This is a genomic window from Frankia sp. AgPm24 (assembly GCF_023243055.1).
GTDB lineage: Bacteria > Actinomycetota > Actinomycetes > Frankiales > Frankiaceae > Frankia > Frankia umida.
On the sequence record NZ_JALKFW010000162.1, the window covers coordinates 1 to 50,408 of the forward strand.

At 71.5% G+C, this 50,408-nt stretch carries 41 protein-coding genes; 19 read left to right on the top strand and 22 right to left on the bottom strand.

The genetic code is table 11. From position 1 onward, the window contains the following. On the bottom strand, window positions 1-257 hold a 257-nt coding region (locus MXD61_RS08965), incomplete at its 3' end, for a helix-turn-helix domain-containing protein (RefSeq protein ID WP_248812376.1). Between the two features lie 291 nt (window positions 258-548). Here MXD61_RS08965 and MXD61_RS08970 point away from each other — a divergent pair. Further along, window positions 549-1,826: an ATP-binding protein gene (locus MXD61_RS08970; protein WP_248812377.1), complete on the top strand. Its 1,278-nt coding sequence runs from the start codon at window positions 549-551 to the stop codon at window positions 1,824-1,826. A gap of 50 nt (window positions 1,827-1,876) precedes the next feature. Here MXD61_RS08970 and MXD61_RS28425 read toward each other — a convergent pair whose 3' ends face one another. Together MXD61_RS28425 and MXD61_RS08980 are read right to left on the bottom strand one after the other, a co-directional pair. Further along, window positions 1,877-3,337, bottom strand: coding sequence for a DUF2786 domain-containing protein (locus MXD61_RS28425; RefSeq protein ID WP_248812378.1), 1,461 nt, complete (start codon window positions 3,335-3,337; stop codon window positions 1,877-1,879). A gap of 265 nt (window positions 3,338-3,602) precedes the next feature. Further along, complete coding sequence (locus tag MXD61_RS08980) at window positions 3,603-4,349, bottom strand: HAD family hydrolase (protein WP_248812379.1); 747 nt, start codon at window positions 4,347-4,349, stop codon at window positions 3,603-3,605. A gap of 216 nt (window positions 4,350-4,565) precedes the next feature. Between MXD61_RS08980 and MXD61_RS08985 the strand changes: the two genes are divergently transcribed. The 3 genes from MXD61_RS08985 to MXD61_RS08995 all read left to right on the top strand — a co-directional run bounded on the left by MXD61_RS08985 (window position 4,566) and on the right by MXD61_RS08995 (window position 7,615). Further along, window positions 4,566-5,198 (top strand): hypothetical protein, encoded by a 633-nt coding sequence (locus tag MXD61_RS08985; RefSeq protein WP_248812380.1) that lies wholly within the window; start codon window positions 4,566-4,568, stop codon window positions 5,196-5,198. Between the two features lie 80 nt (window positions 5,199-5,278). Next, window positions 5,279-5,821 carry a GNAT family N-acetyltransferase gene (locus MXD61_RS08990; RefSeq protein WP_248812381.1) on the top strand — a complete coding sequence of 181 codons (543 nt, stop codon included), beginning with the start codon at window positions 5,279-5,281 and terminating at the stop codon, window positions 5,819-5,821. A 189-nt stretch (window positions 5,822-6,010) separates the two neighbouring features. Next, window positions 6,011-7,615 carry a bifunctional diguanylate cyclase/phosphodiesterase gene (locus tag MXD61_RS08995; RefSeq protein WP_248812382.1) on the top strand — a complete coding sequence of 535 codons (1,605 nt, stop codon included), beginning with the start codon at window positions 6,011-6,013 and terminating at the stop codon, window positions 7,613-7,615. Between the two features lie 194 nt (window positions 7,616-7,809). On the opposite strand, the gene MXD61_RS09000 is transcribed toward MXD61_RS08995, so the two are convergent. After that, complete coding sequence (locus tag MXD61_RS09000; protein WP_248812383.1) at window positions 7,810-8,814, bottom strand: PHB depolymerase family esterase; 1,005 nt, start codon at window positions 8,812-8,814, stop codon at window positions 7,810-7,812. A 105-nt stretch (window positions 8,815-8,919) separates the two neighbouring features. Between MXD61_RS09000 and MXD61_RS09005 the strand changes: the two genes are divergently transcribed. Further along, window positions 8,920-9,309: a MarR family transcriptional regulator gene (locus tag MXD61_RS09005; RefSeq protein ID WP_251079657.1), complete on the top strand. Its 390-nt coding sequence runs from the start codon at window positions 8,920-8,922 to the stop codon at window positions 9,307-9,309. Between the two features lie 77 nt (window positions 9,310-9,386). Here the strand turns inward: MXD61_RS09005 and MXD61_RS09010 are convergent, their stop codons facing one another. Beyond that, window positions 9,387-9,641: a hypothetical protein gene (locus tag MXD61_RS09010; RefSeq protein ID WP_248812385.1), complete on the bottom strand. Its 255-nt coding sequence runs from the start codon at window positions 9,639-9,641 to the stop codon at window positions 9,387-9,389. Between the two features lie 240 nt (window positions 9,642-9,881). On the opposite strand from MXD61_RS09010, the gene MXD61_RS09015 reads away from it, so the two are divergent. Next, complete coding sequence (locus MXD61_RS09015; protein ID WP_248812386.1) at window positions 9,882-10,625, top strand: GAF and ANTAR domain-containing protein; 744 nt, start codon at window positions 9,882-9,884, stop codon at window positions 10,623-10,625. Window positions 10,626-10,729: 104 nt separating this feature from the next. Here MXD61_RS09015 and MXD61_RS09020 read toward each other — a convergent pair whose 3' ends face one another. From MXD61_RS09020 to MXD61_RS09030, 3 genes are all read right to left on the bottom strand, one after another. Then, complete coding sequence (locus tag MXD61_RS09020) at window positions 10,730-11,152, bottom strand: hypothetical protein (protein WP_163549750.1); 423 nt, start codon at window positions 11,150-11,152, stop codon at window positions 10,730-10,732. 595 nt (window positions 11,153-11,747) lie between these two features. Continuing rightward, window positions 11,748-13,970 carry an NADP-dependent isocitrate dehydrogenase gene (locus MXD61_RS09025; protein ID WP_248812387.1) on the bottom strand — a complete coding sequence of 741 codons (2,223 nt, stop codon included), beginning with the start codon at window positions 13,968-13,970 and terminating at the stop codon, window positions 11,748-11,750. A 154-nt stretch (window positions 13,971-14,124) separates the two neighbouring features. Further along, on the bottom strand, window positions 14,125-16,344 hold the full coding sequence (locus tag MXD61_RS09030) for a serine/threonine-protein kinase (RefSeq protein ID WP_248812388.1): 2,220 nt from the start codon (window positions 16,342-16,344) through the stop codon (window positions 14,125-14,127). Window positions 16,345-16,670: 326 nt separating this feature from the next. Here MXD61_RS09030 and MXD61_RS09035 point away from each other — a divergent pair, with 326 nt between their 5' ends. The 4 genes from MXD61_RS09035 to MXD61_RS09050 all read left to right on the top strand — a co-directional run bounded on the left by MXD61_RS09035 (window position 16,671) and on the right by MXD61_RS09050 (window position 21,506). Then, a complete protein-coding gene (locus tag MXD61_RS09035) occupies window positions 16,671-17,453 on the top strand; it encodes a flavin reductase family protein (protein WP_248812389.1) in 783 nt (260 codons plus the stop codon). Between the two features lie 982 nt (window positions 17,454-18,435). Continuing rightward, window positions 18,436-19,527 (top strand): hypothetical protein, encoded by a 1,092-nt coding sequence (locus MXD61_RS27965; RefSeq protein WP_308222707.1) that lies wholly within the window; start codon window positions 18,436-18,438, stop codon window positions 19,525-19,527. Between the two features lie 173 nt (window positions 19,528-19,700). Next, entirely contained in the window at window positions 19,701-20,504 is an 804-nt protein-coding gene (locus MXD61_RS09045; RefSeq protein WP_248812390.1) for a class F sortase, read from the top strand. Window positions 20,505-20,705: 201 nt separating this feature from the next. Next, a complete protein-coding gene (locus tag MXD61_RS09050) occupies window positions 20,706-21,506 on the top strand; it encodes a TauD/TfdA family dioxygenase (RefSeq protein ID WP_248812391.1) in 801 nt (266 codons plus the stop codon). On the opposite strand, the gene MXD61_RS09055 is transcribed toward MXD61_RS09050, so the two are convergent. Then, a complete protein-coding gene (locus tag MXD61_RS09055; RefSeq protein WP_248812392.1) occupies window positions 21,449-22,492 on the bottom strand; it encodes an SGNH/GDSL hydrolase family protein in 1,044 nt (347 codons plus the stop codon). The two genes, MXD61_RS09050 and MXD61_RS09055, sit on opposite strands and share 58 nt — an antisense overlap. Before the next feature lie 146 nt (window positions 22,493-22,638). Here MXD61_RS09055 and MXD61_RS09060 point away from each other — a divergent pair, with 146 nt between their 5' ends. Further along, window positions 22,639-23,289 (top strand): NADPH-dependent FMN reductase, encoded by a 651-nt coding sequence (locus MXD61_RS09060; RefSeq protein ID WP_248812393.1) that lies wholly within the window; start codon window positions 22,639-22,641, stop codon window positions 23,287-23,289. Window positions 23,290-23,374: 85 nt separating this feature from the next. Here the strand turns inward: MXD61_RS09060 and MXD61_RS09065 are convergent, their stop codons facing one another. Further along, entirely contained in the window at window positions 23,375-24,016 is a 642-nt protein-coding gene (locus MXD61_RS09065) for an alpha-ketoglutarate-dependent dioxygenase AlkB (protein WP_374628667.1), read from the bottom strand. Between the two features lie 57 nt (window positions 24,017-24,073). After that, window positions 24,074-25,141 (bottom strand): cation diffusion facilitator family transporter, encoded by a 1,068-nt coding sequence (locus MXD61_RS09070; RefSeq protein ID WP_248812395.1) that lies wholly within the window; start codon window positions 25,139-25,141, stop codon window positions 24,074-24,076. A gap of 202 nt (window positions 25,142-25,343) precedes the next feature. Between MXD61_RS09070 and MXD61_RS09075 the strand changes: the two genes are divergently transcribed. Together MXD61_RS09075 and MXD61_RS09080 are read left to right on the top strand one after the other, a co-directional pair. Then, window positions 25,344-26,189 carry an SDR family oxidoreductase gene (locus MXD61_RS09075; protein ID WP_248812396.1) on the top strand — a complete coding sequence of 282 codons (846 nt, stop codon included), beginning with the start codon at window positions 25,344-25,346 and terminating at the stop codon, window positions 26,187-26,189. A gap of 175 nt (window positions 26,190-26,364) precedes the next feature. Continuing rightward, window positions 26,365-27,993, top strand: coding sequence for a serine/threonine-protein kinase (locus MXD61_RS09080; RefSeq protein ID WP_248812397.1), 1,629 nt, complete (start codon window positions 26,365-26,367; stop codon window positions 27,991-27,993). Between the two features lie 122 nt (window positions 27,994-28,115). Here MXD61_RS09080 and MXD61_RS09085 read toward each other — a convergent pair whose 3' ends face one another. After that, on the bottom strand, window positions 28,116-31,052 hold the full coding sequence (locus tag MXD61_RS09085) for an AAA family ATPase (protein ID WP_248812398.1): 2,937 nt from the start codon (window positions 31,050-31,052) through the stop codon (window positions 28,116-28,118). Between the two features lie 120 nt (window positions 31,053-31,172). Here MXD61_RS09085 and MXD61_RS09090 point away from each other — a divergent pair, with 120 nt between their 5' ends. Beyond that, window positions 31,173-31,790 (top strand): hypothetical protein, encoded by a 618-nt coding sequence (locus MXD61_RS09090; protein WP_248812399.1) that lies wholly within the window; start codon window positions 31,173-31,175, stop codon window positions 31,788-31,790. A 145-nt stretch (window positions 31,791-31,935) separates the two neighbouring features. Here MXD61_RS09090 and MXD61_RS09095 read toward each other — a convergent pair whose 3' ends face one another. Together MXD61_RS09095 and nifJ are read right to left on the bottom strand one after the other, a co-directional pair. Next, the gene (locus tag MXD61_RS09095) at window positions 31,936-32,514 is read right to left on the bottom strand and encodes a heme-binding beta-barrel domain-containing protein (RefSeq protein WP_163548418.1); all 579 of its coding nucleotides are present in this window, start codon (window positions 32,512-32,514) and stop codon (window positions 31,936-31,938) included. 157 nt (window positions 32,515-32,671) lie between these two features. After that, window positions 32,672-36,229, bottom strand: a complete 3,558-nt coding sequence (gene nifJ, locus MXD61_RS09100; RefSeq protein WP_251079654.1) for a pyruvate:ferredoxin (flavodoxin) oxidoreductase — start codon at window positions 36,227-36,229, stop codon at window positions 32,672-32,674. Between the two features lie 227 nt (window positions 36,230-36,456). Here nifJ and MXD61_RS09105 point away from each other — a divergent pair, with 227 nt between their 5' ends. Both MXD61_RS09105 and MXD61_RS09110 read left to right on the top strand, forming a co-directional pair. Continuing rightward, window positions 36,457-38,562 (top strand): NAD(+) synthase, encoded by a 2,106-nt coding sequence (locus MXD61_RS09105; RefSeq protein WP_248812401.1) that lies wholly within the window; start codon window positions 36,457-36,459, stop codon window positions 38,560-38,562. 595 nt (window positions 38,563-39,157) lie between these two features. Then, window positions 39,158-39,754: a hypothetical protein gene (locus MXD61_RS09110; protein WP_248812402.1), complete on the top strand. Its 597-nt coding sequence runs from the start codon at window positions 39,158-39,160 to the stop codon at window positions 39,752-39,754. Between the two features lie 215 nt (window positions 39,755-39,969). Here MXD61_RS09110 and MXD61_RS09115 read toward each other — a convergent pair whose 3' ends face one another. After that, window positions 39,970-40,632, bottom strand: coding sequence for a DUF4232 domain-containing protein (locus tag MXD61_RS09115; RefSeq protein WP_248812403.1), 663 nt, complete (start codon window positions 40,630-40,632; stop codon window positions 39,970-39,972). Window positions 40,633-40,780: 148 nt separating this feature from the next. On the opposite strand from MXD61_RS09115, the gene MXD61_RS09120 reads away from it, so the two are divergent. Beyond that, window positions 40,781-41,107, top strand: a complete 327-nt coding sequence (locus MXD61_RS09120) for a DUF4286 family protein (protein WP_163548423.1) — start codon at window positions 40,781-40,783, stop codon at window positions 41,105-41,107. 269 nt (window positions 41,108-41,376) lie between these two features. Here the strand turns inward: MXD61_RS09120 and MXD61_RS09125 are convergent, their stop codons facing one another. Next, a complete protein-coding gene (locus MXD61_RS09125) occupies window positions 41,377-42,159 on the bottom strand; it encodes an ABC transporter permease (RefSeq protein ID WP_163548424.1) in 783 nt (260 codons plus the stop codon). Further along, window positions 42,156-43,172 carry an ATP-binding cassette domain-containing protein gene (locus MXD61_RS09130; protein WP_248812404.1) on the bottom strand — a complete coding sequence of 339 codons (1,017 nt, stop codon included), beginning with the start codon at window positions 43,170-43,172 and terminating at the stop codon, window positions 42,156-42,158. Before MXD61_RS09130 ends, MXD61_RS09125 begins: the two co-directional genes overlap by 4 nt. Window positions 43,173-43,226: 54 nt before the next feature. Here MXD61_RS09130 and MXD61_RS09135 point away from each other — a divergent pair, with 54 nt between their 5' ends. Beyond that, window positions 43,227-44,075 (top strand): TetR/AcrR family transcriptional regulator, encoded by an 849-nt coding sequence (locus MXD61_RS09135; protein WP_248812405.1) that lies wholly within the window; start codon window positions 43,227-43,229, stop codon window positions 44,073-44,075. 99 nt (window positions 44,076-44,174) lie between these two features. Next, on the top strand, window positions 44,175-44,657 hold the full coding sequence (locus MXD61_RS09140; RefSeq protein WP_248812406.1) for a hypothetical protein: 483 nt from the start codon (window positions 44,175-44,177) through the stop codon (window positions 44,655-44,657). Between the two features lie 113 nt (window positions 44,658-44,770). Here the strand turns inward: MXD61_RS09140 and MXD61_RS09145 are convergent, their stop codons facing one another. The 5 genes from MXD61_RS09145 to MXD61_RS09165 all read right to left on the bottom strand — a co-directional run bounded on the left by MXD61_RS09145 (window position 44,771) and on the right by MXD61_RS09165 (window position 50,155). Further along, window positions 44,771-45,541 carry an NAD(P)-binding protein gene (locus MXD61_RS09145; RefSeq protein ID WP_248812407.1) on the bottom strand — a complete coding sequence of 257 codons (771 nt, stop codon included), beginning with the start codon at window positions 45,539-45,541 and terminating at the stop codon, window positions 44,771-44,773. Between the two features lie 81 nt (window positions 45,542-45,622). After that, the gene (locus MXD61_RS09150) at window positions 45,623-46,429 is read right to left on the bottom strand and encodes a TylF/MycF/NovP-related O-methyltransferase (protein ID WP_248812408.1); all 807 of its coding nucleotides are present in this window, start codon (window positions 46,427-46,429) and stop codon (window positions 45,623-45,625) included. A gap of 491 nt (window positions 46,430-46,920) precedes the next feature. Next, window positions 46,921-47,244, bottom strand: coding sequence for a hypothetical protein (locus MXD61_RS09155; RefSeq protein ID WP_248812409.1), 324 nt, complete (start codon window positions 47,242-47,244; stop codon window positions 46,921-46,923). A gap of 667 nt (window positions 47,245-47,911) precedes the next feature. Beyond that, the gene (locus tag MXD61_RS09160; protein ID WP_248812410.1) at window positions 47,912-48,385 is read right to left on the bottom strand and encodes a hypothetical protein; all 474 of its coding nucleotides are present in this window, start codon (window positions 48,383-48,385) and stop codon (window positions 47,912-47,914) included. Window positions 48,386-48,394: 9 nt separating this feature from the next. Then, entirely contained in the window at window positions 48,395-50,155 is a 1,761-nt protein-coding gene (locus tag MXD61_RS09165; RefSeq protein WP_248812411.1) for an RHS repeat-associated core domain-containing protein, read from the bottom strand. Between the last annotated feature and the right edge of the window lie 253 nt (window positions 50,156-50,408).

A 50,408-nucleotide genomic window follows, 5' to 3' on the forward strand; every position in this document is an offset into this window, starting at 1 on the left:
AAGTTCCGCACAGCCTGGTCGAAATCCCGCAACGCCTGCTGCTGGATGGTCTGCGACCCGGCTTTCAACCAGTCGAAACCCGCTCGCGCGTCGGTCAACTGCCGGCAGCGTTCCAGATGCGTCGGCGGCTTTCCCCGATAGCGGTTCCACCACGACTGCTGCTCGACTGCCAGGTTCCACACATACCGCGCATGCCCGCAGTGCTCTTCGAGTCCGACGCCCTGCCCGGACGTCGGAGAGAGACGGTAACGGGACATGCTTCTATGCTACCGAAAGGATTCGCTCATGCGTTCCAGCGTGGGGCGCCGTTTCCTCCCCGGCCTGAAGGCCAAGGTATCCACGGCGCAAATCCGATGACCGGCGCGAACATCAACGTCGACGGCGGCAGCGACTTCTGACCCGCGCCGAACCACCGGCGCCACCCGCCAGATCCGTGCTCCAGGCCCGTCCACATCTGTGGCTCGCACCCGTCCACACCCGTAGCTTGCACCCCTCCAGATCTGTGACTCGGGGCCGTCCAGATCCGTGGTTCGAGTAGCCTGGCGGCCATGGATGCACGGCTGCACGGGCTGGTGCCGCGACGGCTGGGGCCGATTGTCGCGAGCCGGATGACCGACGAGCCGGTGGTGCTCCTACAGGGGCCCCGCTCGGTGGGGAAGTCGACCCTGCTGCGCAGCCTCGCCGACGACATCGGCGCGGAGCTGGTCGACCTCGACGATGTGGCCGTGCGCGACGCGGCGGCCAGGGACCCCGCGCTGTTCGTCTCGGGCACCCGACCGATCTGTATCGACGAGTACCAGCACGTTCCGATCATCCTCGACGCCATCAAGGCCGAGCTCAACCGGGACGGCCGGCCCGGCCGGTTCGTCCTGACCGGCTCGGCCCGCCACGACGCCCTGCCCCGGGCCGCGCAGGCGCTCACCGGCCGCCTGCACCGGCTACCGGTCTACCCACTGTCGCAGGGTGAGCTGCGCGGGGTCCGCGAGCATCTGCTCGACGACCTGTTCACCGACCCGGGCGCCACCGTGGCCGCGGCAGCGGCCCGGCCATCGGTGACGACCCGCGAGCAGTACATCGACACCGTCACCATGGGCGGGTTCCCCTCGGTGCTTGTGCGCGCCTCCCTCGCCTCGCGTAACCGCTGGTTCGACGACTACGTCAGTCTCAGCCTCGAACGCGACGTGGCGGGCCTACGCCGGCTCCGTCAGGCCGCCGCGCTGCCGGGCCTGCTCGCACGGCTGGCCGGCCAGACCGCGCAGATCCTCAACATCACCCGAGCGGCGTCCGACGTCCGACTCGACGAGTCGACCGCGCACAGCTATGTGCGCCTGCTCGAAGCGGTGTTCCTGCTCTACCGGCTATCCGCCTGGGGCACCACGCTCACCGCGCGATCCGCTTCCTCGCCGAAACTCCACGTCCTGGACTCCGGGGTCGCGGCCCGGTTGCTGCGGCTCACCCCGCAGAAACTGGCGGCCCGCAGCCCGACCGCGCTGACCGAGTTCGGCCATCTGCTCGAGACGTTCGTCGTCACGGAACTACTCAAACAGGCATCCTGGGCGGACTGGTTCGGCGGAGCCGGCCACTGGCGCACCCGCGGCGGGGACGAGGTCGACCTGGTGATCGAACGGGACGACGGGGCGATCGTCGCGTTCGAGATCAAGGCCGCCGGCCGGGTACCCGGTGACGATCTCGCCCCTCTGCGCAGACTCCGCGACACCGTCGGCGACGCCTTCCTCGCCGGTGTCGCGCTCTACCTCGGCGCGCGTTCCTACACCTACGAGGACCGCCTGCACGTCCTACCCGTCGACACCCTCTGGGCCCCCTGAACCGCTCTGGACCCCCTGAACCGGCGCTGGGTCCCCTGGCCCCTGGCTGGTCACCTGGAACGGTCGGCGACGACCTCCTCGCGGGTGTGCAGGGAGGCGAGGTCGGCGGCGGCGCGGCCCGACGCCCAGCCCTCCCCGTCACTGGCCCGGATGGAACGGGAGGTGATCCTGGGGAACATCGCCGTGGTCGCCGCCTGGACGGAGTCGGTGCGGGCGGCGAGCACCGGCAGCAGTCGGCTGTTACCGGCCTCGGCCACGGCCTCGTCGCGGACCTGCTCGGACGCGGCCCGTAGACGCTCGCCGATGCGCATCGCGAACGACGCGAGGAACGACTGGCGAAACGAGCGGGTGCGGGATCGTCCGATGCGGTCCTGGCGGGAGCCGGCCCTGGTCATCGCCGTGGTCGCCTGCAGCAGCAGCGACGTGTAGAGCAGTTCGACGGCGTCCAGATCGGGTTCGAACCCGATCACCGTGGAGTGGCCGAGGTGCTTCGACCACACCGTGCGGCAGCGGTTCGCGTCGGCGACCACGTCCAGCAGGGTGGCCTTGGCCATCTCGTAGGGGTTGTCGATGCCGACCCGGCGCCCGGACGGCTGCTCCCGTGAGCCCTGGCCGGCGGCGAGCAGCGCCTCGTCGATGCTGTGGCGGGCCATGAGCTGCTGGGCCTTGGCGGTCAGCGCCTCGGCCTCGTCGGTGAACTCGGTCGACTCGGCCTTCGCCAACAGCGCGCGGACCTTGTCCAGGATGCGCGTGTCGGCGCCTTCACCGGTACTCGCCGCGGCGTTGCCCGCCGGCCCGGGGCCGCTACCGGGGCCGCTGCCGCGCGACGAGGTCTCCCGCCGTGCGGTGCCCGGTGGTGGGCCGAGCATCTCCACCTCGGGCAGCAGGTGCAGCGCCCGGAGCAGTTCGATGGCGTCGCTGAGGACCATGACCCGCACGCGTCCCTCCCGCTCGCCCCAGGCGTCCAGCCACTGGTCGTCGTGTTCCCACCAGACGTGGGCGCCGAGGCTGCTCAGCTGGGCCGGCCACCGCTCGTCGACGGTCGCCGGGGCGTAACGGCGCAGCTGGCCGGCGATCGCGTCGAGCACCAGCCGGACGTGGCGCTGGTCGCTCTGGCGGCCGACGATCCGGTGCAGGTCCACCGGCTGCCAGCCGCGCCGCCAGAGGCCCTCCAGGGCGCGGTCGAACCAGCCGACCAGCGCCTTGTTGACGGTCCGACGCCCGCTGGGCCCGTTCGGCGGGTCCGCCAGGGCGCTCAGGAACGCCATGAACGACTCGTCGTCCTCGGCGAGCAGCGCCGTCAGCGCATCGGAGATGATCTTCTCGGTGAGTTCGGCCAGCGACTCCCGCGGCGGCACCGGCGGCCCGAAGGGCCCTGCCTGCCCGAACGGACCCGGCTGCCCGAACGGACCCGGCTGCCCAGACGGACCCGGTTTGGTCCCAGCGTTGCGGGCCCGGTTCGCGCGCGCCTTTTCCTTGGCCTTACGTCGTTCCCGGCTCTGGCTGCCCACACGTCTCTCCCGCCGATCGACCCTGCGACCGCCAAGTATCGCAACCCGCCCAGGGCGCCGGAGAACCGACCAGCGGCCAGCACCCGGGTTTACATGTGGTCTCGGCGTCAGGGCACCACCGTCGCACCGACGGACGACCACGACCCCCACCGGGACGCCCTACCCGTCAGCAGTCAGCAGTCAGCAGCAGTCCGAAGCAGTCGGCCGGCAGCGGCTGGTACCGGGGTGCCCAGCGCGCCGTCCACGAACATTCGCCGACAGCGCACTAACCGCCCGGGCGGACCGGGACCGGGACCGGGGCACCAGCAGCCGGAGCCTGGGGGCCGAACAGGGCAGCACGTACGGCGGCGAGGTCGGTCAGCCCGGGGAGCACGGCACTGGCACCGGCCGCCGTGAGCTCCGCCAGGCTGGTCGTGCCGGAGGCGACGCCGACCGCGCGCACACCCACGTCGAGGGCGCCGCGCACGTCGTGGACGGTGTCGCCCACCACGATCACCCGGGCCGGGTCGAAGGTTGTCGCGTGGGCGGCCTCGGCCCGTCCGATGGCACGGCGCACCAGATCGGCCCGGTCGGCGCTGACATCCCCGTAGCCACCCAGATCAAGATCGAGATGCTGGGTGAAGCCGAACACGGCCAGTTTGATCTCGGCGACGGGACGGACGTTACCGGTCACCACCGTCTGCACCACCCCGTCGGCGGCCAGGTCCGCGAGGGTTTCCCGGGCCGCGGGCAGGGCTCGCCCGCGCCGGCGCATCTCCGCGCGCAGGGCAGCCGCGGCCAGCGCCATCTCGGCGTAGAACGTGGCCAGCAACGGCGTGACGTCACTGATACCGGAGCGTCGCAGCGTCTCGGTGACGCTCGCCCGTTCGGTTCGGCCGGTCAGGTCCACCTCGATGTCCAGCGGACGCCCGACGACCCGCTCGAACGCCCGGACGTACAGCTCCCGGCTGATCCCACCGGCGTTGAGCAGGGTTCGGTCGATGTCCCACAGGACGAGCGCGGGCGCAGGCATGCCCCGATGCTCCCATGCGGTGGCCGCCCGCCGCCCCGCTCGACGGGACGTGAGTCAATGCCGCACCGCCGCCGATCATCGCCGTGTCGGCGCCGACTGGCTGATCACTGCCACCGGCGCCGAGAATGTCGGACCCGCTCGCTAGGCTCAGCCGCGCCGGATCATGAGGGTTTTGGATCATGAGAACTCACAGCAACCTGTACAGGGGGTGCGACAGTGGCGCGAGAGGTCATCTCCATCGTCAACGTGTGGTGCGACAACAGCGGGCGTCATCCGCATGAGCGGGCCGCGGCCACCTCGAACGCGGCCTTCGCGTTCGACGGTCAGCTCGTACGGCTCGACCTGTGCGCCGAGTGCCGCGACGAACTGTCGTCCGTGCTCGGTGAGTACGCCGAGTTCGGCGAGGCGACCCCACTCGCCCGCGGCGCCCGCATCGACACCGCCTGGGCCGCGATCGAGGAGAACGACGCGGCGAACGCCCCCGAGGCGGCCTCGACCGTCGCCGCAGCGTCCGCCCCGCGTAAACGGAAGCCGGCGGTGGCCGCTGGGGAGCAGGCCCGGCGGCCACATCAGGTCGCCTCCACCAACGAGGTCCGCGCCTGGCTGCGCGATCACGCCGGCGAGTACGACGCCCCCGTCCCGTCCCGCGGTGCGCGCCTGTCCGCCGACCAGAAGGCCGCCTTCGACACGGCCCACGGCTGGGCCCAGACCGACGGCACCTGGCAGCCCGTCGACCCGTCCGACGGTGGCGCGCCCGCGCGGACCGGGCCCGTGCCCACCGAGGCCGCAGGTGCCACCGACGCGCCATCCGACGCCGCGCCGATGGCCGCCGATCTCGCCCACGCATGATCTGCGGCTGCTGGATATCGGCGCACCCGCCACGCCGATATCCAGGTGCCGTCCTTGCGCGCCGGGCATAGTACTGACACATGACATGTGACATTCCGCCCGGGATGCACACCCGTGAGCCGCGGGAGGGCGACCACCCGCGGGTGCTCGCGGTACTGGACCACTGGTGGGAAGGCCTGAAGGGGCCGGCTGGCGCACAGGAACGCCGGCTGCTCCTGCCCCGCTACCTCTTCCAGCACTTCACCCCGAGCAGCCGCCTCGTCGAGTCGGACGACGGGGAGCTGCTCGCGTTCCTGATCGGTTTCCTGTCGCAGACGGACCCGGCCAGCGCCTACATCCACTTCGTCGGAGTCGCGCCCACCGCCCGTCGCGGCGGCCTCGGCACCCACCTCTACCGCTGTTTCTTCGCGCACGCCGCAGCCCACCAGCGGCGCTGGATACACGCGATCACCAGCCCCGAGAACACCCGTTCCGTCGCCTTCCACACCAGTCACGGATTCACCCTCGTCCCTGGCGACAGCACGAAAAACGGGACACCGATCCATTCCGACCACGACGGCCCCGACACACCCCGCGTCGTCTTCACGAAAGACCTTCACAAAGACCAGATCCCACCCGCCTGAGCACCAGCGGTATTCAATCCGCGTCGCTTTCCGCGATCCCGACCCTGCCAGGCTGTAGCCGGAATACGGACACATCACCAGCCGTTACACCTCAGGTAGTCATCTGATTACCAATGTGGCGATCGGGTAGGACGTTCTCCGGCCGGTCGCGGTCCAGGCGGGTGAGAGGTCGTGACACAAACGGAGGAAATGGACACATTCGAGGTCCTCGATATCGCCATCGTGGAGACGGGGGCACTGGATCATCGTGTTCGGCGGGCCAACGCGGCGGCCTGCGCCCTGTCGGGCTGCTCACCGGAGGAGATCATCGGCCGGGTCTGGGGGGACGGCTGCTTCCAGGCCGACCACGAACGCATGGACGCCCAGGTCCGGATGTACCTCACCCAGGGGCAGGGCAGGACTCGGCGGCTGATTCGGCTGCGACACCGCAGCGGCGCGACCGTGCATGCCGTGGCCACCTCCGTGCTCAGGACGGACGCCGACGGCGAGCCGTACTTCCTGACCCATCTGCAGAATGTGTCCGAGGAGATCGCGGCGCAGGACCAGCTGCGGCTGGTCGTGGAGAACACCCCGGTGTCGATGTTCCTGCTGGACCGGGACGGCCATGTCCTGGTGAGCGCGGGGTCCGCGACCCCGCAGACCGCGGCCGGCCTGCGGGAGGCCCGGGAGCTGTCCATCCTGCGGATCTTCGCCGACCAGCCCCAGGTCACCTCAGCCGTGCGACGGGCGCTGGCCGGGGAGCGGGTCGATCAGATGATCGAGACGTTCGGCCGTTGCCTCGACCTGCATCTCGTGCCCATCCCGGATCCCAACGGTCAGGTGGGCTCCGTCGCCGCGGTGGCCACCGACATCACCGAGTGGCAGCAGGCCCTGGCCGACCTGCGTCTGCGGTCGGCCGAGCAGGCGACCGTGGCGGACCTCGGTCAGTCGGCGTTGGAGGCCCGGGAGCCGGCGGCGCTGTGGAACCAGGCGGTGCTGGCCGTCGCCGACCACCTGCGGGCCGACCTTGTGGAGATCCACGACCTGGCCGCCCAGGACGACCGCGGTGCCCTGCTGGCCCGGGCGGATCGGCGCCGGGAGCCGGCGTCGGGGCGGACTGGCACGCACCGGCCCGACGTCTGTCTGACGGTGCCGATCGGACGCCCCGGCAGCCCGCTGGCGAAGATCGAGATCCACCGGCACCCTGGCGCGGACCTCTTCACCGACCAGGACCAGCGGTTCGTGCGATCCGTGGCCGCCGTGCTCGGTTCCGCGGCGCTGCGCTTGCAGATGGAAGACGAGATCCGCCACCAATCGCTCCACGACGGGCTCACCGGGCTGCCGAACCGGACCGCGCTGCTGGATCACCTCGAGCGGGCACTGTGCCAGCCCCGCCGGGCCGACCGGCGGATCGGCGTGCTGTTCATCGACCTCGACGGGTTCAAGAAGGTCAACGACACCCTGGGCCACGAGGCGGGCGATCGGCTGCTGCGGGCGACCGCCGCGCGGCTGCACGCGGCGGTGCGGCCCGGCGACATGGTCGGCCGCCTCGCCGGTGACGAGTTCGCCGTGGTGTGCGAGGGCATCCACAGCATCGCCGATCTCGAGACAGTCGCCGACCGCGTTCTGGCCGCTATCGCCACGCCGTGCCGACTCTTCGAGCAGTCGATCGTGTCGACCGGCAGCATCGGTATGGCGCTGTCCGACCAGGATCTCCACGACGCCGACACCCTGCTCAATGCCGCCGACCTCGCCATGTACACCGCGAAGCGGCACCGACCGGGCAGCCGCCTGGCCCACCGCCGGGCCGGCTGACGCCACCGGCCGGCCCGGCGGTCTCCTCACCCACGACCCTCATGGCCGACAGAAGGCTTCGGTGAGCGGCGTCGCGCGCACGCCCGAACCGTCGTCGCAGACCCCCTGGACTCGACGAGGGGCCGGCCGTCGCGCTCCACACAACGGCGCTCCATCTCGCTGCTTTCCAGGTCGATCCCGGCGGGATCATCGGCTCATTTCCGGTGAGCGGCGAAGAACCGCCAGATCACGTCGGTGGCGTCCAGGGCGGTGGAGGGTCGGTCGGTATGGAGGAGCCTTTCCGCCAGGGGATTCGGAGTCGCGCCGGGCCAGCCGTGGCCGGCGCCGGCGATCGTGATCAGTTTCACGGCCCGGCCCGCCGGGCAGGTCGCCGTGGCGGTGGTGACGGTGCCGGTGGTCGTCGTGGTGGGCGGGGAACAGCGATCGGTTCCTCGCCAGGTGGCGTTGACCGACGGCACCGGCGGTCCGTCGATGGGCGGGCTCTTCGCGCTGTAGGGCCGGCCCGGTCCGCCCAGGTAGGGGATGGTCTGGTCGGCGGTGCCGTGGATGTGCAGGACTGACGTCGGCGTGGCGGTGGCGCAGTCGACCAGCATGGTCGTCGCGTCCACCCCGACGGCGGCGAACAGGTCGGTCTCGCAGGCCATCCGGTAGGCCATCGCGCCGCCGTTGGACAGACCTGACAGGTAGATCCGGTTCGGGTCGACGTCCAGGTCACGGCGCAGCGCGGCGACCATCCGCTCGAGGAAGGCGACGTCGTCAACGCCGTTTCTGGCCGCGGGGCCGCAGCAGCCGCCACCGGCGTTCCAGGAGGCGTCTGTTCCGTCGGGGAAGGCGGCGACGAAGCGGCCGCGATCGGCCTGCGCGTCCCAGCCGTAGGCCGTCTCGGCCTGTGTTCCGCCGCCGTAACCGCCGTGCAGCATCACGACGAGTGGCACCGCTGTGGTCAGGCCGGCAGGCCGGTACAGGTGGACTGTCCGCCGCACGCCGCCACTGTCGATCGTCCGCGTCGAACGGCCCACTGGCACCGCGCTCGCCGCCGTGTCCGGCGCCGCGGGCGGGACCGAGCGGCCGGTGGCCGCTCGTACGGGGCCGGCCGCGGTGCTATCGGTTCCGCTGCCCGCGCAGGCGGTGACAAGCGACCAGATCACGACCGTGAGCACCACCATCGCGCGGGGGGCGCGGCCAAGAGATCGATACACCCCGACAGATTAGACAAGTAACTTGTCAAATTGCAAAGGCAAGATGGTGCTGTGGTGGATCCCTCCTGGCCGGTCGACGCACGGACGACACCCGCGCTCGTCCAGATGCTTGCCCGTTCCCAGGCCACCGGGCTGGCCACCCGGTTCGCGGCGGCCGGTCACACTGACCTGCGTCCAGGTCACGCGCCGCTGCTGGTGCCGCTGCTCGCCGGCGGTCGGCACGCCTCCGATCTCGCCGAGGAACTCGGCGTGTCCAGGCAGGCCGTGGCCCAGACCGTGGCGGCCCTGGAGAAGGCCGACTACGTGGAGCGGGTCACCGACCCCGGTGACGGCCGGGCCAAGCTGATCCGCCTTACCCCCCGGGGCCGGTCGGCGCTGCGCACGATGCGAGCCACCGCGCTGGCCGTGGAGGAACAGTGGCGGGCATCGCTCGGCGAGGCGCGGCTACGGGAACTCCGCACGCTGCTGGTCATGCTGCTGACCGAGCCCGGCTGAAGCCCGGTCCGCTGGTGTCGGGTCGGCGCCGATGCCATCCCGTCGTGAAGGGCGGGGAAGGCATCAGCGCTGAACGCTCAGTGCACGCCGGTGGCGGCGCAGGCGTCGGGTAGCGTCGGCCAGCCGGTGCCGAGCATCAGCCAGCCGTCGTGGCCGGCGAGCCGGTTCGTCGGATCGTGCACCTTGACCTGCCAGCTGCCGGCGCTGGTCTCCCGGGCATAAGCGGCTTTGCCCTGGTAGGTGCCGTAGTAGCTGCCAAGCTTCGCTGCCGGTTGGGCCGGCGCCGCGGCGGGCGTCGGTGGGGATTCGGCGAGCACGTCTTTGGAGGGCATGGGTGGCTCCCGCGAGGAGATCACCGGGACACCCGGCGGTGAGCGGTGATGCTCACGGGGTGCGGCATGGATGCGGCGATCCCCGCTCCGGGTCGGCTGGTACTCAGCATCCTCACCCTACGCCCACACCGCCACTCGAACCGTGAGGAGCGGGCGTGATCGGACACCGTCGCCGTCCGCCCTCTGGTCTACGGTCTGGGTCAAGGCCCGTGGTTCGGCACTGGCCGGTGAGGGGCTGCGGTGACGGACGACGATCTGGCGGCGAGCCTGGCGGGACTGTCGGGGCTGCTGATCGGGCACCGGTCCCTACGCGAGACATTGCTCCACATCGCGGAGTTCGCGGTGCAGGCGATTCCAGGGGCGCAGGGCGCGGGCCTTGCGATGCGGACGGACGACCAGCCCCGGACGGTGGTGGCCAACGCCGAGTTCGTGCGGGCGGTGGACGACGTGCAGGACCGGCTGGGCGAGGGGCCGGGTCTGCTGGCGGTCGGGTCGGGGTGCACCCAGGTGTCCGGGTCGCTCGGTGGCGAGGCACGCTGGCCGCGTTTCGGCCCGCGGGTGGGGCGGATGGGGGTGCACAGCGTGCTGTCGCTGCCGTTGCTGCTACCCGATCGGGTGGTGGGCGCCATGACCGTCTACGCCCATGCCAAGAACGCCTTCGGGCCGGACGCGGTGCGGGTCGGCGAGCTGTTCGCCCGGCCGGCGGCGGTCTCGGCGCACAACGCCCAGGTCCTGGCCCAGTCACAGCGGCTGGCCGTCCAACTGCAGGAGGCGCTGACCAGCCGGGCCGTGATCGACCAGGCGCTGGGGGTCATCATGAGCCGCACGGGCAGCGGCCCCGAGGAGGCGTTCGAGCGGCTACGGACGATGAGCCGGTCCCAGCATCTCAAGGTCGCCCAGCTGGCCCAGCGGCTGGTGGACGAGGCGATACGCCGCGCCCGGGCCCGCCAGCCCTCCGCGGGACAGGACCCCACCGCACCCTGAGACGCCACGAAAATCGGATTGCCAGCCGGGCGCCGGGCGCCGGCCGACCGCTGGGCGCTGTGGATCCGCCCCCAGCGGTCGGTGACAGCCAAGTCGAGGACAGATCAGCCCGCGGGCTCGAGCGCCCAGCCGCGGTCCTCGCCGAACACCGGCGACAGGGCCACCATCGGCGGGAAGATCAGAGCCGGGTGCAGGCCGAGGGTGAGCTCGTTCTCCACGACACCGATGGTGACGGTGTTCGGCCGTGGGCCGTCGCTGATCCGCCACTCACGGGCCTCGGGAAGGGGACGGACCCGCTCGAACACGTCCGGCTCGCCGTCGAAGCCGACGAACAGCGGCGCGGTGGCCTGGCGAATCGTGTAGGTGCTGTCGCCGTTGTGACCGCCGCCGCTCTGCCTGATCTCCCAGTCCTGACCGGGACCCTCGCCGGGCAGCAGGAAGATGTTCTTCCGGTCGGGCGAGCTCAGAGTCAGGTTCTCCCGGCCGTCGATTCTGATCCGGTAGACACCATCAGCGATTTTTCCCACGGTCAACCCCGTTTCTGGTCATGAGGTAACCGGCCCTGATACGACCGGTTCGGACAATCGGGCGCCGCGGTCGCGGAAGAACCACTTCCGACGAACCGGTACGCCACCCGTGGTGCCGACCCCATCATGCCCATGCGCTCGGCACCAGACCGCGAGCGCCACACACCCGATTCCGCCGCACGCCCATATTTCCGCAATCCTGGTTTAGCCTTCTTCTACCCTTTTTCCGTATGCGGGCCGACACCTTGCCCCACTCTGCGGGCCCGCAGGTCCAACCGTGGTCTTCGGCGAGGCCCGACGAGAGAACAACCAGCGCCGCAACGGCGAACGCCCCAACCGTCTGGAGGCGGATGATGTCGGCACATCAGTTCGGGAGCACCGCCATCTTCGAGAACCAAGGGAATGTACGCTGCCAGACCCATGCCGGCAAAGATACCCGGATGGCCTCGGACCATGCCAACGACCAGCGCGGCGATACACCGACGCGGTGGACCAAGGCCGACGCCCCACCCGTGCGGCACGGATGGGGCGTCGTGGCGGAAACGAAACGGTGAAACGGTGGAGCGGGTGAAACGGGTGGAGCGGGTGAAACGGCTCAGGTGGTGATGAGGGTGAGGGCCTCGTTGAAGGTGACCGACGGGCGCATCACCTCGGTGGCCTTCACCGGGTCGGGCTGGTAATAGCCGCCGACATCCGCGGGCCTGCCCTGGACGGCGAGCAGTTCCGCGGTGATGGCCTCCTCCGACTCGGCCAGGGTCTTCGCCAGTGCGGCGAACGTGGCGGCGAGGGTGGCGTCGTCGGTCTGGGCGGCGAGTTCCTGCGCCCAGTACAGGCTCAGGAAGAAGTGGCTGCCGCGGTTGTCGATACCACCGACGCGCCGGGCCGGGGACTTGTCCTCGTTGAGGAAGGTGGCGGTGGCCCGGTCGAGGGTGTCGGCGAGGACCTTGGCGCGGCTGTTGCCGGTGACGGTGGCGAACTGCTCGAAGCTGACCGCGAGTGCCAGGAACTCACCGAGGCTGTCCCAGCGCAGGTAGTTCTCCTTGACCAGCTGCTGGACGTGCTTGGGGGCCGAGCCGCCGGCGCCGGTCTCGAACAGGCCGCCGCCGTTCATCAGCGGGACCACCGAGAGCATCTTGGCGCTGGTGCCGAGCTCGAGGATCGGGAACAGGTCGGTCAGGTAGTCGCGCAGCACGTTGCCGGTGACCGAGATGGTGTTCTCGCCGCGGCGGATGCGCTCGAGGGAGAAGGCGATCGCGTCCACCGGGGCCTTGATCTCGATGGTGAGGCCGGTGGTGTCGTACTCGGGCAGATAGGCGCGGATCTTCTCGATGAGCTTGGCGTCGTGGCCGCGGGTCTCGTCCAGCCAGAAGATGGCCGGGTCGCCGGTGGCGCGGGCGCGGGTGACGGCGAGCTTCACCCAGTCGCGGATCGGCGCGTCCTTGGTCTGGCAGGCGCGGAAGATGTCGCCGGCGGCCACCGCCTGCTCGAGGACGGTCTCGCCGGCGGTGTTGACCACCCGGACGCTGCCGGGCGTGGCGAGCTCGAAGGTCTTGTCGTGGCTGCCGTACTCCTCGGCCTTCTGCGCCATGAGGCCGACGTTGGGCACCGAGCCCATGGTGGCCGGGTCGTAGGCGCCGTGGGCGCGGCAGTCGTCGATGGCGGCCTGGTAGATGCCGGAGTAGCTGGAGTCGGGCAGCACCGCGAGGGTGTCGCCCTCCGCGCCGTCCGGGCCCCACATGTGGCCGGAGGTGCGGATCATCGCGGGCATGGACGCGTCCACGATGACGTCGCTGGGCACGTGCAGGTTGGTGATGCCGCGGTCGGAGTCGACCATGGCCAGGGCCGGGCCCTCGGCGAGTTCGGCGTCGAAGGACGCACGGATCGCGGCACCGCCCTCGAGGCCCTCGAGGCCCTTGAAGATGCCGCCGAGGCCCTCGTTGGGGGTCAGGCCGGCGGCGGCGAGGGTGGCGCCGTAGGTGGCGAACGTCTTCGGGAAGAACGCGCGGACCACATGGCCGAAGATGATCGGGTCGGAGACCTTCATCATGGTGGCCTTGAGGTGCACGGAGAACAGCACACCCTCGGCCTTGGCCCGGGCGATCTGCGCGGTGAGGAACTCCCGCAGCGCGGCGACCCGCAGCACGGAGGCGTCCACGACCTCGCCGGCGAGCACCTTCAGGGCCGGCAGCAGCACGGTGGTGGTGCCGTCGGCGGCGACGTGCTCGATGCGCAGCGTGTCGTCCGCGGCGATGATGGCCGACTTCTCGGTGGAACGGAAGTCGTCGGCGCCCATGGTGGCGACGTTCGTCTTCGACTCGGAGCTCCACGCGCCCATCCGGTGCGGATGCGCACGGGCGTAGGCCTTGACCGAGGCGGGGGCGCGCCGGTCGGAGTTGCCCTCGCGCAGCACCGGGTTGACGGCGCTGCCCTTGATCCGGTCGTAGCGGGCCCGGATCTCACGCTCGGCGTCGGTGCTCGGGTCATCCGGGTAGTCCGGCAGGGCGTAGCCCTTGGCCTGCAGCTCCGCGACAGCGGCCCGCAGCTGGGGGATCGACGCCGAGATGTTCGGCAGTTTGATGATGTTCGCCCCTGGCGTCTTCGCCAGTTCACCGAGCTCGGCGAGCGCGTCGTCGATGCGCTGCGCGGGCTCGAGGTGCTCGGGGAAGCTCGCGATGATCCGCCCGGCCAACGAGATGTCTCGGCTGTCGACCGGGACACCCGCCGCCGCCGCGTACGCCTGCACCACCGGCAGGAAGGAGTACGTCGCCAGGGCCGGCGCCTCATCGGTCAGGGTATAGACGATCGTTGACTCAGTCACCGACACTCCGCTTCACGTCTGGTCCGTCTGGGTATCACGATATGCCGCGAGCTCTCCGCATTCTGGCCGCCGCTCGCCGCACGCGCCGTGATCACCGGTCCGACCCCGCGTCCCGCGGCCGCTCCCGTGCCCTGCGTCGGCCGGTCGGTCGCGGTCAGGGCCCTGGTCGAAACGATGCGACGATGGTGCGGAACTGGGCGGCGCTTGCCGCCCACTGATCTTCGGGCACCCGCCACCGCAGCGCGTAGCCATGCCCGTTACGGACCACACCGAGATCGAGGACGTGGATCGTGCGTCCACCCGAGGTGAAGGTGAACTCCCAGGCAGCGGACGTGGCGCCGGTGCCGCCGTCAGCCGGGTCGATCGCCAGGCGCCGGTAGCCGGAAGTCGTCGTGCGCACGGCGGGTTCGAGGTCACGCCAGGCACCGATGGACGAGGATCCGGCCCTGCTCTGGGTCTCGACGAGCAGGTCCGGATAGCCCGATGGGGCGGTAGCGGTGAACCTCACACCGCCACCCGAGGTCCGCCAGCCCGAGGGCAGCGCGACCGACCAGCCGAGACCGTCCCGATGCGCGGTGTAGCCGGCCGGGACGGTCGCGGGCCTGGTGGAGCTCGGAACGAGAAGGCCCAGATCATCGAGGCTGGCGGAGCCACCGCCACCGCCATCGTCATCGTCATCGTCGCCGCCCGGGTCGTCGGTGGCGTTCGCGCCGGTTCGCCCAGCGGACGGCGAGGCACCCGCGGCGGGCGTCGCGTCGCCGCCGCGTCCCGGGGAGGTCGCGCCGGACCCGGCGGGTGCGGCGGGTCCGGTGTGGGAGGCGGGTGCGCTGGCGCTGCCCGTCGGCGTCGGCGCCCCGGCCGCCCCGATCGCAGTGCCGGAACGGCCCGGCGCGGCGAGCTGCCCCCGGGTCGGATCGTCACCCCCGGTGAACAGCAACCCCAACAGGATGCCCGCGACGACGAGCACCGCGAGGGACACACCCGCCAGCACCCACCACCCCCGGTGCCGCGCCCGCCCTCCCCCGACCGGGCCAGCATCCGGCGCCTGCTCGGAGGGGACCCCGGCGCCAGCTGGGACGGCGGTACCAGCCGGGACCGCGGCTGCCACGGTGGGCTCGGGCCGCGCCGTGGGCACCACGGGTGCGGCGTCGGCGGCGGGCGAGTCGACGTTGGCCGTGAGCTGGCTGGTCGGCGCCGGTGTCAGTGGCGGCGTTGACGTTGGTGGCGGCGTTGACGTTGGTGGCGGTGGCGGCGCGCTGTCCGCCTGGACGGGGACCAACTCCAGCGAGGCGCTGGTCGGATCGGGCGGGGTCGAGGCGTCCTCGTCCACCTGTGGGGTGCCGGGCCTGGGCGAGGAGACGGAGCTGGGCTCGGCCGGTGCGGCGGGGGCGGCCTCGTCCGGCGAAGGGAGGCTGGGCGTGGCCAGGGGTGGGGAGCTGGCCTCGTCCGGCGGGGGGGTGTCGGGTTCGGGTGGGGGGCCGATCCGGTCGGGCGGGAGGATGTCGAGCAGGGTGCGGCTGGTCTGGACGTCGGCGAGACGTTCGGCGACCTCGCGCAGCCGGCCGCGGGCCTCGGCCAGGGACGGGCGGTGCGCGGGGTTCGCGGAGAGCAGCTCGGTGACGACACCCCGCAACGGGCCGCTGTGGCGGAAGGGACGGCGCCGGTCGGCGACGACGGCGGCGAGAACGCCGAGCGGACCCTCACCGTCGAACGGCGGGACGCCCTCCGCGGCGGTGAACAGCGTGGCCCCCAGACCCCAGACGTCGGCGGCGATACCGACCCGGGCGCCGCGGGCCCGCTCGGGGGCGATGTAGGCGGGTGAACCGACGAGCATCCCGGTCGCGGTCAGAGTCGGATCACCTTCGGTGACGGCGATGCCGAAGTCGGTGAGGCGGGCGTGGCCGTCCGAGGTGACCAGGACGTTGCCGGGTTTCACATCGCGGTGGACCACCCCGGAGCGGTGCGCGGCCTCCAGCGCGTAGGCGAGGCTGATCCCGATCCGCGCGACCTCCAGCGCCGGCAGCCGGCCACGCTCACGGATCAGGTCCGACAGCGACGCCCCGTCGACGTACTCCATCACGATCCAGGTGCGATCGTCGGCGTGCAGAACGTCGTAGACGGTGACCAGGCCCGGATGGCGCAGCCGGGCGGCGGCGCGGGCCTCGCGCAGCACCCGCTGGGCGAACACCTCTCCCTCGGCCTCCGAGGCGGCCGGCGGGCGACGCAGCTCCTTGATCGCCACCTGTCGGCGCAGCAGCATGTCCTCGCCCTCACGGACGATCCCGCCGCCACCGCGGCCGAGGATGCGCCCGAGTCGGTAGCGGCCGGCAAGGCTGCGCTCCTGGCTCGCGCCACGGTCGATCGGTGTCGGCATGACTCGCCCTGCCCCCCTCATTTCAGAGATGTCACCGCAATGCACCCATCCTCCGACGTGTGCGCCGCCCAAGCGGGGTATATGCCCCGGCGAGCCGCGATCCAGATCGCGACGGTGACGGCTTGGTGTACACAGGCCCGTCGGTGCAGGAGGGTGGTGCCATGGCGAAGCACAGGTCCGTCCCGCCGCCCATACCCCGGGCATCGGCATCGGCGCCCCCGTCGGGCCAGGCCCCGGCAGCGGCCCCGGCCCAGGTCACAGCCCCGGCCCTGGCTCGGACTTCGACTCAGGACCCGGCTTCGGCCCCGGCTTCGGCTTCGGCTTCGGTGCTGGCCGCTCGCCCGGATCGGACGGCGGCGTCGAGCGAGGGGCTGCGGCAGGCGTTTCGCCGGCACGCGGCAGGCGTGGCGGTGGTGACCTTCACCCGGCGCGACGAACCGGTCGGGTTCACCGCGACGTCGGTGACCTCGCTCTCGCATCGTCCGCCGCTGGTGTCGTTGGCGCTGGCGACCACCTCGTCGCTGGTCCCGGCGCTGCTGGCCGCGCGGACACTCGTGGTGCACCTGCTCGGCCATGACACGCGAGAACTCGCGATGCGCTTCGCCGAGCCCGGCGCCGACCGTTTCGCCCCGCCCACCCGGTGGCGACGCCTTGAGACCGGCGAACCGCTGCTGTCGGACGCCGCCGTCTGGCTGCGTTGCCGCATCCGGGAGCGGATCTCCGCCGGTGACCACTGGCTGGTGATCGCCGAGGTCCTCGACAGTCAGCTCGAGCGCCCGGTCGCGCCCCTCGTCTACCACGACGGTGGCTATGGCACGTTCCACACCGCCGAGCCTGGACGCGCGACCGAATCGACCCTCGGCGCCGCGCGGGCGCCGACCACCCGCGCGAGCACATCCCGGTCGACGTCCGAACCCGCCGTCCAGGCCGCGCCGTCCACACCGGCCGGGCCAGCCGCCGTGGGCACATCCAGCCAGTCGAGGCCGTCCAAGCAGGTGGGGCCGTCCGAACAGGGCGGGCGAGCCAAGCCGGGCGGGCCGTCCAAACCGGGCGGGCCGCCCGGGCGCAACGGCTGGCCGGACGGCGACCTCGGCATCCGGTCGGCATAGATCGCGGGGCCGCGGGTCGCGCCGCTGGTGGCGCTGCGGGCGGGGATTCTCTGACGTGGTTACGCCGGCGGGCACCCCACCAGGCCCGGAGGTGCCAGCCCCCCTCGCGACCGAATGGCCGTCGGGCGAACCGGGCGGCCACCTGGGAGTGCCATTTCCGGCGTCCAGGCCCTGCGCGGGCAATGCCTGGACGTCCCGGCGACGTCGCGCGTGCGACGGCGCACCGTCGGCTGCGCGCGCCGCCGTCCTCATGGATTCGGCGCGAACAGGCTACTCATTTTCCGGGGGTGTTTTACCGGCGCCTTGTCCGCCGTTGGCGGCGCCCGGTGGCCGACGTCCGGCGGACCGGCAATGGACATGCGGCACCGTCCGGCGATTGGTTAATCGAAACTCAGGCTGTCTTTCCGAGCCGAATGGACCAGGTCGGTCCGGCCCTACGACTCCTGACCTGCACTGATATCCGGGCCCGACCCCCCACCATGGGTGGCGTGGTCGAAATCTGCGGTGAGGGAGTCCGCCCGCGGCGCCGTATCGGCCCACCCGACCCGCCGCAGCTCGCCAGAAAGGGCCAGTTCAGGCCGCTTGCAGGGCGCGGAGCTGCGGGACTGTCCGGCTGCTTGTGACATCGTTGCCCATGTCGCCGGCACTCTCGTGGCAACCGGCCATATGTGTGCGGGGCAACAATCATGGGAAGAGGTCCCGGTCGCGACTATCTTGACTTCCCGGGGCCCGCTGTATGGTGCGAACGACCAGCTATCTGGATAACGTGCCGGGAGCTCCTACGAAAATGCAACGGACTACGCGCTCTCTCCCGAAAGCGGGCGCCCGAACGATCGGCGCGGCGACGGCAACGGTGGCCCTGTCACTGGGCATGGCCGGCATGGCGTCAGCGTCCGTACCGGGACAGGATGTTGGTGTCGCGCCCACATCCTCGGGCATTGCTGCAGCAGCCACAGCGACCATAACCCCCGAACAACAGGATGTGATCCGAGGCATTATCGCTTCGGCTGTCGACGAGGCGGGACGGCCTCGGATCGGCACCACCCCCGAAGCCACCAGCACACCCAGTGCCAGTGCCGCCATCGCCGACGGTTCGGTGGCCCTGCCCTGTAAGGACGGCCAGCCCATCAAGGATGGCCAGCCTGACAAGGACGGCCAGCCCTGCCCGACGCCGGCCCCGATCGTGGGGACCGGCCCGATCGTCGGCCCGATCATCATCCCGTGGCCGATCGTCGGCCCCATCGTCATTCCGGGACCCGGGCCGGTCCCGTGCAAGGACGGTGTTCCCATCAAGGACGGTGAGACCTGCGTCGGCGGTGTTCCCGCGCCGGCGCCCACCGAGTGCAAGGACAACATCCCCACCAAGGACAACCCGACCTGTGTCGGCGGCGTTCCCGGCGGGGGCACCACCGGTGGCGGCGTCCCAGGTGGCGGCGTTCCCGGTGGTACCAACACACCGGGTGGCGGCGTTCCCGGCGGTAGCACGCCCGGTGGCGGCGTTCCCGGTGGCGGCGTTCCCGGCACCAGCACTCCCACTCCGGGTGGCGGCGTTCCCGGCGGCGGCACCCCGGGCGGTGGCGTCCCAGGTGGCGGCACTCCCGGTGGCGGCGTCCCCGGTGGCGGCACTCCCGGTGGTGGCACTCCGGGTGGCGGCGTTCCCGGTGGGGGCGCTCCCGGTGGTGGCACTCCCGGTGGTGGCACTCCGGGTGGCGGCGTTCCCGGTGGTGGCGCTCCCGGTGGTGGCACTCCGGGTGGCGGCGTTCCCGGTGGGGGCGCTCCCGGTGGTGGCACTCCGGGTGGCGGCGCCCCAGGTGGCGGCGCTCCTGGCGCGGGTGCTCCCGGCGCGGGTGCGCCGGCTGCGCCGGGTGCGGGAAGCCCGCAGCCGGCCTCGCTCGGCGCTGCGCCCGCCGTGGGCGTGCCGACCGCGGTGAACGCCGGTAACAGTGGTTTGCTCGTGGCCGGTGACCGGTTCCCGATCATCCCGCTGAGCGCGTTGGGTATCTCCCTCGGAACCGCGGGCGCGCTGCTCGGTCTGCAGCGTCGTCGGACGTCCTTGGCCCGCCGCCGGGGATGATGCCAGGCGCGGAGCGAGCAGACATCCCAGGACACCCCGAGCGGCCCGAGCACCCCGAGCGGCCCGAACATCCAGGTCAGCCGGACGCTCCAGGCCACCCCAGGCAGCCCGGCCAGTCCGAGCAGCCTGAACGGCCCGAGGGCGGACATCGGGGAACGGGCGGGGAAACCGCCGTGGAGTCCGACGACGAGAACCACACCGGCCACGCGGAGTCCGACCGGGAGCCGCAGACGTCCCAGGCGGGCGCGCACCGGCGTCCGCATCGGAGCATGCGGGTCCGGTTGCTACGCGTCGGACGGCACATGGTGATCGCCATGGCGGTGCTCTCAGGTGTCGTGGGAGTCACGGGGCTGGCCGGTTGGATGACCTCCCGGCCACCCGCGGACGTCGGCTCGTTCGACGCCGGCACATCGGCTACCGGGTCCCCGGGGACATCCGTGTCCCCGGGGGCCACGGCGGCCGGCCAGACCAGCAGTCCCACCCCCGGCCCCAGCCAGGCCGCCGCCGCCGCCGACCAGGCCGCGCTGAACGCGGAACGTCGACCGACGGCGGTGGCCATCGCGGACGAGCACATCGCCGCACCTGTGGTGACAAGTCTCGTCGACAGCGGCGGTGCCCTCGACGTGCCGCGTGATCCGGCGATCGTCGGCTGGTGGGCGGGTGGCGCAGCCCCGGGCAGCGCCACCGGAACGGTCGTGCTGGCCGGGCATGTCGACTACGACGGACGGCCCGGCGCGCTGTTCTCCCTGGCGGAACTCCCGACGTCCAGTGTGGTGACCGTGACCAGCGCCGATGGCACGACCCATCGCTACCAGGTCGTCACCCGCCGACACGTGGCGAAGACGTCACTGGCCGACACCGGGGTGTTCCGCACCGACGGACCGCCCCGCCTCGCTCTGATCACCTGCGGCGGCTCGTTCAACCGGACGACCCACAGCTACCGCGACAACGTGATCGTCCTCGCGCTCCCCATCTGAGGATTTACCTCGATGTAACGGAATCTCGCACGCGTCCCGGCGGACAGCCATGGTTCACTGCGGGCTCAGTTGCCGCGGGCATCGCCCGTCGAAACGATCCGCGCCGGCCCCGGTCCGGCCCGCGCGGTCCTCGCCGACGTCCACGCGAGACGTCCGGTCGGCACGCATCATCCGTCGGGGTGTCGCCAGTCTGGGGTGCGCATGAGCCAGTCCACATCGCCGGTTGTCGCGGATCTTGACGTCCAACCCCTGCCCGGACCGTTCGGCGCGCAGGTCGCCGGCATCAGCCTGCGGGAAACGATCACCGCGCCGCTGCGGGCGGCGATCCACACACTGCTGTTTCGCCATCGGGTCCTGGTGTGGCGCGACCAGCCGATGGACACCGCCGATCAGGTGAGGTTCGCCCAGTCGGTCGGTTCGATCCTGGTGTTCTCCAGCGTCGTCGACCTCGATCCGGCCCGGCCCGGGGTGCACGAGGTGCATGGTGGCAGCGACGACTGGCATTTCGACGCGAGCTCCCTGCCGTCGCCGCCGGTGGCCACGATGCTGCGCGCGGTGAACGTCCCGCCGTCGGGTGGGGACACCCTGTGGGCGAGCAACGTCGCCGCCTACGAGGCGCTGACCCCGGAACTGCGGGAACTGATCACCAGCCGGTACGTCACCCACGGTCGCGGCGTGCAACGCCCCTTCGAGGACGAGCGACCCGTCGCCGCCCACCGCCTGGTGCGCCGCCATCCCGCCACCGGTGAGCTCTACCTGTACCTCAACCTGGCGTCCTGGGATCATCCACAGATCCTGGGGATGCCCCTGCCCGACAGCGACGCGCTGATCGAGCGGCTGCGCGCGGCCTGCCTGCGCCCGGAGAACCACCTGCGGGTGCGATGGTCACCCGACACCCTCATCCTCTGGGACAACCGCCTGGTCCAGCATCGCGGCGTCGGCGACTACGGCGACTTCCCCCGCCACCTCATCCGGATCTGCCTCGCCGACCTCGCCCCCTGACCAGCCCCGCCCCGCGTCCGCTCACCGTCACCCTGCCCGTCCCCCCCGCTCCCCTGGTGGACGGCCAGCTCCGTCGAGGCGGCCAACCCACCGTGGGCCGCCAGCCCACCCAGCTCACCCAGCCCACCGAGGTCAGCGAGGTCGGGCTGGGCCGCCGGGCCACCGTGGACCGCCGGATCGGCCTGGGCCGCGGTCTGCTCGGCCCGGGCGGCCAGTTCACGCTGGTAGGTGTCGAACATCGCGGCACCGATACAGGCGTTGCCGTAGGACGAGGCATGCAGGCCGTCCGCGGCGAACAGGGCCGGATCGGCGGCGAACGCCTGCGAGATGGACGTGCGCATCCGCACCGGGGTGCCACCCGCCGCGCGCACCGCCGGAGTCTGCGCGCGTTCCAGCTGCCAGCTCAGCAGCCACACCACTTGCCGCAGCGGGGCCCGCACCGCCGCGATGACACTGAGATCCGGTGTGGTGCCCACGAGCACCGTGGACCCGCCGCGGCGCAGCTCGGCGACGGCCGCACCCAGCTGGCGGGCGGCCGTCGCGGCGGGCGTGCGCGCCCGGATGTCGTTCACGCCGATGGAGATCACGACCAGGTCGGGCGGTGCGGACGTGGCCCGGGCGATCCCGGCGATCTGTGCGCCCAGATGTTCGGCCCGCGCGCCGTCGACGGCGGTGCTCACGACCCGCACATGCCGACCGGTCGCCGCGAGGCTGCTCGCGAGCCAGCCGCCGAGGGTGTCGTCGTAGTGGTGCACGCCTGTGCCCTGGGCGCTGGAGTCACCGACCATCGCCAGCACGAACGGCGCATCCGTCGGATTGCCGTAGAACTCACGCACCGGCGGGGCGGGCGTGGTCAGCGGTCTGACCTTGCGATCCGCCGCTGTGCCCTGCACCAGTGCGAGCCGCCACAGTCCCACTCCCGCGCCGACCACGGCGCCGCCACCCGCGGCGCTGGCCGACAGCAGGATTCCACCCCGTCCGACCACCGTGCCTCCTCCCGGCCCAGCCTGGCGGCATCGTAACCGCGCCGGGTTACACGTCGCTTGACATGAAGTTGACTTCATCTCCGATGCTCGGTCCAACGCCGGACTCCGCCTGGGAGTTCGCCCCGATCATCTCGTAGGAGCCCGCGTTGGCACAGCTCACCGCACCGACCGCAGCCACGGCCCCCACCCCGGAGGTGTCCCGGCTGGCGGGGCGCTCCCGCACGCTGGAGGTCGCCGTCCTGCTCAGCAGTGTCCGGCCGGGACGGCTCGCGCCGACCGTGGGCGCCTGGTTCACCGACCAGGCGGCGGGACGCGACGACCTGCGCCTCACCCTGGTCGACCCGGCCTCGACACCCCTGAACCACCCGGGCGCCGACCCGGCGGATCCCGGCGTCGCCGTCGCCCGAGCCGACCTCGGCGAACGCCTCGCCGCGGCGGACGCCTTCATCGTGATCACGCCCGAGTACAACCACTCCTATCCGGCCGTGCTCAAGCACATCCTCGACTCGTATCGACGCGAGTGGTTCGCCAAGCCCGTCGGTTTCGTGTCCTACGGTGGGATGAGCGGTGGCCTGCGCGCCGTCGAACACCTGCGTGGCGTGTTCGCCGAGCTGCACGCCGTCGGTGTCCGCGACGGTGTGAGTCTGCACGGCGTCCAGGCCGCGGACTTCGCCGCGGGTGGCCGGGTCGCGACCGACCCGCAGATCGCCACCGCCGCCCGCGCCCTGCTCGACCAGCTCGCCTGGTGGGGTCGTGCCCTGCGCGAGGCCCGCGAGATCGAGCCCTACGCCGCCTGACTCCCCCGCCGCCCCGGCGTACCAGGGCCGTTTCGGCGTCGAGCCGGCGGCCCGCCACGGCGTCGCGGCAGGGGCGAAGGGCTGGTCATCGGACGTCCCGCGGGCGGAACTGGACGCTGACCCGGGGGCCGATCGGGCGGGTGGTCTTGGGGACCGCGTGATCCCAGGTGCGCTGGCAGCTGCCGCCCATGACGAGCAGATCGCCGTGGCCGAGCTCGTAGCGCAGGGCGGGCCCGCCGCCACGCGGGCGCAGCAGCAACGGACGTGGATTGCCCAGCACCACGATCGCGACCATCGTGTCGACCCGCGCGCCCCGGCCGATGCGGTCACCGTGCCAGGCCACGCTGTCCTGCCCGTCGCGGTAGAGGCAGAGCCCGGCGGTGACGAACGGCTCCGCGAGCTCCTCGCGGTAGTGCTCCCCGAGAGCTCCGCGGGCCTGCGCGAGCACCGGATCGGGCAGGCCCGCTCCCTCGCCGTACCAGGCCAACAGGCGTGGCACGGCGACCACCCGGTCGTACATCGGGCGCCGCTCCGCCCGCCAGGGCACCTCGGCCTCCAACCGGGTGAACAGCAGATCGGCACCCTCGACCCAGCCGCGGCGCACATCCACCCACGCGCCGTGGGACAACGGGTGCCGGCGCACGGCGGCCCCCAGCGGCCGCAGCGACACCTCCGCGGCGCCGTCAAGCAGCGAGGACTGGAACGGTGCGACTCCCACGAGAACCATCCTATCAAACACACGTTCGAAAATGATGGGCTGGTCGCCGTCCCCTCCGTGCCCGGCTCACACCGGCTGCGACGCCCCCGGTTCACCGGACGGCTCGATCGACACCTCGTCGGGAGCGGACAGGCTCAGCACCGCGTGCACGACCGCCGGCGAGGCCATCAGTTTCGCCTCGACCGCGCGCAGCCGGACCGCGACCCGCGACTCGCTCTCGTCCCCGACGATGTCGACGTCGCCAACGACGGTGACCATCCGCGGACCGACCACCTCGACCCGCAGCTTGGTGACCCGATCGACCTCGGGCAGCGCCAGCAGGGCCCGAATCGTCGCCGAACGCACCCGCGGGTCGGCCTCCTGGCCGATGAGGAACTGCCGGTTGCGTCCGATCAGCACGAGCGCGACCAGCCCCAGCAACACCCCGACCAGGATCGATCCGATCGCGTCGAACGCCGCCTCACCGGTGATCTGGTGCAGCGCGAGCCCCAGTGCGGCGATCACGATGCCCACCAGCGCCGCGGAGTCCTCGGCGAACACGGCCCGCAGGGTCGGATCGGAGGTGCCCAGGACGTGTTCGATGAGGTCACGGTCCATCGACGCGGCCTCCTTGCGGGCCTGCCGGGCCGACTGCAGGAACGAGGTGCCCTCCAGCACGAACGACACCGCCAGCACGATGTAGCCGATCAGGTAGTCACCACCCTCGCCCTTCTCGGCGAACAGTTCCTGCACCCCGTGGGTGATCGACACCGCGCCGCCCGCCACGAACAGGCCCATCGCCGCGAACAGCGACCAGATGTACGCCTCCCGGCCGAACCCGAGCGGATGGCCCGGCTCCGGTGGACGCCGCGACCGCCGCTGCGCCACCACCAGGAACACCTCGTTGCCGGTGTCGGCCCACGAGTGCGCCGCCTCGGCGACCATCGACGCCGACCCGGTGAGCAGTGCCGCCCCCGACTTCGCGATCGCGATCACCAGATTGGCCACGAAGGCGATCGCGACCGTCAGACCGCTCTCGCCGTGCTCGGCGCCGCCGTCCTGTTGCAGGGGGATGGCGCTGCGTGCCGCCGCGGGCAGCGCGCCCGGGTCGGCCACCGCCTCCGGTGGCAACCCTGCGGCCCGGGCGACCCGCACGCTACGCTCCGACGGCGTCCCATCAGCGAGCCTCGCGATCTCCGGTCCTTCTGGCAGCGCGGGTTCTGGCGTTGGTGGCGTCGGTGCTGTCATACCCCAGAACATCGCCCGGACCCACCACCCGTTAAACCGTGATCCGCCCGTACTGGACGGCCGGTGTCCGGACGCCCCAGACTGCTGGGTGGCTGAGAGGAATCCCGCCATGAGCACCGTTCGGGACAAGGTCGTCGTCATCACCGGGGCGGCCGGCGGTATCGGCCGTGCCCTCGCCCTCGACGTCGCCCGCCGCGGCGGGCGGCTGGCCCTGTCCGACGTCGACGAGCGGGGTCTGGCCGACACCGCCGCGCTGGCCCGGGCCATCGGCGCAGAGGTGCACACCAGCCGGGTGGACGTCGCCGACCGCGCCGCCGTGCGGGCCCACGCCGCCGACGTCCACGCCCACTTCGGTCAGGTCCACCAGCTCTACAACAACGCCGGTATCGCCGGTGGCGGCGCCACCATCCTGGACGCCGACTGGGAGATCTACGACCGGGTGCTGGCGGTGAACCTGTGGGGCGTCCTGCACGGCACCCGCGCGTTCCTGCCGCATCTGGTCGCCTCCGGCGATGGTCACGTCATCAACATCTCCAGCCTCAACGGTCTGCTCGCCCAGCCCGAACTCGCCCCGTACTGCACGTCGAAGTTCGCCGTCCGCGGCTTCACCGAGACCCTGCGACTGGAGATGCTGCAGGCCGGCCATCCGGTGCGGGTCACCCTCGTGCACCCCGGCGGGGTCCGCACCAACATCGCCAGCGCCGCCCTGGCCGAGGCCCGCGGACGCGGCGAGCGGATCACCGACGAGTACGAGGCGCGCATCCGCTTCTACAACGACCACCTGCTGCGGCTGTCCCCCCGCCAGGCCGCCCAGGCCATCGTCCGCGGTGTCGAGGCCGACCATCCCCGCGTCCTCATCGGTCTGGACGCGCGGATCGCCGACCTCACCGCCCGTGCCCTGCCCCGCGCCTACCCCGCCCTGGCCGGCCTCCTGTTCCAGCTGCTGCGATACTGAACCGGCCCCGACCCCGACCCCGGCGACGACCCCGGCGATGCCGAACCGGTCGCCGCGCACACCCCCCTGGGTCGTCGCGCGGTGGCACTCTGTACTAGTCTGCGGCAGATCCTCCGCTGCCACCGTCGCCTACCCGCCCGGAGCATGATGTCTGTCGACCGTCGTCCGGCCGGGCATGCGGGATCTTGAGCCGGGCGATCCGCGCGCGGTAGGCCCGTACCTCCTGCGGGCGCGGCTCGGCGAGGGCGGTATGGGCCGGGTCTACCTGGCACACTCCGCCTCCGGGCGGTTGACCGCCGTCAAACTGATCCGGCCCGAACTCGCCGCCGACGACGTCTTCCGCGATCGTTTCCGCCGTGAGGTCGCCGCGGCGCGGCTGGTCTCCGGCGCGTTCACCGCCCCCGTCGTGGACGCCGACCCCGACAGTCCCACCCCGTGGCTGGCCACCCAGTACGTCCCCGGACCGTCGTTACACGAGGCCGTGGCGCACAGCGGCCCGTTCTCGGCGCGGGTGCTGCGCCGTCTGGGCGCCGGCCTGCTCGAGGCGCTCATCAACGTCCACCGCGCCGGCCTGGTCCACCGCGACCTCAAACCGAGCAACGTCCTGCTCGCCGCGGACGGCCCCCGCCTGATCGACTTCGGGATCGCCCGCGCCGCCGACCACACCGAACTGACCCGCTCCGGCGACATCGTCGGCACCGCCGCGTACATGTCGCCCGAGCAGGCCAGCGGCGACCCGGCGAGCCCCGCGAGCGACGTCTTCGCCTTCGGCGCCGTCCTGGTCTTCGCCGCGACCGCCCGCGGCCCGTTCGGCCGCGGCTCCCCCGCGAGTGTCCTGTACCGCGTCGTGCACGCCGACCCCGACCTCACCGGTGTTCCCCCTGACCTGCACGGTTTCGTCCAGTCCTGCCTGGCCAAGGACGCCGCCGACCGTCCCGCCCCCGAGTCCCTGCTCGCCTGGCTCGCCACCGACGTCCCCCTCGCCGGCCCCAGCTGGCCCGCCGGCGTCACCCGCCTGCTCGACCAGCGCGCCGCCGAGGCCAACGCCCACCCCGCTCCCACACCGCCCCCCTTCCCGCCGCGGCCAACCCCACCACCCAGACCGACCCCACCGCCCCGGCCAACCCCACCATCCCGGCCAACCCCACCATCCCGGCCAACCGCACCACCGCGGCCAGCCCCACCGCCGCAGCCGACGCCGCCGCGGCCGCAGGCGGCGGTGTTCGCCGGCCGCTGGCAGCTGTTCCTGATCGTGGGCCTGATCCTGGCCGTGACGAGTGTGGGTCTGGCCGCCTGGGCGGTGTCGGCCATCGCCACCGCCGCATCCGACGGCATGCGGCAGGCCCAGCGGAGCACCGTCGACGATCAGGCCGTGGCCAACCGGGTCGTCGGCGCCGGCATCGTGCTGATCGCCAGCCTGATCGCCATGCCGATGGCCTGGTGGCGGCTACGGTACGGGCTGCGCCGACCCGCGCTGTCGATCAGCCCGCACGGTATCCACGTCGAGGCCGGCGGCCACCAGGTCGACCTCGGCTGGCGCCACATCGCCCGCGCCGACGTGATCCCGCTCCGTGGCCGCCAGGTCCTCGCCGTCTGGCCCACCGTCCCCGGAACCACCTGGTCCCTCCAGGGACGCCGGGCCCGCCGACGCCCCCGCGGCCGCTACCGCTGCTTCTGGCGCGACCACACCCTCGGCTGCGATGTCATCATGGACGTCGCCCTGCTCCACGGCGCCCCCTCCCACGACATCTCCGCCGCCCTGGCCACCATCCCGCCGTCCTCGGCCCCGCCCTACCGCCCATAACTCCCCCCGGCACACCCCCGGGGGACGGTTCCGCGGAACCGTTTCCGTGCTCTCTGCTGTCCTCGTCGCCGTGGGTGTGGCGCCGCACGGGCGGGTTCGAGCGCACAGTGCGAGGTCACCTGTCAGCTGCTGTCGGCGCGCCAGTGGGCGACGAGCTGGGTGCGGTTGGTGCAGCCGAGTTTGGCCAGGATGTTGCGGACGTGGCTTTCCACCGTCCGTTCGCTGAGCACCAGCGTCTCGGCGATCTGCCGGTTCGACCGGGCCTGGACGACCAGGGACGCCACCTCCCGTTCGCGAACGGTGAGCACATCGTGCGGGTGGGCGCGGCCACGGGCGGCGGCGGGTGGGAGCGCGGCGAGCAGCTGGTCGGCGCGGGCCCCGGGGCCGGGCATGTCGAGGCGGCGGGCTTCGGTGGCCGCGGCGGTCGCCACCGGGACGGCGGCGTCGGGGCACCCGCGGCGGCGCAGCACGTCGGCGAGCGCGAGCCGGCCAAGCACGACGTAGGGGCGGGCACCCAGCGCACGGTCGGCGTCGATCGCCCGGCGCAGCGCCGCCTCCGCCGCGGGCAGGTCGCCGGCGTGCGCGAGGGCCCGTCCGTACGGGCCGTCCATGGCACCGACGAACAGCACTGTCGGGATGCCGTGCGCGCCGGGATAACGTGCCAGCGGTGCGAGCCGGCGGGCGAGCAGGCGGGCGGTGGCGGCGTCGCCGAACGCCTCGACCAGGTCGATCGCCTGCACCAGCACCCCGGCCCAGCGCACGTCGACGACCGGGTCGTCCAACTGCGGCCGCAGCCGCTCGTAGCAGGCCCGGGCCTGCTGCGGATGACCCGCCAGCAGCAGCGCGTTGGCGCGGAACGCGGTCATCAGGGTGTTGGACGGGGCGTCCTGGAGATCCTTCCACAGGTCCGCGGGCAGGTCCGCGGGATCGCCGCGCAGACCCGCGAGGTGCTGCGCCCACGCGTGGCCAAGCCCGACCGACAGGGGATCGCCGAAGGATCGGGCCAGCCGGCCGGCGGCGCCGTCGTGGGCCCGGCCGGCGGCGAACCGTCCCTCCAGGACCGCCCGGGCGGCCTGACCACGCAGCAGATGCCAGCGGGCCAGCGGCAGCCCGCCGCGTTCGGTCAGGCGGGCGATCGCCGTCATCGCCGTGTCCACCACGTCAAGCTGGCCAAGCTGGTAGGCGGCCCGCAGCCGCCACTGCTCGGCCAGCACCCCGGACAGCGACTGCCCGAGCGCCGCCGCCTGCCGCGCCGCCAGGTCGGCCAGGCGCAGCCGCTCGTGGACGTCGTCCGCCTCGGTCAGCAGCAGCTCGCTGGCCCGTGCGGCATCGAGCAACGCCTGGCCGCCGCTGGTGGTGGTGGTGGTGGCGAGGGTCATCGCCTCCCGGGCCAGGGGGCGGGCCTCGTCCGCGTCGCCGGCCTCGGCCCGGATGGTGGCCAGCTGGGAGAGCAGCTGCGCGCGGATGGACACGGGCTGGTCGGTGGTCAGAGCCTGGCGGCACAGGGCGGCGACGACATCCGCCGCCTCGGGGAAGGTGACCCAGCGGACCACCAGTGCCGCGGTGGCCACGCAGGCGGGCTGGACGGCGGCGGCCTGCGCGCAGTGGCGCAACGCCTCGGTCAGGTTGCCGGCGAGGTAGTGCGCGCGGGCCAGCTCGAGCAGCGCTTCGGCCAGCACGCCCGGCTCGGCGCCGGCCAGCCGCGAGGCCGCCACGGCGACGCTCAGATGTGCCACCGCGTCGTCGAAGGCGAGCGCCTGACGGGCCTGCGCGGCCGCGATCCGCGCCCAGCGGACCGTCTGGTCGGGGCGTCCGGCGCGGCTCCAGTGCGCGGCGATGTCCGCGGCGACACCCGGCGGACACTCGCCGCCGGGCAGGCCGGCACGGGCCTCCAACGCCGTCGCGGCACGCTGGTGGATGGTGCGGCTGAGCGCGTCCCCGTCGTGTGCGGCCAGGGTCTCGGCGAGCAGGCCGTGCGCGAAGACGAACCGCCGAGGCGCACCCACGGCGCCGACGTCGGCATCGGCATCGACGTCAGCGATCATCAGGCCGGTGTGGTGGGCGGCGTCCACCGCGGCCGCGGCGACGGGTTCGGCGACGGCCGCCGCGGCGGCGAGCAGGGGGACGTCCACCGGGCCACGCAGCAGGCCCGCTGCCCGCAGCACCGGACGCGCGTCGGCGGGCACCTGACCGAGCAGGACGTCGACAAGGTCACCGACCCGTACCGGCCGGCCGGCCCCGGTGGCGGCGACGTCGAGCAGCAGGGGCAGGCCGCCGCAGCGGCGGGCCACCTGACGGGCCAGGTCGGGGCCCGCCGACGGCGTACCGGTGGCCCGCAGGTACTCGCCGACGGCGACGTCGGGCAGCGGAGGCAGGTGGGTGACGTGCACCCGTGGCAGTCGCGGCAGTTCCCGGTGCAGCCGTGACCATGCCGAGTCCCGCTCCGGCTGGTGGTCCCGCGCGGTGAGGACCAGCAGCAGGCGGGCATCGGCGAGGCCGGCCGCGACCTGACGAACCAGCTCCAGGGTGTTCGCGTCGGCCCAGTGCACATCCTCGAGCGCGAGCACCCACGGAACGCCGGACGCCACCGCTGTCGCGGTCGCGGTGGTCGCGCTGGCCGCGGCCAGCAGGGTGTCCGCGACGTCCGCCAGGGCGGCGAAGCGGACCGCGGCGAGGTTCGGGGGGTCGATCGGGACGTGCGCCTGGCCGACGGCGTCGAGGGCGCGCCGCGACTCGCTCAGGCCAGCGCCGCCAGCGCGGGCCAGGGAGCGCAGCGCCTGCTGCCAGGGCCACAGCGGCGGTGTGCCGTGATCGGGCCGGCAGTAGCCACGGCCAACCGGCACCGGCACCGGCAGCGACACCGGCAGCGACATGCGCGCCGGCGTGGACGCCGGCGTCGATGCGCGCAGCAGTTCCTCGAGCAGGCGGGTCTTGCCGATGCCGGCGGGCCCACAGATCAGCGCGACGCCGCCATGGCCGTGGGCCGCGTCGCGCAACCGGGTGCGCAGCGCGGCGAGCTCCGCCTGCCGGCCGACGAAGGGGCGATCCGTGCCTGACACGGTTCCATCATCGTCCGCGCGAACCAGTACCCACACCAGTACTGGCACTGAGGTCCGCGGTCGCGCGCGGCGGCATCGTCGAGTCCGTCACCATCTCAACCAGATCGCAGGGAGATTCCGATGGACATCGTCGTACATCCGATCAGCGGAGCGTCACCGCCCCACGACGACGCCTGGGTCGACGCGGTGCTCGCCACCGTCCAGGGCAGCGCCGGCGCGCTGGTCAGCCGCGCGATGGGAATGCCCAGCCGGGAGACCGGCGTCCCCGGGCTGCTCATCACGATCTGGGACGGCGACGGCGCGGGCAGCACGGCGGCCGTCGAGGTCGGCGCGGGCCTGCGGATCGGGGTGGGCCGCCGCTACCGGATCACCGCCGGCGGCAGTGGGCTTGAGGTCGCGGGGCCGCCGAGGTATGTGCAGTTCACCGAGTTCGGCGGGCCGCACGACCAGAGCTGGGTCGACGCGTTCACCGACAGTGGGCGCCGGCGCATCTGGCCGGCGATGCGCCCGGTGCCGGGGATCGTCGCCTGCCTCACCGCGGTGGCGGCGGACGGAGCCGCGCTCGCGCTGCCACTCGCCGAGAGCGTCGAGTCCCTCGAGGAGGCGCTGCGTCGCACCATGGCCGCGAGCCTGCTGCCCGACGAGGACCCGGCGCTGCTCACCGGCCCCGACCACGTCGACACCCAGCGCCTCCTCCACGCCGAGATCCCCGCCGGCCTGCTGGGCGCGACGGGCTGATCCCGGCGGTCGCCCTCGGTGGGCATGGCCCCGCCCCGGTCGCGGAACGCGGTGGAAGCGACCGGGGCGAGCGAGGCGCGGGAGTCGAGCGGGCGCTGAGCGGGGGCTGAGCGGGGGCTGAACGGGTGTCAGCCGTCAGGTCGGCTCAGGCGTCGGCGGCGCGGCGCAGGACGTTGCGGTCGGTGTGGATGACGGGTTCGGTGACCCGGCCGTGGGTGATGACGGTCTTCTCGTCGTAGCCCCAGCTGCCGTCCGGGTAGAGGGTGATCGCCACCTCGTAGAGGGTGGTGTTCGCCGCCTTGATCAGGTAGGGGTTGGACAGGATGCCGTAGCTGGTGGAGCCCTGCTCGGCGCGCATCGTGTAGCTGGTCGCGTCGACGGTGGTCTCGCCGCCGGCGATCAGGGTCTGGCCGCGGGGGACCATGAACGAGCGCATGACGTGGCCGAGCTCGGCGTCCCACAGCCAGTAGCCGACCTCGGTGTGGAAGGGGTTCTCCTCCTCCACCGCGGTGCGCCAGGCGGCCATGCGGTAGTCGAGGCCATACAGGTGCTGGGAGCCGTTGTCGACCGGGCCGAACGGCTTGAGGGAGATCTTCTCCCGGTACGGGGTGGTGATCATCGAACCTTCGACGTTACCGAAGGCGATGTCGATGCCCTGGTCGCCTTCCCATTCGCCGGCCAGGGCGGCAAGCGGGCCCCACTCGGAACCAACCAGACTGGTCAACGCCGAATCCTCCTCGTGACAGGTTGCTGTCGCTCAACGGTCGATACATAGGTACTACACGCAGATGTCGGGTAGGTGATCGGTGAAAAACCTCGCACCGGTGCCGGCGGCAGTCACCCGCCGCCGGCACCGGTGCGGCCCCGCCACGGCGGATGGGTCAGTCCGGCGTGGCGGGCGTGCGGGGCGCGGCGGCCTCACGCTCGTAGACGGCCCACCGTTCGCGGATGTCGCGCTGGGCCTGTTCCGCGAGCTGAACGGCCGCCTCGGGGGCGGCGGCGGCGAGTCGGGTGAACCGGGTCTCGGTGGCGGCGAAGTCGGCGAAGTCCATCGACGGCTTGCGCGAGTCCAGGGAGAACGGGATCTCCTCACGCGGGTCGACCCGGTAGAGCGGCCAGTACCCGGACTTCACCGCGGCCTTCTGGTGCGACAGACCGTCGGTCATGTCGATGCCGTGGGCGATGCAGTGCGAGTAGGCGACGATCAGCGACGGGCCGTCCCAGCTCGCGGCCTCGTTGAAGGCGCGCACCGTGTGCTTGTCGTTGGAGCCCAGCGCGATCTGCGCGACGTACACGTCGCCGTAGGCGGCGGCGAGCAGACCGAGGTCCTTCTTGCGGGTGCGCTTGCCGCCGCCGGCGAACTTCGCGACGGCGCCGCGCGGGGTCGACTTGGACGCCTGACCGCCGGTGTTCGAGTACACCTCGGTGTCCAGGACCAGGACGTTGATGTTGCGTCCGGAGGCGAGCACATGGTCGAGGCCACCGAAGCCGATGTCGTAGGCCCAGCCGTCACCACCGACGATCCAGACGGCCTTCTCGACGAGGTTGTCGACGAGCGGGTCGAGGCGACGGTCGTGCTCGGGGTGGGCGGCCAGGCGTCGGCGCAGCTCGGCGACCCGGGCGCGCTGGTGGGCGATGCCGGTGTCGGTGCTCTGGTCGGCGGCGAGCAGCTCGTCCACCAGGCTGTCGCCGACCAGGGGGGCGGCGATGCGCAGCAGGCGGCGGGCCTCGCGGGCGCGGGCGTCCAGGGCCAGGCGCATGCCGAGGCCGAACTCGGCGTTGTCCTCGAACAGTGAGTTCGCCCAGGCGGGGCCGCGGCCGGCCGCGTCCGCCGTCCACGGGGTGGTCGGCAGGTTGCCGCCGAAGATGGACGAGCATCCGGTGGCGTTGGCGATCAGGATGCGGTCACCGAACAGCTGGCTCATCAGTTTGAGGTAGGGCGACTCGCCGCAGCCCGAGCAGGCACCGGAGAACTCGAACAGCGGCTGGCGCAGCTGGGAGCCGCGCACGTCGTCGCCGGGGACCAGGGTCGGGTCGAAGGCGGGCAGGGTCTCCAGGAACTCCCAGCCGAGGCGTTCCTCGGCCATCCGCGGCGCGGCGTCGACCATGTCGAGGGCGCGGTGCTCCTTGTTGGTCCTGTCGACCGCGGGGCAGACCTTGGCGCACAGGCTGCACCCGGTGCAGTCGTCCGGGGAGACCTGGACGGTGACCTGCAGACCGGCGAGGTCCTTCTCCTTCGGGGTGCGGGTCTTGAAGGTGGCGGGGGCGTCGGCGAGCAGCGCCGGGTCGAACGCGGACATCCGGATCGCGGCGTGCGGGCAGACCAGCGCGCACTTGCCGCAGTTGATGCACAGGTCCGCGTCCCAGATGGGCAGTTCGTGGGCGATGCCGCGCTTCTCGTAGCGGGCGGTGCCGACGGGGAAGGTGCCATCGACCGGCAGGGCGCTGACCGGCAGCAGTTCGCCCTCGCCGGCCATGATGCGGGCGGTGACCTCCTTGACGAACACCGGGGCGTCCGGGGCGAGGACCCGGATGGCGGCGACGCTACCGAGGCCGCGTCCGGCGAGGGTGACCTCGGCGAGCGCGCCGAGGGAGGCGTCGACGGCGGCGTAGTTACGGGCCAGCACCTTCTCGCCGCGTTTGCCCTGGGCGATGCGGATCGCGTCCTTGACGGCGGCGACAGCGATCTCGGAGCCGCTGGTGTCGGCCGCGGCGGGCAGCAGCCCGGACAGGCTCAGGTAGCAGGTCTGCAGGACGGGGCTGACGATGCCGGGCAGGCCCGCGTCGCGTGAGACACGGTCGGCGTCGACGACGAACAGCCGCGCCCGCTTCTCGAGCAGGTGCCGCTGCGCGTTCGCCGGCAGGTGCTCCCACACCTCGTCCGGACCGTACGGGCTGTTGATCAGGACGGTGGCGCCGGGGGCGGCCACGGCCAGGACGTCGACCCGTTCGAGCAGGGAGAACTGGTGGCAGCCGACGTACTCGGCGTCGCGGATGAGCCAGGGGGCGTCGACCGGACGCGGGGACAGCCGCAGGTGCGAGACCGTCATCGAACCGGACTTCTTCGAGTCGAACACGAAGTAGGCCTGGCTGTGCAGCTCGGTGCGGCTGGCGACGATGTTGGCGCTGGCACGGGTGGCACCGACGGTGCCGTCGCTGCCCAGACCGTAGAAGACGGCCCGGCGGACGTCCGGCGCCTCGGCGAACTCGGTGATGCTCGCGGGGTCCACGGGCAGCGACAGGCCGGTGAGGTCGTCGGTGATGCCGACGGTGAGTTCGCGGCGGGGACGGGCGGCGGCGAGTTCGGCGAACACGGCCGCGGCCATCGCCGGGGTGAACTCCTTGGACGCCAGGCCGTAGCGGCAGCCGATCACCCGCGGCATGCTCTCCGGGCGTTCGGCGAGGGCGGCGAGCACATCCAGGCGCAGGGGCTCGCCGGCGGCACCGGGCTCCTTGGTGCGGTCGAGCACGGCGATGGTCGTCGCGGTGGCGGGCAGGCAGGCCAGGAACGCGGCGATGTCGAACGGCCGGTAGAGGCGGACCTGGACGAAGCCGACCTTCTCGCCGCGGGCGATCAGGCGGACCACCGCGTCGCGCACCGCGGTACGACCCGAACCCATGATCACGATGACCCGGTCGGCCTCGGGGTGGCCGTGGTACTCGAAGATCCGGTAGCGGCGGCCGGTCTTCTCGGCGAACTGGTCCATCGCGCGCTGCACGATGCCGGGGACGGCCGTGTAGTAGGCGTTGGCGGCCTCGCGGGCCTGGAAGAACGTGTCCGGGTCCTGGGTGGTGCCGCGGATGACCGGGTGGTCCGGGGACAGCGCGCGGGCGCGGTGCGCCTCGATCTGCTCGGCGCTCAGCAGCGAGAGCAGCGTCGCGTCGTCGATCTCGTCCACTTCGTTGAGCTCATGGGACGTGCGGAAACCGTCGAAGAAGTGCAGGAACGGGACGCGGGACTCCAGGGTCGCCGCGTGGGACACGGCGGCGAGGTCGTGGGCCTCCTGCGGGGAGGCCGAGGACAGCATGGCGAAGCCGGTCGACCGGGCGGCCATCACGTCGCTGTGATCGCCGAAGATGGACAGCGCGTGAGTGGCGATGGTGCGGGCGGCGACGTGCAGGACCATCGGCGTCAGCTCGCCGGCGATCTTGAACATGTTCGGCAGCATCAGCAGCAGTCCCTGCGAGGCTGTGAACGTCGTCGAGAGCGCACCGGCCTGCAACGCCCCGTGCACGGCGCCGGCGGCGCCACCCTCACTCTGCAGCTGCACCACTTCGGGCAGCGCACCCCACAGGTTCGCCATTCCCTTGGCCGCCCAGGCGTCGGCGAGTTCCCCCATCGCCGACGCCGGGGTGATCGGGTAGATGGCGATCACCTCACTTGCCCGATAGGCCACCGATGTGGCGGCCTCGTTCCCATCGATCGTCTTCTGACCCATGCGTTCCAGGGTCGGTCGCCGACACCGTTGATCGCCCGGGACTTCCTTCCCCTGCGCCGGGCCCGAATGGCCCGTTATGTCGCATCTGTCAGCCTGCCCGGTCGTCCAGCCGGTCGTCCGGCCACGCGGACGGCGGGCACATCACCCCTGTTGGTGGACGTTCGGGCGGTGACCGACCGGACGGGCTCGCGGATAGTGGAGGCTGGTCGCGGGACAGGGCGGCAGCGATGGGGGGCGGCGGGGTGCGGGAGTTCGGGGCGATCCATCGGCATGGGCTGGTGCGGGTCGCGGCGGCGACGCCGGTGGTGTCGGTCGCCGATCCGGCGCGCAACGCCGCGGCGACGATCGCGCTGGCGCACCAGGCGGACGCCGACGGGGTGGACGTCGTCGTCTACCCGGAGCTTGGCCTGTCGTCGTACGCGGTCGGGGATCTGCACCTGCAGGACGCGCTGCTGGGCGAGGTGGAACGGGCCGTCGACACGGTGTGCGAGGCGAGTGCCGAGCTCGGGCCGGTGCTGCTGGTGGGGGCGCCGCTGCGACGCGGCGGGCGGCTGTTCAACACGGCGCTGGTGATCTCGCGGGGGCGGCTGCTCGGGGTGGTGCCGAAGGTGTACCTGCCGAACTCGCGGGAGTACTACGAGAAGCGCTGGTTCGCCTCCGGCGCCGGCCAGGAGGGCCTCGAGATCACCGTGGCGGGGCGGATGGTGCCGTTCGGGCCGGATCTGGTCTTCGCCGCGCGGGACCTGAGTGACCTCGTGGTCGGGGTGGAGATCTGCGAGGACTACTGGGCGCCGGTGCCGCCGTCGTCGTACGCGGCGCTGGCGGGGGCGACGCTGCTGGCGAACCTGTCGGCGTCCAACATCGTGGTGGGCAAGGCGGCGGTGCGCGCGCAGCTGTCGGCGGCGCAGTCGACGCGGGCGATGGCGGCCTACGTCTACTCGGCGGCGGGGACCGGCGAGAGCACCACCGATCTTTCCTGGGACGGGCAGGGCACCATCCACGAACTCGGGGATCTGCTCGCCGCATCGGCGCGGTTCACCGACGGGCCGGGGCTCGTCGTCGCCGATGTGGACCTGGGCCGGGTCCGGTCGGAGCGGATGCGCACACCGACGTTCGCCGACGCGGCCCGCTACGCCGGGGAACCGGCGCGGCGTTTTCGCACCATCGGCTTCGACCATCACCCCCATGGACGGGATGTGGGGCTGCGCCGGCCGCAGCGGCGGTTTCCGTTCGTTCCGGACACCTCCGAACGCCTTGATCTCGACTGTTACGAGGCGTTCAACATTCAGGTGCACGGTCTGGCCCAGCGTTATCGCGCCGTCAGTGGTGGACGGGACGCCGTGGCCGCCGGGCGGGGTCGCGCGCGGATGGTGATCGGGGTGTCGGGTGGGCTGGATTCGACCCATGCGCTGATCGTCGCGGCGAAGGCATGCGACCTGCTGGGCATCGACCGCACGACGATTCTCGCGTACACGATGCCGGGTTTCGCCACCAGCGCCGGGACGAAGGCGAACGCGTGGGCGTTGATGCGGGCGCTCGGCGTCGAGGCGGCGGAGATCGACATTCGCCCGGCGGCCCGCCAGCTGCTCACCGACCTCGGGCATCCCGCCGCGGGCGGTGCGGCGCAGTACGACGTCACCTATGAGAACGTGCAGGCCGGGTTGCGCACCGACTATCTGTTCCGGCTCGCGAACCACCACGGCGGGTTCGTCGTCGGCACCGGGGATCTCAGCGAGCTGGCGCTGGGCTGGTGCACCTACGGGGTCGGCGACCAGATGAGCCACTACGCGGTGAACGCGGGTGTGCCGAAGACCCTGATCCAGTACCTCATACGCTGGACGGTCGGCTCCGGGCAGTTCGACGCGTCCACCGGCGCGCTGCTCACCGCGATCCTCGACACCGAGATCTCCCCCGAGCTCGTCCCCGCCGACGCCGAGACCGGTGCGATGCAGAGCACCCAGGACCGGATCGGCCCGTACGAACTGCACGACTTCTTTCTGTTTCACATTCTGCGGTACGGGCTGGTGCCGTCCAAGGTGCTGTTCCTGGCCTGGGCGGCGTGGCGGGACGCCGACGCGCCCGGCTGGCCGGCGGGATTTCCCGGCGACCAGCGGCACGCCTACGATCTGGCCACGATCGAACGGTGGCTGCGCGATTTCCTGGTGCGCTTCTTCGCCACGTCCCAGTTCAAGCGCTCCGCACTGCCGGACGGACCGAAGGTGAGTTTCGGCGGGTCGCTGTCGCCGCGCGGTGACTGGCGGGCGCCCTCGGATGCCAGCGCCGCCGCCTGGCTCGCCGAGCTTGACCGCGCCGGCCCAGAACAGTCCCGGTAGCACTCTTTCGGGTACCCCCAGGGCCGCGACATGGCGTTTTGCGCCCAGAACGCGGCGGCCCGCGCGCTTCGCCATGCCAGAGTGCCCCCGAAAGCAGTACAGCCAAAAGGCAGTACACGGATGATGGGGAGGCAGGCGCAGTGAGCAGACACCGCCAGCCCGTGACCGGGCGGCACCGGTCGCATCCCGCCCGCGCGACGCCGCGACGGCCCGGGCAGCACGCCCGACGGCCCACCCCGGCCTGGCAGCCGATGTCCGCGACGCGGCGGGCCCGCCGCGAGGCCGCCGTGGCCACCGGCGCGATCCTCACACTGCTGACCGCCGTTCTGCTCACCAGCAAACTCACCCCCCAGCTCGCGAGCGCCGCGGCGCAGCGTGGGCCGGGCTCCGGGTCGGCGGGCAAACAGGACGGTGGTCCCGCGACAGGCCTGGTCGCCCGCCCGCCCACCGGCGGCTACGGGGACGGCGACCAGCCCCTGCCACTGCTGATCGCCACGGCGGATGCCGGACCGATCGGCCGGGTCATCGCCCTGCCCACCACCATCTCGGCGCGTTTCACCACCGCCACCCATGGCCGTCCGCGTCCCATCGACCCATGGCTCCCCGCGGACACGACCTGGGACGGCCCCGTGCCGGCGCTGCTCGCCCGGCCCGCCGCATCACCGCTGATCGAGCAGCGACCGCCCGCCACGTCGACATCGGCAGCCGCCTCGGTGGGCGCTCCCGCGACGGCCACACCGACATCGGCGACATCGGCCGTATCGGCCGTATCGGCCGTATCGGCGGCATCGGCGGTATCGGCGGCATCGGCGGTATCCGTGCCAGTTCCAGCCTCAGCGACGTCCGGACGATCCGCCGACCTGGGCGCGACGTCCAGCACCGGCTCCCCCGCCAGTGCCTCGCCGACGCCGAGCGCGACGCCCTCGCGACGAGCCACCTCGTCCACCCCGACGCGGACTCCGACCTCCACACCACCAGCCTCCGCACCAGCCACGTCGGCACCGCCAGCGTCCGCACCACCGGCATCCGCACCAGCCACATCCGCACCGCCGGCCCCCAGTTCGCCGCCAGCGTCCAGTTCGCCGCCGGTCACAGCGGTGACGCCGGAGCCGTCGAGCCCGGCGCCGCAGCCCACCACGGCGCCGGCCACATCCGAGCCGAGCCCGGTTACCGAGCCGACTCCGGTTACTGAGCCGACTCCGGTTACCGAGCCGAGCCCGGTTACCGAGCCCACCGCGGTTACCGAGCCGAGCCCGGTTACCGAGCCGAGCCCCGCGCCTGAGCCGACCCCGGACGTCACAGCGCAGCCCTCGAACACGCAGGCCGCCGCCGACGGCGCCGAGGCAACCACCGCCAGCGGCACCGACTCCGCCACCACCGCGCCGTGACCGGCAGGGCATCGCGGCGCTAGCCGGGCTGTAGCGCCAGAAGGTAGGTGCCGGGGTGGGTGGCGCCGGACTGGTCGAGCAGCGGGCCGTCGTCCCAGGTCAGGGTGCTGGGGGTGGTGGTGTCCGGTGGGGTGATGAGGATGCGGGTCGCCTCGAAGGCGCCGGGGACACCGGTGTCGGCGGGTAGGTAACGCAGGGCGGCGTGAGCGGTCCCGCCGGGGGCCAGGACCATCCGGGTGGGGCTGACCAGCGGGGAGCGCTCGAGGTCCCAGGCGGTGCCGTCCTGGGTGACCAGGCTCGCACCCGGATAGCCGCTGACGGCGCACCGCCGCGACGAGCGGTTGGTCAGCACCACGGAACGCTCCCGCTGGTCACCCTCGAGCCGGGACACCGGACCCAGCGAGACCGTCAGATCGCTCGCCGCGCACCGACCTACGCCACCGTCCGCCGACGCCCCGCCCGCGGGCACCAGGGCGGCGGAGGACCTGGCAACGGAGGACCTGGCAGCGGAGGACGCCGTCGCGGCGGTCTCGGACGCGCTGCCGCAGGCGGCCATGCCCAGGGTGGCGGCCAGCACCGCGACAGCGACAGGCAGCCGGGGCGCGCGGCGGGGCCGCGCCTGGTTACCGGGACGTCGACCTCGCACATTCGGACTGTAGGACCAGCGGGCGTCCCGGGCCATCGTGCTGCCCGTCGTAGCGGTGGCGCCCAGGGGCGAGACCTGGACATACTCGACACGCTGTGCTGTACGGCACAGTCGGCCGGTGTCATCCGACCGTCTGTGAGCCGACCCCGCACGAGATGAAGATCCACGAGCGACTGGAGTACCCATGGCCAAGGGCATCCTGCTGGTGCAGTCCCGTCCGATCAGTCCCGAGGCGGAGGCGGAGTACAACCGCTGGTACGACGAGGAGCACATCCCGGACGTTCTCAAGGTGCCCGGTATTGTCTCCGCCCGGCGTCTGCGCGCCCGCGACGCCGGACCGATCAGGGTGTCGGGCGAGGCTCAGCCGTACATCATCGTTTACGAGCTCGAGGCGGACGACCTGAACACCCCCATGGACGAGCTCGCCAAGCGGACCGCCGAAGGCAGCGTCACCCTCAGCGACACCATCGACCGCCCCTCGCTGACCACCGTCTACGAGCTGATCGACTAGCGACCCACACCAGACGTCACGCCGCGTGACGGGCCCGAGCCGAACAGATCGGCCCGGGCGCTACGCGGGTCGCCGTGGGGGTATTCGTGTCCGAAATGCCCCCCACGACGACCCGCGTGGGTGGATCACGCGAAGCGGATCGCCGCGCAGTGTGACAGCGGCGCGGGTCGGCGGGGCGGGACAGCGGCACGGGTCGGTGGGACGGGCACGGGTCGGTGGGACGGGACAGCGGCACGGGTCGGCGGGGCGAGGCGGGTCGGTGGGGCGGGTCAGTGGGTGGTGGTGCGGCGGAACAGGTGGGTGGCGGCCGGCCAGGACAGGGCCAGCAGGCCGAGGGTCCAGGCGAGGGCGATCAGGGCCTCGTGCGCGGTGGACGCGCCGGTGGAGGTGTGGCCCATCCACAGGCCGCGCATGGTCTCGATGATCGGGGTGAAGGGCTGGTTCTCGGCGAAGCCGCGGAGCACGCTCGGCATGGTGTCGGTGGGGACGAACGCCGTGCTCACATACGGCAGGAACATCAGGACGAAGGTGAACGAGTTCGCCGCCTCCGGGCCGCCGGCGAGCAGGCCGACCGCGGCGGCGAGCCAGGACAGCGCCAGGATGAACAGCACGATCAGCCCGAGCGCGCCGGCCCAGCGCCACACCGACGTCGTCGGTCGCCAGCCGATGCCCAGGCCCACGCCGATGACCAGGGCGGTCGCGAGCAGGTTGCGGGTGAGGCTCGCCGCGACCTGGCCGAGCAGGATCGCCGACGCCCGGATCGGCATCGAGCGGAACCTGTCCACGATGCCACCGGCCAGGTCGGTGGCCAGGGCCACCGCCGTCGTCCCGGCGCCGAACCCGGCGCACAGCACGATCAGCCCGGGCACCACGTAGTCGACGTACGGGCCGTGATCGCGCAGCGCACCGCCGAACACGTAGACGAACAGCAGCATCAGGATGATCGGCAGCATCAGCGCGGTGAAGAACGCCTCCGGGTCCCGCCAGGACCGGCGCAGGCAACGGCCGACCATGATCCGGGAATCGACGATGTCGTAGGTGAGGCTGCTCATCGGGCGAGCTCCGATCGGGTGGCGCTACGGGGAGCCGGGGTGGCCCCGGCGGTGTCAGCGGTGTCGGTGAGGGCGAGGAAGACGTCGTCGAGACTGGGGCGGTGGGTCGACACCCTGGGTGATCCGGCGGCGGTGCTGCCGCCGGTGGCGACCAGCAGGTCGAGCAGGTCGCGCAGTCGGGCGCTGGAGCCGTCCGTGGGGATGTCGATGCGCAGCGCACCGTCGTCCGCCGCCTCGATCGTGAACCCGGTGCCGCCGGCGCTCGGGGTGAGCGCGGCCAGGGCACTCTGGTAGGCGCGGGCGTCGGGGAAGCGCAGGCGGACGATCTCGGTGCCGAGGCTGGACTTGAGCTCGTCAGGGGTGCCGCGGGCGACGATGCGGCCGGCGGTGAGCATGCCGACGGTGTCTGCGAGCTGGTCGGCTTCCTCGAGGTACTGGGTGGTCAGCAGGATCGTGACGTCCTGGGCGGCGAGGTGGCGCACGGTACCCCAGAGCTGTTCACGGCTGCGCGGGTCGAGGCCGGTCGTCGGCTCGTCCAGGAACAGCAGCTCCGGGCGGCGGATCATGCTGGCGGCGAGGTCGAGGCGGCGGCGCATTCCGCCGGAGTAGGTCTTCACCCGGCGGTCCCGCGCGTCGGTCAGGTCGAACTCGGCGAGCAGCTCGGCGGCGCGGGCCCGGGCGGCGCGCCGGCCCAGGTGCAGCAGACCGGCCATCATCTCCAGGTTCTCCCGGCCGGTCAGGACGTCGTCGACCGCGGCGTACTGGCCGGTGAGGCTGATCGCGCCCTTGACGCCGACCGGGTCGGTCAGCAGGTCGTGGCCGGCGACGGTGGCGCGCCCGGAGTCGGGACGCATCAGCGTGGCCAGGATCCGCACCAGCGTCGTCTTGCCCGCACCGTTCGGGCCGAGCAGACCGAACACCGAACCCCGCTCCAGGGCGAGGTCGACGCCGTCGAGCACCACCTGTGCGCCGAAGGACTTGCGGATCCCCTCCGCAACAACTGTGTATGACATACACGGTAATGTATATGACGTACACAGTAGCCGTCCAGCCGTATCCTCGCTGACGTGGACGGGACCCGTAGGCCCAGCGAGGCGCCCCCCGCGGCCCCTCGGCCGCTGCCGCCGGGGATCGACCTGCTGTGGGGGCGTCGTGCCCGGGGCGGACGTGGCCCGCGTCCGGGCCTGTCGGTGGACGCGATCGTCACCGCCGCCATCGAGCTTGCCGACGCCGAGGGGCTCGAGGCCGTGTCGATGGCCCGGGTCGCGAAGGCCCTCGGCTTCACGACGATGTCGCTCTACCGGTACGTGGCCAGCAAGGACGAACTGCTCACCCTGATGTGGAACGCCAGCGCCGTCGGCGTCGAGTCACTGACGTTGGACGGGGCGACCTGGCGGGAGAAGCTGCGCGCCTGGGCCCTGGTCCAACGCGACATGATCGACCGCCACGCCTGGATCACCCAGATGCCGATGGCCGCGCCGCCGCTCGCGCCGAACTCGATGACGTTCGTCGAGCTCGGCCTCGCCAGCCTCGACGACACCGGCCTGCCCGGCGCCGAGAAGCTCCGGATGATCGGCCTGCTCAGCTCCTACACCCTCAGCGAGGCCCGGATGGCCAACGACGCCGCCCGCGCCGCCGCAGCCGCCATGGCCGCCGCCGCGGAGATGGGCGAGACGCCGACAGCCTCACCCGGGTGGACGTTCGAGACGCTGCTGCGCGAACTGGTGGACGAGCGGACCTACCCGCGGCTGCACGCGATCGCCTGGTCCGGCGAGATCGGCGGCGACCCGAGCGGTTTCGACGAACGGGCGGAGTTCCTTCTCGGCGTCGACACCATCCTCGACGGCGTCGCCGTCCTCATCGACCGTTATCGCGGCGCCTCCGATGACGGCCAGGAAACAGCCTCAGCGCGGTGAGGCCAGCATTCTGGCATATGTCATCGCCTCCCGCGTGAGTTCTCGCAGCCTGGCAAGGCTCTTAAAACAGCATCACTGTTGAAATCACAGGAGGCTGAGATGGTAGAAGAACCCGGGCTCACACCGCCCTTTGACCGGCTACCTTTCATCGACGAACACATGTCCCACGTGTCGGCGCCGGCCGAGGCGGTCTGGGCGGTGCTGACCCGGACCGTCCAGACCCGTCTGCGCATCAGGGCACCGATGGCCCGGCTGCTTGGTTCGGAGCCGTCCCGGGCCAGTGGAACGCTGCCCGAACCGGGGTCCGCCGTGCCCGGCTGGACCGTCGCCGACGCGGTCGCGGGTCACCGGCTGGTACTCACCGGGCGGCACCGGTTCTCGCGCTACGCCCTGATCTTCGTGCTGGCGGACGCGCCCGGCGGCAGCACCCTGCGGGTCAGGACACTCGCTGAGTTCCCCGGGCCGGGCGGCCGGATCTACCGGACGCTGGTGATCGGCTCGGGCGGCCACCGCCGGGTGGTGGGCGGGCTGGTGCGCTCGTTGGCCACGAAGGCGGCGAGCCCGTCCGCCGCCAGTCGCTGACGTCTCGCATCGGAGCCAGCGGGGCCGGCAGGGCCGGCGGCGGGCTGGCGGGTCGCGGTCAGGACATACGCAGCTCGTTGTTCTCGATGGGCTGGTGGCGCAGCAGGCGGACGTCACCGAGATAGTCGGTGGATGTTCGCCACGGGGCGCGGTCGCCCTGGCGGGGTAGCGCGGGCATAACCCGCGTCAGGTAGCCGGCGGCCAGGTCCAGGAAGGGGCGGGTGGCCAGCGGCGGGTGGCCAGCGGCGGGTGGCCAGCGGCGGGTCACCGACCTCGGGGCGGGCGGTGGTATGGCCGTGGGCGTCCATGTGGGTGAGCAGGCGGGACAGGTACTCCCCGGCCAGGCCGATCCTGAGGGTCCACGACGCGTGCGTGTAGCCGACCAGGTAGGCGAGGTTCGGGACGCCGGAGAGCAGCAGACCCTTGTAGACGACCGTGTCCGCCAGGTTCACGGGGGTGTCGTCCACGGTGACGCGCACATCGCCGAGGGCCTCGACGTTCAGGCCCGTCGCCGTGACGATGATGTCCGCCGCCAGACGCTCACCGGAGGCGAGCAGCAGCCCGTCCTCGGTAAACGTGGCGACGGTGTCGGTGCGGACCGAGGCGGTGCCGCGGCTGACCGCGGCGAACAGGTCGCCGCCGGGAAACGCTGACAGAGAGGATCTCCGCGCCGTCGGCGAGCCGGGCCTCGCCCGCCACGGGGCGAACGCGTAGCCGAACGTGTGCATGTCGGTGTCGGCACGCACCCCCGGATACCGGAACAGATCCCAGGTGCCGCCGAGGGTGTCACGCGCCTCCAGGATCGCGATACGCCGCCCCGGATGATCCCGCCGTAGATGACAGGCCGCGCCGAGGCCGGAAACCCCCGCCCCGACAATCAGCACATCGAGATGTTCCGGTGCCTGGCTCGGTTTTGTCGCCCCGTCCGTTTCCACGCCCACCGCGCGGACCCTACCCGGCGGACGTCACCGGGTGGGGACGATGCCGATCGCGCCACCTTCCGGGCCAAGGCGGTTGAGCAGCAACGGGAGGGCGTGTTCGGCCACGTATTCGTCAACGGCCTGCTGGGCGCCTTTCCACCAGCCGTAGTCGTCGACGATGAGGACGCCGCTGGGGGTCGTACGCGGGTAGAGATGCTCCATCTCGTGGCGGGTCGACTCGTACCAGTCGGTATCCAGCCGCAGCAGGGCGATCCGCTCCGGCGCGTGTTCGGGAACGGTGTCCTCCACCTTTCCCTGGACGAAATGCACCCGCTCGGGTGGATAACCGATCCGGGCGACGTTCTCCCGTACCTGGTCAAGGGAGACGACGCACCAGGCCGAAGCGGCCTGGGCGCGATCGGAACGGGCAAGCAGACCGGCGGCGGTCTGCCCGTCGGGCGCGACATCGAGATCGGTCGGCGCGGACATACCCTCGAAGGTGTCAAACAGGTAGAGCCGCCGTGAGGTGTCGCCGAGCTGCAGCAGCGTGCGCGCCGCCGCCATCGTCGAACCGCCCGCCCACACCCCGCATTCGACGATGTCACCGGGAATCCGGTTCCGCACGACATACCGGATGCCCTGGATGAGCCCGAAGACCTTCGCCTGGTCGGTGAGCGTGAACGGTGCCGACTCGCGGATCGTCGCGAGCGCCTCGGCATCCATCCCCGCCGGCACCTCCCAGCCCGGTTTACGCGTCACCTCGAACCCGGCGCGTCCCGCCGCCCGCCGCAGGCCGTCCTTGATGACCCGCCTGTTCACCAGCTTCCTGCTCACGAACTGCCTGGTGGCCATGCCTGCCTCCCCGTCCGGCAACCCGGCGACGCCGCCTACCGGTCGCATCACACCCCGGTGGTGCCGGTTCCTGATATCGCTGCATCCACGCTCCTGGGTAAGAAGGGTCTCACGTGGAGCGCACAGTTCGATCGCGCAAAGGCAGCGAGTCGCTGCTGAGAGCCAACCTGGCGCACCTCTCCACCCCAGCGGCGCCGAGTCCACCGCCGACCAGGTTCGGGCCGATCTACGCCGATACCAGGCCGGGAGCCGCCGCCTCGCCCGCGAGAACACCGAGTTTCGGCGCGCTCTCGATCTGCCCCATGCCACCACGACACCAACTGCTGGCAACCGGCCTGCCCACGGCAGTGGAGTAGCTGGATGCAGGCACACGATCCCGGACGTCAGGCGGCGACCGGCATGACACGTCGTGACCAAAATGGGTTTGCAATCCGGAACAATCCCGGTCTATCGATTAATATGTTCCTTCTGTCGCACACCGGACTGTACCGTCACAGCCCGCGTAGCCAGCTCTCGTCCGAATACTCCGGCGGGAGCACATCTTCGGCGGGGTCGAACCCTCTCCGCTCCAGGGAGCCGAACCAGTCGTCGCGGGCGGAATCAGGCAGCCGGGTACCACACCAGGGGCAGTGCAGGATCATGATGGAGGAGTCGCCCCCGTCATGGATTCTGAGACCGTACTCCTGGAACTTCGGCACGAAGCAGACAAGAGCATCCGGACAGTCCTGCGGCTCCACATGACCGTCTTCACACCGAAAGGTAACCTGGTCATGCAACCCGGCGCAGCAATGTGGACCATCGAGGCCGATCGGCACCGTTGCCATCCTCCTGGAAGTCATCCTGGGTCATAACTCCCCACCATCATCGCAGACCAGAGTAGGTGCGGTGGGACTGTAGGAAAAACGCCTCTGATGCACTTTCGGTGGTGGCAAATCGCTGTCCTTGATGCGACTTGACACCGGGAATCGACTGGCCACTTGCCGAGTAGAGGACACCGCCGTTGCCTACGGTTCGGTGCACCGAACCGTAGGTGTCCGCCACCCCGTCCGCGGTGCAGGCGGGTTCAGGTGTCCAGAAACTGGGAGCGGGTTGCCGACGTCGGCATCACCTTGAACTGAAGTTCGAAGTTGCGAGTGTGGTGGCGATCGCAGTGTGGCCTGCGAGGCGAAATACCACGAGGGTAAGGATATGCAGGCCGTCTGGACCGGTGCGGGCGCGACGACAGCACTCGTCATAGACGATACTGGCGACCCGGCACGGTCGGTTACTGCGCAGTCCCGGCACATTTCTGCGCCGGGACCCTTCGGATCCGTACATGCTATTCGTCGCAGCGAACCGCTCAAGTGCTCCCTGGGAGCACACGGGTTCCTGTTGCACCGGTCCGGGCTGGCCGAGTCACATCTTCACAGCGACGGGTCCATTAATACCCCAACCTCCGAGGAAGGCAAAATGGTCCGATTATTTATTTCACGCTCAACATCCTCAGGATTCCAAAAATATTTCGCGAAAAGTCCGCGATGCATCAATAAATTCAATGGATTGAATCTTTCCATGGCCGATTGATATCACTACAGGGCAGTGTCGGAAATTTTTTACGACGACTCGATCGGCAAACGGACTCTCAGCAAGATCGATCTTCACGGAAATTTTTCCTTCTTCAAGTCGTCGAGAAATTTGGATATCCATAGAAGGCTTCAACCCTGATCTTTCGACATACCCTGACATATCGATTTTCGGTATTTTTTGCAGAAAATCGCTGTCCATGGCCGCCGAAGCTCCGAGTATCTCGATACCCGCAACGAGACCGCCCTCGTCAAGGTGCGCGATTAACTCGAACTCTCCTCTCTTAATATAGATCGAAAAACTCTCGACCAAAGCACCCTTGAGGTCATCACCCGGAACAAGGCCGACAAAAACGGCATCGGCATGTGGATCCCACGTTGCCTGCACCATCATGCTGTCATTTTACCTTCTTCCTCGCCTACGAGTATTCGCACCCCGCCCCGCCGATCCTTCGTTACGCCCTGTCGATATAACCTCACCATTTTCGTTCACTACGACCCAGATATTTCCTCCAACATATTTTTTTGTTCCCGCACTGTTTCCTGGCCGAGCTCGACTGCGCATTGCCTGCTCGACCATGTCATCGGATATTCCATACCGTTCCGCCTGTTCGAGGCCATGCTTCGTCCAGCCGACGCGGGATATCACAGCTCCCCTGCGCCTGTGATATGACTTTCCGATCTTATAGGTTAGATATCCCCCAATGACGACGACTGCAGCCCAGCCGAGAGGATTCCATGCGTCGGCCGCAGCAAACCCAACCAGGCCGGCGACCAGCGCGAAACGCCCGTCGAGATCGAGGCCATTGTAGGGGTCCTGGTGGGCGTAGTCGTAGGGGTTGTCGGAGCCGCCGGGGACGGGGTCGGTCTGGAGGAAGCGGCCGGTGGTGGGGTTGTAGAGGCGGGCTCCCATGAGGATGACACCGGAAAGGGTGTCGTGGGAGCGTTCCTTCGCGCCGAGCCAGCCGTAGCGGGGGTAAGCGGTCGCCGGGTCATACGGTTTGCCGAACTCGTTGGTTTCCTGGAACGAGCTCGTCGACGTCGCCGCCGTGGTGTCGGGGACGGTGGCGACGATGTCGCCGTGGATGTCAGCGAGGTGGAGGGTGACGGTGCCGGTGTTGTCCTGGGTGGCGGCGAGGTCGGTGCCGATGCCGTGGATGTTGCGGGTCCAGGCGGCGCCGGTGGCGATCCAGGCGGGGCTGTCGCCGGCGCTGTCGGTGTAGTGGTTGGTCGAGGTGGTGGAACCCTGGGTCCAGGAGCGGATGCGGCGGGCCGGGTCCAGCGCGTAGCTGCGGGTGGTCGAGCCCTGGGTTTCGGAGGCGACCATGTCGTCCGCGGCGTAGTCGAGGGTCAGTGCGGTGCCGCCGATGTCGGCGGCGGGGACGGTGGTGGTGCGGCCGAACTTGTCGTAGGCGTAGCCGGTGTCGGTCTGTCGGTCGGCCTGGTCGTAGCTGTGAGTGAGGGTGTAGGTGGGAGTGGTGGAGGTGCTGCAGGTGGCGCCGGGGCTGTTGGTGCCGGCGTCGGGGTAGGAGACCTCCTGGGTGCGGTTGGAGTCGGCGTCGTAGACGTAGCGGCGTGAGGTGCAGGTCTGGGTGCTGCCGCTGGCGCGGACGTCACGGGCCAGGGTGAGCCGGCCGGAGGTGTCGTAGAGGTACTCGATGCCCTGGTTCGGCGTGCCGACGATGCGGCCCTGGCCGTTGATGTTGTCGATCTCGCTGTAGCCGAGCCAGGTCGTGCCGCTCTTGGCGTAGGTCAGGGCGGTGGGGCTGGCGGTGTTGTCGTACTGGCGGGTGGCGACGAGGCCGTTCGGATACGTCTCGGTCGCGAGCGTGGCGTCACCGTTGTAGGTGGCGGTGAACGTCGACGGTGCCGAGCCCGCGCCGACGGTCAGGCTGGTGATCAGGCCGCGGTGTTCGGTGGCGCCGTCGTAGGTGTAGGTGTAGCTGCCCTTGCCGTCGTTGGCGGTGGCGGGCTGGCCATCAATGTCGTAGGTGGTGGCGGTGTTGCCGTCGACGTCGGTCTGCGAGGTGACCTGACCCCAGGTGTCGTAACCGGTGGTCAGAGTGATGCCGCTGGCGGTCGTCGTGGTCGGCAGGGCGTTGTCCGGGCTGTACCCGTAGGTTGTGGTCGGGACGGTGGCACCGCCATCGGCCGCGGGGCTCACCGCGAGGGCGGCGGAGGTTCTGCGGCCGGCCGCGTCGTAGGCGGTGGTCGTCGTCCTGGTCGTGGAACCGACCGTCTCGATCGCGGTCAGTGGCTCGTTGAGGTTGTTGTAGGTGTAGGTCGTGACCGGCAGCGCGGTGCCCGAACTCGGTTGCGCCGCGGGGCCTTCCGAGCAGACTAGTGCAGCGCCTCAGTAGTTCCTTTCCGGCGCCTGGTCACGGTGAGTGATGTCAAGCGGCGGCCGGTAGGGCGTT

What these genes read in the sequence shown, in the direction of transcription:
- MXD61_RS08970 (WP_248812377.1), top strand. Translation starts at nt 549, where the DNA reads ATGGATGCACGGCTGCACGGGCTGGTGCCGCGACGGCTGGGGCCGATT.
- MXD61_RS08980 (WP_248812379.1), bottom strand. Translation starts at nt 4,349, where the DNA reads ATGCCTGCGCCCGCGCTCGTCCTGTGGGACATCGACCGAACCCTGCTC.
- MXD61_RS08990 (WP_248812381.1), top strand. Translation starts at nt 5,279, where the DNA reads ATGACATGTGACATTCCGCCCGGGATGCACACCCGTGAGCCGCGGGAG.
- MXD61_RS08995 (WP_248812382.1), top strand. Translation starts at nt 6,011, where the DNA reads ATGGACACATTCGAGGTCCTCGATATCGCCATCGTGGAGACGGGGGCA.
- MXD61_RS09005 (WP_251079657.1), top strand. Translation starts at nt 8,920, where the DNA reads ATGCTTGCCCGTTCCCAGGCCACCGGGCTGGCCACCCGGTTCGCGGCG.
- MXD61_RS09010 (WP_248812385.1), bottom strand. Translation starts at nt 9,641, where the DNA reads ATGCCCTCCAAAGACGTGCTCGCCGAATCCCCACCGACGCCCGCCGCG.
- MXD61_RS09030 (WP_248812388.1), bottom strand. Translation starts at nt 16,344, where the DNA reads ATGCCGACACCGATCGACCGTGGCGCGAGCCAGGAGCGCAGCCTTGCC.
- MXD61_RS09050 (WP_248812391.1), top strand. Translation starts at nt 20,706, where the DNA reads ATGAGCCAGTCCACATCGCCGGTTGTCGCGGATCTTGACGTCCAACCC.
- MXD61_RS09065 (WP_374628667.1), bottom strand. Translation starts at nt 24,016, where the DNA reads ATGGTTCTCGTGGGAGTCGCACCGTTCCAGTCCTCGCTGCTTGACGGC.
- MXD61_RS09075 (WP_248812396.1), top strand. Translation starts at nt 25,344, where the DNA reads ATGAGCACCGTTCGGGACAAGGTCGTCGTCATCACCGGGGCGGCCGGC.
- MXD61_RS09080 (WP_248812397.1), top strand. Translation starts at nt 26,365, where the DNA reads ATGCGGGATCTTGAGCCGGGCGATCCGCGCGCGGTAGGCCCGTACCTC.
- MXD61_RS09090 (WP_248812399.1), top strand. Translation starts at nt 31,173, where the DNA reads ATGGACATCGTCGTACATCCGATCAGCGGAGCGTCACCGCCCCACGAC.
- nifJ (WP_251079654.1), bottom strand. Translation starts at nt 36,229, where the DNA reads ATGGGTCAGAAGACGATCGATGGGAACGAGGCCGCCACATCGGTGGCC.
- MXD61_RS09105 (WP_248812401.1), top strand. Translation starts at nt 36,457, where the DNA reads ATGGGGGGCGGCGGGGTGCGGGAGTTCGGGGCGATCCATCGGCATGGG.
- MXD61_RS09110 (WP_248812402.1), top strand. Translation starts at nt 39,158, where the DNA reads ATGGCTCCCCGCGGACACGACCTGGGACGGCCCCGTGCCGGCGCTGCT.
- MXD61_RS09115 (WP_248812403.1), bottom strand. Translation starts at nt 40,632, where the DNA reads ATGGCCCGGGACGCCCGCTGGTCCTACAGTCCGAATGTGCGAGGTCGA.
- MXD61_RS09120 (WP_163548423.1), top strand. Translation starts at nt 40,781, where the DNA reads ATGGCCAAGGGCATCCTGCTGGTGCAGTCCCGTCCGATCAGTCCCGAG.
- MXD61_RS09125 (WP_163548424.1), bottom strand. Translation starts at nt 42,159, where the DNA reads ATGAGCAGCCTCACCTACGACATCGTCGATTCCCGGATCATGGTCGGC.
- MXD61_RS09130 (WP_248812404.1), bottom strand. Translation starts at nt 43,172, where the DNA reads ATGTCATACACAGTTGTTGCGGAGGGGATCCGCAAGTCCTTCGGCGCA.
- MXD61_RS09140 (WP_248812406.1), top strand. Translation starts at nt 44,175, where the DNA reads ATGGTAGAAGAACCCGGGCTCACACCGCCCTTTGACCGGCTACCTTTC.
- MXD61_RS09150 (WP_248812408.1), bottom strand. Translation starts at nt 46,429, where the DNA reads ATGGCCACCAGGCAGTTCGTGAGCAGGAAGCTGGTGAACAGGCGGGTC.
- MXD61_RS09160 (WP_248812410.1), bottom strand. Translation starts at nt 48,385, where the DNA reads ATGATGGTGCAGGCAACGTGGGATCCACATGCCGATGCCGTTTTTGTC.